Consider the following 57,671-nt stretch of genomic DNA (forward strand, 5'->3'; position numbering starts at 1 on the left):
AAAAGGCGCCCCTCGCGAAAAGGGCGCCCTAGCGATCGTCCGCCCGAAGGCGTGACATCACAGTCAAGGAAAACGGGGAACTGTCAGACATGACATGAAGGCAAGGATCGAGGCCATGCCGGCTGAGACCGAAGATGCCTGACTTTTCTTCAGACGAAGAAAAACCCGCTTCAGTGAAGCGGGTTTTTCAATTGGCGCGCCCTGGAGGATTCGAACCTCCGACCGCCTGATTCGTAGTCAGGTACTCTATCCAGCTGAGCTAAGGGCGCATAAACCTTGAAATCTGTGGCCTGAGCATTTCAAATGTCTTCAGGACTTGACTTGCGAGTGTTGTGTCTTTCCAACACCGTCTTGCATTGCAGTGGCGCGCCCTGGAGGATTCGAACCTCCGACCGCCTGATTCGTAGTCAGGTACTCTATCCAGCTGAGCTAAGGGCGCATCTTACTGCATTTGTACCTAATGGCGGAGAGAGAGGGATTCGAACCCTCGATAGGGCTATAAACCCTATACTCCCTTAGCAGGGGAGCGCCTTCAGCCACTCGGCCACCTCTCCTCATCAGGTACGGCGCATATCTTACTCATTTGATTGGGCTTTGTCTAGCCCCTGTGTCGATTTTTTGGCTTCGATGCAGAGCATCTCATCACCATTCGACAACAGGCTCGAGGCTGCGCGCCCCCAAGCAATCTCCCCGCATGAACCAGAACATGACGATGGCTAGCCTGTCGTCGCGTCTCGTTCGAGGGAGCGGGAATAATACCCAAGAAGAAGTCGTCTGTCTCCCCCTTTCCAGGAAAAAAGTGAATTTTTTCCTTATGGAACACTGACTTGACGCTCAGCCGCCCATTCAGCTCTGCCTGATGCCTCCGACGCATGCATCTGAGCCTGAACGGATCGAGTCACTCAGGCCGCCAGGACCGGGCAACGCCCAGACCGCACAGACCATATCCCAGAAACACGAACGCCAACCAGGTGGACAGCGTAGTTGGCGTTCGTGTGGTGCTCTCGAGAGTATCCGGAGCCATCTGGTGGGCATGACATGCCATCAGGCGATGGCATCACCATTGTCTTCCTTCTCGCGCTGGATACGCTGATAGATCTCTTCACGATGGACGGCGACGTCCTTGGGTGCGTTGACACCGATTCGCACCTGATTTCCCTTCACACCGAGCACGGTGACGGTGATGTCATCACCAATCATCAGCGTTTCACCTACTCTACGGGTCAGGATGAGCATGACTGATCTCCTTGTCAGTAATTCATACAGCCGGGACGGCAACAGGATTCGAAGTCAGCGACCGGCAGGGACGAGCCGGCCACCGAGGTGCATGAGGCCTGGAGATTATGCGTCATGCATGCTCCGACGGCCAACACCACCCCTTCATATCAACTGAATGACTCGTTGAATGAAAGCACCCGACACACCGGCTCTCCCCCAGAAGGTGCGATCGCCAATGTATCGGGTGCATGAGGCAGGGCCCCTGGCGCTCCTTGCCGGGCCTCACTTCCATGCAGTGCAGTCCCTGGCGGAAGGACGAGCCACCCACGGGTGGCAAGTCACTTCATCTGAGCACCATTGTGCTGATCATTCAATGCAAATCAGGCAGTCTCGTCGCTGACGGCTTCCGCATCCAGGCCGAAGGCGGTGTGCAGTGCACGCACGGCCAGCTCCATGAACTTCTCGTCGATCAGAACGGAGATCTTGATCTCGGACGTGGACACCATGCGGATGTTGATGCCCTCTTCCGCCAGCACGCGGAACATCTTGGAGGCGACACCGGCATGGGAACGCATGCCGACACCGACCAGCGAGACCTTGGCGATATTGTCATCGCCTCTGAGCTCACCGCCGCCGACGGACGGAATGACCGTCTCGTTGAGGATACGCTGGGTCGCCTTGAAGTCGCTCTTGGCCACCGTGAAGGAGAAGTCGGTCGTATTGCCGTCCGGGGAGACGTTCTGGACGATCATGTCGATCTCGATGTTGGAATCGGCGATCGGGCCCAGAATCTTGGAGGCGACACCCGGAATGTCCGGCGTGTTGAGCAGGGTCAGCTTGGCTTCGTTGACATTGAAGGCAATGCCGGAGATCAGCGGTTCTTCCATGTTGTCTTCTTCCTCAGCGACGATCAGGGTACCCGGGCCATCCTCGAAGGAAGACAGCACACGCAGGGGAACATTGTACTTGCCGGCGAATTCCACCGAACGGATCTGCAGGATCTTGGAGCCAAGGCTCGCCATTTCCAGCATTTCCTCGACGGTCACCGTCTCCAGACGACGTGCCTTGGAGCACACACGTGGATCAGTGGTGTAGACACCATCGACATCGGTATAGATCTGACACTCGTCCGCCTTGAGGGCTGCCGCCAGGGCGACGCCGGTGGTATCGGAGCCACCGCGCCCCAGTGTCGTGATATTGCCTTCATCATCGACCCCCTGGAAGCCAGCGACCACCACGACCTTGCCAGCATCGAGGTCTTCGCGCAGGTCATCGGTGTCGATGCGCTGGATACGCGCCTTGGTGTGCGCGCTATCGGTACGAATGCCTACCTGAGCGCCGGTATAGGAGGTCGCGTCGACACCGATCTTCTGCAGTGCCATGGCCAGCAGGGAGATGGTCACCTGCTCACCGGTAGAGACCAGCATGTCCATTTCGCGCGGCGTCGGGTCATCGTTGATCTCGCTGGCGAGACCGATCAGTCGGTTCGTCTCGCCACTCATGGCTGAGACGACCACGACAACCTGATGTCCTTCGTCGCGGAATCGCTTGACCTTCTCGGCGACGGCCTTGATCCGCTCCACCGAGCCGACCGAAGTGCCTCCGAACTTCTGAACGTATAGCGCCATGTGCGTTTCCGTTATCCGTGTCCGTTTGCGTTGTCCCCACATGAGACTCATGCGGGCCCAAAAAGAGGCCGGGTCTCCTCACGAGAAGCCCGGCCTTCATCTTGTCTTCTTACCCCAGCTGGGCGTCTACCCAGGCTGGCACGCCGGCCAGTGCCCCGGGAAGCGATGCGGCATCACTGCCACCGGCCTGCGCCATGTCAGCACGACCACCGCCCTTGCCACCGACCTGCTCAGCCACGTGACGCACCAGATCACCCGCCTTGATGCGCGAGGTCAGATCATCGGTGACGCCCGCAATCAGGCTGACCTTGTCACCATCCGCGACGCCAAGCACCAGAATGCCGGAACCCAGCTTGGATTTCAGGTCATCCATCAGGCCACGCAACTCCTTGCCGGAGACGCCTTCGACCTGCTTGGCCAGTACCTTGAGCCCCTGGACATCCGCGATGTCGCTCAGCATGTCACTGGCAGAAGCGGACGCCAGCTTGGCCTTCAGACGCTCAAGCTCCTTCTCGAGACCGCGGTTGCGCTCAAGCAGACTGGTGACACGCTCCTCGACCTGCTCCGGCTTGGCCTTGAGGCGCTCACCCAGACGAGTCAGGGTCGCTTCCTGCGCCAGCAGGAAATCACGTGCCGCACGGCCAGTGATGGCTTCGATGCGGCGCACGCCGGAGGCGATGCCAGTCTCGGCGATGATGTGCATCTGACCGATGTCACCACTGCGCTTGACGTGAGTCCCGCCACACAGCTCGATGGAGAAGGCATTCTGACCGATGGTCAGCACGCGAACCTGCTCACCATACTTGGCATCGAAGAGTGCCGCCGCGCCGCGCGCCTTGGCTTCATCGAGAGTCATGAACTCGATGGTGGTCTCGGCGTTGGCGAGAATCTGCGCATTGACGATGCGCTCGACCTCGGAGAGCTGTTCTGCGGTCATCGCCTCAAAGTGACTGAAGTCGAAGCGCAGGCGCTCGGCCGTCACCAGCGAGCCCTTCTGCTGGACATGCTCACCCAGCACCTGGCGCAGCGCTTCATGCAGCAGGTGCGTGGCGGAGTGGTTGCGCACGGAGGCAGCACGCAGATCTGCATCGACCTGCGGACGCACCGCGTCGCCCACCGCGAGCGAACCTTCGATCAGCACACCGTGATGCAGATGATGTCCGGCCTGCTTCTGGGTATCACTGACCTGGAAACGGCCGCCCTCCAGATGCAGATAACCGGTATCGCCCGCCTGACCACCGGACTCGCCATAGAACGGCGTGGTATCGAGTACCACGATGCCCTTGGTATCGGCCTCGAGACGCTCGAGCGTATTACCTTCGCTGTCGAACAGCGCGGTGACGGTCGCCTCACCCTCGAGGTGATCATAGCCGGTGAATTGCGTCTCGCCTTCCAGCGTCAGGTTGGCGGAATAGTCGCCCCCGAAATTGCTGGCAGCACGTGCACGCTCACGCTGAGCTTCCAGCGCGGCCTCGAAACCGGCCTCATCGAGGATCAGTTCGCGCTCGCGGCAGATGTCGGCGGTCAGGTCGTAGGGGAAGCCGTAGGTATCGTAGAGCTTGAAGATGGTTTCGCCGTCGAGGGTATTGCCATCCAGCTCGGCGATGGCCTCCTCGAGCAGCTTCATGCCGTGCTCCAGCGTACGCGCGAACTGCTCCTCTTCCTTGAGCAGCACACGCTCGATCTGCTCACGCGCAGAGCGCAGTTCCGGATAGGCATCGCCCATCTCGGCATCCAGCGCCGCGACCAGCTTGTAGAAGAAGCTGCCGCGCGCGCCCAGCTTGTGACCGTGACGCACGGCACGGCGGATGATGCGACGCAGCACGTAGCCACGCCCTTCGTTGGACGGCAGCACGCCATCGGCGATCAGGAAGGCACACGAACGGATGTGATCCGCCACCACGCGCAGCGAGGGAGTGGTGATGTTGTCATGACCGATGATCTCGGCCGCCGCCGCCAGCAGATTCTGGAACAGGTCGATCTCGTAGTTGGAGTGCACGCCCTGCATCACGGCCGCGACGCGCTCCAGCCCCATGCCGGTATCGATGGACGGCTTGGGCAGCGGGTTCAGCGTGCCTTCGGCATCACGATCGAACTGCATGAAGACCAGGTTCCAGATCTCGATGTAGCGATCGCCATCTTCGTCCGGGCTGCCCGGCGGGCCACCGGCGACGTCTTCACCGTGATCATAGAAGATCTCGGAAGACGGGCCACAGGGGCCGGTGTCGCCCATCTGCCAGAAATTGTCCTCGTCGAGACGCGAGAAGCGGTTCTGATCGATGCCGACCTCGTTGAACCAGATGTCACGGGCTTCGTCATCGCTGACGTGCACGGTGACCCACAGCTTCTCCTTCGGCAGGCCCAGCTCTTCGGTCAGGAACTTCCAGGCGAACTGGATGGCTTCGCGCTTGAAGTAGTCACCGAAGCTGAAGTTGCCCAGCATCTCGAAGAAAGTGTGGTGACGTGCGGTGTAACCGACGTTGTCCAGGTCATTGTGCTTGCCGCCGGCGCGCACGCAGCGCTGTGCGGAGGTGGCACGGCTGTAGCCACGCGGATCACGGCCCAGGAAGACATCCTTGAAGGGCACCATGCCGGCGTTGGTGAACAGCAGGGTCGGGTCGTTGTTCGGCACCAGAGAACTGGTGGGAACGATGGTATGCCCCTGCTTCTCGAAATAGGTCAGGAAGGCGTTTCTGATTTCTGCGCTTTTCATAGAGGTTCCGTAGCGATGTGCGTAAAGACGCTCCGGGGGTCTTCTTCTGCATGACTTCCGCATGGTTTCTGCATATTCATCCATGTGGGAATGCATGGAGGTGCAATGAAAAGCATGAAAGAAGGCGCCTGCCCCGTGCCGTCGCAAGACGACCTAGTATAACGCCTGTTCGCGCAAGCTAAAGGGGGGGAAATGGCTTGAGTGACCGGTTTGCGCGTTCCGAGCCATTACCCGGGCAATGGCTGGCCTCACGCCTCGTCTTCCGTCCAGGCGGACTCCATGGCGTAGCGCAACTGCTCGTAGTCGAAGCCGCGCTGGAGCAGGAAGCGCTCTCGGCGCGCACGCTCCTTGTGACCCTCGCCCGCTGAGGAAAAGCGCCTTGCCAACGTCTCGCGCGCCAGCTCGAAGAAGTCCACCGCATCAACATGTCCGAAGGCATCAGGCACCGGATCACAGGCAGCACGCATCACGGCACCTGACGTCTCGTTGTCGATGCCACGCTGGCGCAACTCCTGCTGGATACGCCTGGGGCCCTGCCCCCTCAGCACCCGTGTCCGCAGGAAGCTGGCGGCGAAGCGCTCATCGGATTGCAGGCCTTCCTCGACCAGACGCTCCAGCACTTCCTCGATCAGCAGCTCGACCTCATCACGACTCAAGCGCGTCTCGGCGCCCTCCTCGCCACTCGCGGACTGCTCCGCCAGCGCATCATCGCTGACGGTCTGCAGGTAGTCGCGCTCCTTGAGATAGTCGTGCAGCTCGCGACGGCTGTGCTCGCGGCGTGCCAGACGTGCGATGGCGTCATTGCGGGCACGCCGTTGCGGCGTCATCGCGCCGACATCGAGGGGCTGATAGTCCGGCCCGACGGTCTCTCTTTCCTGATCGTGCATGTTGGCGCTCCTTTCTGGAGAGGCACCCAAGATGGCGAAATCCCCGGTGCAAAACGCACAGCGCCCGCCACCGAAAACGGGGCGGGCGCTGCAGATCACTGAAAGGCGCTGAAATCAGCGCTCAATGAACACGTTCTCGAGCAGGTCTCAATCGAGATCCAGATCATCTTCATTTTCGGCGACCACTTCTTCCTTGGCCTCTTCCTTGGTTTCCGGAGAAGCCAGCAGCTGGGCGCGAATCTGGCTCTCGATCTCTTCCATGATCGCGGGGTTATCCTCCAGATACTGGGCGGAGTTGGCCTTGCCCTGACCGATCTTGCTGCCCTGGTAGCTGTACCAGGCACCTGCCTTGCCGACCAGACCACACTGCACGCCCAGATCAATGACCTCACCGGCGTGGTAGATGCCCTTGCCGTAGAGAATCTGGAACTCGGCCTGGCGGAACGGCGGCGCGACCTTGTTCTTCACGACCTTGACGCGAGTCTCGTTACCGGTGACTTCATCGCCGGACTTCACGGAGCCGGTACGACGGATGTCGAGACGGACACTCGAGTAGAACTTCAGCGCGTTACCACCGGTGGTGGTTTCCGGGCTACCGAACATCACCCCGATCTTCATGCGGATCTGGTTGATGAACACCACCATGCAGTTGGCATTCTTGATGTGACCCGTCACCTTGCGCAGCGCCTGGGACATCAGACGCGCCTGCAGGCCGACGTGGGAGTCACCCATCTCACCCTCGATCTCGGCACGCGGCGTCAGGGCTGCCACGGAATCGACGATGATGACGTCGACACCACCGGAGCGCACCAGCATGTCGACGATCTCGAGTGCCTGCTCACCGGTATCCGGCTGGGAGACCAGCATCTCGTCCAGATTGACGCCCAGCTTCTCGGCGTAGGACGGATCCAGCGCGTGCTCGGCATCGATGAAGGCACACACCTTGCCCTGCTTCTGGGCCTGGGCGATGACCGAGAGCGTCAGTGTCGTCTTGCCCGAGGATTCCGGACCGTAGATCTCGACCACTCGACCGAAAGGCAGGCCACCGATGCCGAGCGCGATATCCAGGCCCAGAGACCCGGTGGATACCGACGGGATGGCCACACGCGGGGCATCGCCCATGCGCATGACGGCGCCCTTGCCGAACTGGCGCTCGATCTGGGACAGCGCCGCGTTCAGCGCCTTGGTACGATTGTCGTCCTGTGCCATGTGGCCTCCTGTCGAACGGCGGCGCCGCATGGGCAACCACCTGAAATAGGAAATTCTCAAGCTTCGGGTGATGCAGAGACTGTCAGCCTAGCGGCTGGGCTGTCATGGCAAAACCCTGTATACATGGACAGTATGATGCCGCATGTTTCATCGTTCTGCCAGTCCGGTGATGCGCTTTTTCAGGCAGCAGTCTCAACGCAGAGGGTTGCATGCGTCTCGAGCCTCACCAGTTCAGCCCTGCCAGGCTTCCACGTATTCGATCAAGCCTTGCAATGCCACCCTCACGGCGGCGTCGCGCACGGCCTGCCGGTCTCCCGGAAAGTGGAAACACCGCGCCTGCTGTCGCGCCTCACTGCCCCATGCCAGCCACACCGTCCCCACGGGCTTTTCTTCACTGCCGCCTCCCGGACCCGCCACACCACTGATTGCCACCCCCAATTCGGCACCGCTGTCACGACACGCTCCCTTGACCATCTCGCGCACGACGGCCTCGGAGACTGCCCCGAAGTCCGCGAGCGATGCTTCGCTGACGCCAAGCAGACGCCGCTTGGCCGCATTCGAGTACGTCACATAGCCCGCCTCGAAATAGCCGGAGCTACCGGAAATCGCCGTGATCGCGGCACTCACGCCGCCCCCGGTGCATGACTCTGCAGCAGTGATCTGGACTCCGCGCGCCAATGCCAGCGCCTGCAGCTGCTCGGCCAGTGCATTCGCATCCGGTGCCTCGGACGTCGTATCCGTCAATCGGGCCATGAACGAACTCCTTTCTAGAAGTGGTCTGAGGAAAAGGGAAGCGAGCAGGAGGCATCACAGGCATTGGAGCCGGCCGCGCCAGTCCGTAGAATATCGCGCATCCCGCATGCCGTGTTCTCGCATGTGCGTCTTTTTCCCATTGCAGTGCAGTCAAGGAAGTCCATGGCCATGGCCAAGAACAGCGCGCCCCAGATGACGCCGATGATGGCGCAGTACATGAAGATCAAACGCGAGCACCCCGGTGTGCTGCTGTTCTATCGCATGGGCGACTTCTATGAGCTGTTCCATGAGGACGCCAAGCGAGCCGCGCAACTGCTCGACATCACCCTGACGGCACGTGGCAGCTCCGGCGGCTCCCCCATTCCCATGGCAGGGGTGCCTTATCACAGCGCCGAGGGTTACCTGGCACGCCTGGTGAAAATGGGCGAATCCGTGGCCATCTGCGAGCAGATCGGCGATCCCGCGACCACCAAGGGCCCCGTCGAGCGCAAGGTGGTGCGCATCGTCACACCGGGCACCCTGCATGACGAGGCGCTTCTGGATGCCAGCCGTGACAATCTGCTGGTGGCGCTGCATCGAGACGGTGAGACCTGGGGCCTGGCGGCACTGGAGCTTTCCTCAGGACGCTTCAGCGTACTGGAAGTCAATGGCGATGAAGAACTGCTGGCCGAGATCCAGCGTCTGTCACCCGCCGAGCTGATGGTCGGCGAGAGTCGTGAACTGCCAAGCAGTCTTGCCTCACGCCCGGGCCTGACCCGTCAGAGCGACTGGCATTTCGACCATGAGACCGCGTTGCGCCTGCTGTGCGATCAGTTCGGCGTTCAGGACCTTAATGGTTTCGGTTGCAGTCATCTGACCTGCGCGGTCACCGCTGCTGGTGCCCTGCTCGACTACGCACGTGACACGCAGCGCACCGGTCTGCCCCACGTGACGGCGCTGGCCGTCGAGAGTCGCGACGATTCGGTCGTGATCGATGCCGCCAGCCGTCGCAACCTCGAGATCGACACCAACCTGGGCGGCAGCAGCGACAACACGCTGGCCAGTGTGCTGGACGTGACTGCCACCGCGATGGGCTCACGCCTGCTCAAGCGCTGGCTCAACCGTCCGCTGCGCGATCAGACCCAGATCGGCCAGCGCCAGGCGGCAGTGCAGCGCTTGATGGAGGGTGACTACCCCTTCGAACTGCAAGGCCTGCTCAAGCGGATCGGCGATGTGGAGCGCATTCTGGCGCGTGTTGCACTGCGCAGCGCCCGCCCGCGGGACATGGCGCGCCTGCGTGATGGCCTCAATACACTGCCAGAGCTGCGTGCCGTGCTCGCCAGCGTCGAGAAAGGCAGTGCCATCGATGACCTGCGCGATGGCATCCGCCTGTTCCCCGCCCTCTCGGCCATGCTCAGCGAAGCGCTGATCGAGAATCCGCCGGTCGTGCTGCGCGATGGCGGGGTGATCGCCGATGGCTACGACGATGAGCTGGACGAGTATCGCGGCCTCTCCGAGAACGCCGGTCAGTATCTGGTGGCCCTCGAGACTCGTGAGCGTGAGCGCACCGGCATCAGCAACCTCAAGGTCGGCTACAACCGCGTGCATGGTTACTTCATCGAGCTGCCGCGTTCCCAGTCAGCGGAAGCTCCGCCGGAATACATCCGCCGCCAGACGCTCAAGAATGCCGAGCGCTTCATCATCCCGGAACTCAAGGAATTCGAGGACAAGGCGCTGTCGGCCAAGTCCAAGTCGCTGGCCCGCGAGAAGCTGCTGTATGAGCACCTTCTGGATGACCTGAATACCGAACTGGATGGCCTGCAGCAGACGGCACGCGCCCTGGCGTCACTGGATGTGCTCACCGCCTTCGCTGATCGCGCCGCCGCACTGGACTTCGTCCGCCCACAGCTCAGCGACACGCCGGGAATCGACATCGAAGGCGGCCGCCACCCGGTGGTGGAACATGTCAGCGACCACCCCTTCGTGCCCAACGACGTGCGCTTTGACGATGCGCGCCGCATGCTGGTGATCACCGGCCCCAACATGGGCGGTAAATCCACCTACATGCGTCAGACCGCGCTGATCGCACTGCTCGCGCATACCGGCAGCTTCGTACCCGCCGCTCGCGCCTGCATCGGCCCGCTGGATCGAATCTTCACGCGTATCGGCTCCTCGGATGACCTGGCCGGTGGCCGCTCGACCTTCATGGTCGAGATGACCGAGACTGCCAGCATCCTGCACAACGCCACCGACGAGAGTCTGGTGCTGATGGATGAGATCGGTCGCGGCACCTCGACCTTCGATGGCCTGTCATTGGCCTGGGCAAGCGCCGAGCACCTGGCCCGCACGCGCGCCTTCACGCTGTTCGCGACCCATTATTTCGAGATGACGGCACTCCCCGAGCACGTCGATGGCGTGGCCAACGTTCACCTGACTGCCGCAGAGCATGGCGATGGCATCGTCTTCATGCACCGTGTCGAGGAGGGGCCGGCAAGCCAGAGTTATGGCCTGCAGGTTGCCCAGCTGGCCGGGGTCCCGCAGAACGTCATCCTGCGTGCACGTGAGAAATTGACCAGTCTCGAGCAGCAGGAGGTCGATCGTCCACAGGTTGCCCGTGAAGATGCACTCGGCCAGCCAGTACCGCAGCAGAATGATCTCTTCGCGGCACCGCCTCACCCGATCGTCGAAGCCTTGACCCAGCTGGACCCGGATGACCTGAGCCCCAAGCGGGCACTGGAACTCATCTATGAATGGCGCAAGATCCAGTAAGCGGCGGAGTGAGTCGACTGACAAGTCGCATGACACCATGCGCCTGCCGACACTCGACAGTGCGCGATGGGCATAGCACCATTCCAAAACGATCCGCCCACGCTGATTGCGAGGGCGGCAGAGCGCCACTAGAATAACGCCTTATAACACTCGCGCCGCTTATAACCTGAAACTCAAGATGCCGCTCAGACGGCACAGAGTGGCGCTGGACCACGACCTACGAGAGACGCCGACCCGCGTCAGGAGACCCAGATGGCATTCATCGTCACCGAGAACTGCATCCGCTGCAAATACACTGACTGCGTGGAGGTCTGCCCGGTCGATTGCTTCTATGAAGGCCCCAACTTCCTGGTCATCAACCCGGACGAGTGCATCGACTGCGCTCTGTGCGAGCCGGAGTGTCCCGCGGAAGCCATCTTCTCCGAGGACGAAGTGCCGGAGAATCAGAAGGAATTCATCGAGCTGAATGCCGATCTGGCCGAAGTGTGGCCGAACATCAGCGAGAAGAAGGACGCCATGGAAGACGCTGAGAAGTGGGATGGTGTCGAAGGCAAGCTCGAATACCTGGAGCAGTAAATGCCCTGCCCGACCTGACCGGGCAAGCACCAGGTTCTCATCAAGACGGCAGCCACTCCCTCAGGGGTGGCTGCCGTCTTCGTCTTGAGCGCTCATGGTCAGCCAGCCCGGCGGGTGGGGCCGAAAAAAAGGCACAAAAAAGGGCAACCCCGAAAGGTCGCCCGCTCCAAGCGTGTCCCTGTCGATCCGTCCTGGATCGTGTTCCTGGGTGCTGTCCCTGCCCGTCATGGCATCCTGCCATTCAGAGCGCACCGTCACGCATGGGGCATTGTGGCACTGCTTGCGCAGCTGTCCCACCACAATGCCCGTTTCTGCTTATTGCCTGCCCTGCTGTCCTGCTCATGCAACTGCATCGCAGATGCATTGCCCGGCATCCTGCCCGTGCCGCTCCTGACCTACCTCAGCTGACAGTCTCATGATGTTCCGTGATCTGACATCCTTGCCTCGGCATCCTGCCGTCGAGATTCTGCCGCTGATTGCCTCGTCTGCCTGACACGGATGATGTCCCGTCATCCGTCACTCCTGTGAAGGCGAGCTTCCTGACTGCATATCGGGTCGAGACCCATCAACCATCCCTGTCGTGATTGCGCGTCCGCTGCCAATGACGATACCGTCACTCTGGATCTTCCTGATCCGATACTTCCTGTACCTGGCCATTCATCCGTGGTCCCTGGCCATTTCCTGCCCGCTCCTCGGGCAAGATGCCATGCAGTGCTGCTGCTTCCGTCATCCTTGACGGTTCCTGTTCGCTGAACATCCTGTTCAGACGAGTCGGGCATCCTGCCCGACATACTCCCTGGAAGATCATCAAGAGCATCCCGCTCAAGGGTGCGGTGTCCCGCCGCATCCCGCTTCCATGACGCTATTCTGGTCAGCAACCCGTCATCAGGCAACTAGCCAAACCGCTCAGACGCATCGGGACAAACAAGGAAGCTTTTAGATAAAACTTTTTTAAAACAGTGATCTATAGAAAAACATACGATTGAACACGTATCCGGAGTGCAGCAGTTATCCTCTATGTCCTGCATATCTTGTAGGAAAAGGCTTACATGAACTGACTGCAGAGATGGGGAAAGTCCACGTACTTGAGACGCAACCTGCGCGGACAGTACGTGTAACGCACGACGGGGCCGTACCCGAAGGTACGACCCCGTCATGTGGAAGCGTTGTGGATGCCGACGACCAAAGGCGGCACCCACAAGCCTGTCGCCTGTTTACTGGCCCTTGATCTCTTTCAGGCCATTGTAGGCGACATCGCCCAGCTGCTGCTCGATCACCAGCAGGCGGTTGTACTTGGCGACACGGTCAGAGCGGCACAGAGAGCCGGTCTTGATCTGCCCGGCACAGGTACCCACGGCGAGGTCGGCGATGGTGGTGTCTTCGGTCTCGCCACTGCGGTGGGAGATGACCGCAGTGAAGCCAGCGGCCTGCGCCATCTTGATCGCATCCAGGGTCTCGGACAGTGAACCGATCTGGTTGAACTTGATCAGGATGGAGTTGCCGATGCCTTCATCGATACCACGGCTCAGGATGCGCGTGTTGGTGACGAAGAGGTCATCACCGACCAGCTGCACCTTGTCGCCGAGCTTGTCGGTCAGAAGTTTCCAGCCTTCCCAGTCAGACTCATCCATGCCGTCTTCGATGGACACGATGGGGTATTCGTCCGCCAGCTCGGCCAGGTAGTCGACGAAACCACGTGCATCGAAGCTCTTGCCTTCACCAGACAGGTTGTACTGGCCATCCTTGTAGAACTCGGAGGAGGCACAATCCAGCGCCAGGGTCACGTCAGTGCCCAGCGTGTAGCCCGCATCGCTGACCGCCTGCTTGATGACCGCCAGCGCTTCGGCATTGGAGGCAAGGTTCGGTGCGAAACCACCTTCGTCGCCCACGGAAGTGCTCAGATCGCGGCCCTGCAGGACCTTCTTGAGCGCGTGGAAGATCTCGGCGCCGGTGCGCAGCGCTTCACGGAAGGTCGGCGCGCCGACCGGCTGGACCATGAACTCCTGGATGTCGACATTGTTGTCGGCATGCTCGCCGCCATTGATGATGTTCATCATCGGCACCGGCATGGAGTACTTGCCCGGCTGACCGTAGAGCTCGGCGATGTGAGCGTAGAGCTCGATACCCTTGGCCTGGGCAGCTGCCTTGGCAGCGGCCAGGGAGACCGCGAGGATCGCATTGGCACCCAGAGATTCCTTGTTCTCGGTGCCATCCAGCGCCAGCATGGCGTCATCCAGCGCACGCTGGTCCAGTGCATCCATGCCCACGAGACGCTCGCGGATCGGGCCATTGACGGCTTCGACTGCCTTCAGCACACCCTTGCCCAGATAACGGCTCTTGTCGCCATCACGCAATTCCAGCGCTTCGCGCGAACCGGTGGAGGCACCGGAAGGCGCGCAGGCGCTGGCACGTTGTCCACCTTCCAGCACGACCTCGGCCTGTACGGTCGGGTTACCACGGGAATCGAGCACCTCAAGGGCGCGGATTTCGACGATATTGGCCATCTTGTGTCGTCCTCTACACGGGGGATTGAAACACCACGACGGGCATCTTGCCCATAGCGCAAAAAGGCCGCTCACAGGGTAGTGAACGGCCAGTAGTCATGTTCAGCGAATATCCAGCGGCGCAAAGCCCTTCACCAGCGAATCCAGCGATTGCAGCTGGCGCAGGAAGGGTTCGAGCTGATCCAGCGGCAATGCACAAGGGCCGTCACACTTGGCATTGTCCGGGTCCGGATGTGCCTCGAGGAACAGGCCTGCCAGCCCCAGCGCCACGCCGGAACGAGCCAGATCAAAGACCTGCTCACGACGACCACCGGCAGAATCGGCCCGCCCACCCGGGCGTTGCAGCGAGTGGGTGACATCGAACAGCACCGGCAGCCCCGTATCCTTCATCTCGGCCATGCCGAGCATGTCGACCACCAGATTGTTGTAGCCGAAGCTGGAGCCGCGCTCGCACAGCAGAATCCGGTCATTGCCCGCTTCACCGCACTTGGCGACGATATGGCGCATTTCGTGCGGGGCCAGGAACTGCGGCTTCTTGACGTTGATGACGGCACCGGTGCGCGCCATGGCCACGACCAGATCCGTCTGGCGCGCCAGGAAGGCGGGCAGCTGGATGACATCGGCCACTTCGGCCACGGCAGCTGCCTGATGAGGCTCGTGGACGTCAGTGATGATCGGCACGCCAAAGCGCGACTTGATCTCGGCGAGGATCTCGAGACCCTTCTCCATCCCCGGCCCGCGATAGGAGTGCATGGAGCTGCGATTGGCCTTGTCGAAGCTGGCCTTGAAGACGTACGGCATGCCGAGGCGCGATGTCACCTCGACATATTGCTCGGCGACCTCCAATGCCAGCTCACGCGATTCCAGCACGTTCATGCCACCGAAAAGCGTCATCGGCCGATCATTGGCGACTTGCAGGCCTGCAAATTCGATCACGCGTTGTTCGTTGCTCATCACTGCACCGTCCATCAAAAACGTTGCCCACCGGCGGCTCAGCCGCGATGCCCTTGCCTGCCGGACATTCTTGATGAGCCGCCGCGGAAAAGACCCACGGGCGCCACTCTGGCGTGACGCCCGGCGATCACCCTATCACTCGCCGCGAGTCCGCGCCGCCTTGTGATTGAGCGCCGCATTCACGAAGCCGGAGAACAGCGGGTGACCATCACGCGGGGTGGAAGTGAACTCCGGGTGGAACTGACACGCCACGAACCACGGGTGGTCCGGCAGCTCGACCATCTCGACCAGCGAGTTGTCGACGCTGCGGCCCGAGAAGATCAGACCGGCCTCTTCCAGCGCCGGCACGAACTGGTCGTTGACCTCATAGCGGTGGCGGTGACGCTCGACGATCTCATCGCTGCCATAGGCCTGATGCGCCTTGGAGCCGTTGAGCAGACGACAGGCCTGACCGCCCAGACGCATGGTGCCGCCCAGGTCGGATGCCGCGTCACGGGTCTCGATCTTGCCTTCCGGCGTCAGCCATTCAGTGATCAGACCGACCACCGGGTGCTGGGTGTCGTGAGTGAACTCGGTGGAGTTCGCATCAGTCCAGCCGGCCACGTTGCGGGCAAACTCGATGACCGCGACCTGCATGCCCAGACAGATACCCAGATACGGCACCTTGTTCTCACGTGCGAAGCGTGCGGTGGCGATCTTGCCTTCCACACCACGCTCGCCGAAACCGCCCGGCACCAGCACCGCGTCCTTGCCGATTAGACGATCGGTACCGTTGCGCTCGATCTCTTCGGAATCGATGAAGTCGACGTTGACCTTCACACGTCCCTGGATACCGGCATGAATCAGTGCCTCGTTCAGGGACTTGTAGGCGTCCAGCAGCTCCATGTACTTGCCGACCATCGCGATGTTGATGGTCTTGAGCGGGTTGAGCTTGGCATCCAGTACCGACACCCACTCGGACATGTCGGCCTCTTTGGCCTCCAGGCGCAGCTTGTCGCAGACAATCTCATCGAGACCGGCTTCATGCAACATCAGCGGGATACGATAGATGGTGTCGGCATCCTGCAGCGACACGACAGCACGTTCCTCGACATTGGTGAACAGCGAGATCTTGCGACGCTCGCTTTCCTCGATCTCGACTTCGCTGCGGCAGATCAGGATATCCGGCTGGATACCGATGGAGCGCAGCTCCTTGACGCTGTGCTGGGTCGGCTTGGTCTTGGTCTCACCAGCCGTCTTGATGTACGGCACCAGCGTGAGGTGCATGAAGATGGCACGCTCGCTACCCAGCTGGGCGCGCAACTGACGGATCGACTCCAGGAATGGCAGGGACTCGATGTCACCGACGGTGCCACCGATCTCGACCAGCGCGACGTCATAGCCTTCACCGCCAGCGATCACGCGACGCTTGATCTCGTCGGTGATGTGCGGGATGACCTGAACCGTTCCACCCAGGTAGTCGCCGCGGCGCTCCTTGCGCAGCACGTGCTCGTAGACACGGCCGGTGGTGAAGTTGTTGCCCTGGGTCATGCGCGAGCGGATGAAACGCTCGTAGTGACCGAGGTCCAGATCGGTTTCCGCGCCATCTTCAGTGACAAAGACTTCGCCGTGCTGGAACGGGCTCATGGTGCCCGGATCGACGTTGATGTACGGATCCAGCTTGAGAATGGTGACCTTGAGGCCACGGGCCTCGAGAATAGCCGCCAGCGAAGCGGATGCGATGCCCTTGCCAAGCGAGGACACAACGCCGCCCGTCACGAAGATAAATCGTGTCATGGAAACCTGCCGAAAACGTGAGCTGTAGGAGAGATCCGGGGGAACGGATCAGGATGGGTCGCCAGTCTAGCGGAAAGGCTGCTCCGGCTCAATTTGATTGCCACTCCATCCATCCTTGGTGACGCCGCCACGGGCACCCGCCCAACGTATCAGGCCCGCCATGGCGGGCCTGATACGTGATACTGCGATCTCCTTACACTTCCAGGAAATCGAGAATCCCTTCTGCGGCCCGGCGACCTTCATCAATGGCGGTCACCACCAGATCGGAACCGCGCACCATGTCACCACCGGCGAACACCTTGGGATTGGTGGTCTGGAAGGCGAGTCGCTCGGCACTGGTCGCGATGCGCCCACGCTCATCGACCCCGATATCGAAATCGGTGAACCACGGTGCAGGACTGGCCTGGAAGCCGAAGGCGACGATGACGGCATCCGCCGGCAGGATCTCTTCGGAACCCGGCACCACTTCCGGGCGCTGGCGCCCGTTGGCGTCCGGTTCACCCATGCGGGTACGCACGACCTTGACGCCCTCGACCTTGCCCTCACCGACCACCGCCACCGGCTGACGGTTGAAGAGGAAATCGACGCCCTCTTCGCGGGCATTGGTCACCTCGCGACGTGAGCCCGGCATGTTGGCCTCATCACGACGGTAGGCGCAAGTCACGCTTTCCGCGCCCTGGCGGATGGAGGTGCGGTTGCAGTCCATCGCGGTATCACCGCCGCCGAGCACCACGACCTTCTTGCCTTCCATGGAGACGTAATCCGCCGGGTCCTTCTCGAAGCCCAGACAGTGATTGACGTTGGCGATCAGGAAGTCGAGCGCCTTGTGCACGCCCGGCAGATCCTCGCCCGGGAAGCCGCCACTCATGGCGTTGTAGGTACCCATGCCCAGGAAGACGGCATCGTATTCCTCGAGCAGCGCATCAAAGGTCACATCACGACCGACCTCGACATTGAGACGGAACTCCATGCCCATCTCTTCGAAGATCTCGCGGCGGCGCGTCATCACGCCCTTCTCGAGCTTGAACTCCGGGATACCGAAGGTCAGCAGACCGCCGATTTCCGGATGGCGATCATAGATCACCGGACGCACACCGTTGCGCACCAGGATATCGGCGGCTCCCAGACCCGCCGGGCCGGCACCGATGATGGCGACGCGCTTGTCCGTCCAGCTGACCTTGGACATGTCGGGACGCCAGCCCATCGCGAAGGCGGTGTCGGTGATGTACTTCTCGACAGAACCGATGGTGACGGCACCGAAGCCATCATTCAGGGTGCAGTCGCCTTCACAGAGACGATCCTGCGGGCAGACGCGCCCACAGACTTCGGGCAGCGAGTTGGTCTGGTGCGAAAGCTCCGCAGCCTCGAGGATGTTGCCCTCGGAGACCAGCTTCAGCCAGTTGGGGATGTAGTTGTGTACCGGACACTTCCACTCGCAGTAGGGGTTACCGCAACCCAGGCAGCGATGCGCCTGACTGGCCGCTTCCATCGGCTTGAACTCGGCGTATATCTCGTTGAACTCGCGGGCACGCACGCGAGCATCTTTCTTCTGCGGGTCCTGACGACCCACATCGATGAACTGGAAGTCGTTGGCGAGCTGATTGGCCATGATGAATCCTCTCTCAAAATCCGGGCACCGTCGCGGTGCGGGCCCTCACCCGGGGCTTGCCAGGGTGAGGGATGCGGTCACTCCGGCTGACGCCGGGACTGATCGAGCAATCCACCCAGGCTTGCCGCCTTGGGCTTGACCAACCAGAAGTGACGCACGAAGTCAGGGAAATCACGCAGGATGTTGCGACCGCGCTCGGAGCCGGTCTCGGCCACGTATTCCTCGATCACTTCGCGCAGATGGCGACGATAGGCCTCCATGGCTTCGGTATTGATACGGTGGATTTCCACCAGCTCGTGGTTGTACTTGTCGACGAAGTCTCGACTCTCGTCCAGTACATAGGCGAAGCCGCCGGTCATGCCTGCACCGAAGTTGACGCCGGTTTCGCCCAGCACGCAGACCAGCCCGCCGGTCATGTACTCACAGCAGTGATCGCCCGCCCCTTCGATGACGGCATGCGCACCGGAGTTGCGCACCGCGAAGCGCTCGCCGGCAGTTCCCGCGGCGTACAACTTGCCGCCGGTCGCCCCATACAGGCAGGTGTTGCCGATGATGGCCGTCTTGTGGCTCTCGAAGCGCGAGCCGCGCGGCGGCACGATGGTCAGCTTGCCGCCATTCATGCCCTTGCCGACGTAATCGTTGGCATCGCCTTCCAGATGCATCTCGAGGCCATGCGCATTCCAGACCCCGAAGCTCTGCCCTGCCACGCCGGTCAGACTGACCTTGAGCGGCGAGCCCGCCAGTCCTGCCTCACCATACCGCTTGGCGATCTCACCGGAGACGCGCGCCCCGATGGAGCGATCGCAGTTGGTGACATGGAAGCTGAACTCGCCACCGCTGCGGCTGTCGATCGCCGACTCCATCGCCGCCAGCATCTCGAGGTTCTTGGCGCCGGGGTCATGCGGCTCGTTGCGGCTGACCTGGCAGAACTGCGGCGCGTCCTCGGGCACGAAGTCATTGCCCAGCAACGGCGTGAGGTCGAGACGACGCTGCGCGTTGGTCTCGCCTTCCAGCACTTCGAGCAGATCGGTACGACCGATCAGGTCGGTGATCTGGCGCACGCCCAGCAACGCCATCAGCTCGCGCACCTCTTCAGCGATGAAGCGGAAGTAGTGCTTGACCATCTCGACGGTGCCGCGGAAATGCTCATCACGCAGCGCCTGGTGCTGGGTCGCGACACCGGTGGCACAGTTGTTCAGGTGACAGATACGCAGGTACTTGCAGCCCAGCGCCACCATCGGTGCCGTCCCGAAGCCGAAGCTCTCGGCCCCCAGAATCGCCGCCTTGACCACATCCAGACCGGTCTTGAGGCCGCCATCCGTCTGCAGACGAATCTTGTGACGCAACTGATTGATGCGCAGCGCCTGGTGCACCTCGGGCAGCCCCAGCTCCCACGGGGAACCGGCATGCTTGATCGAGGTGATCGGGCTGGCCGCGGTGCCACCGTCGTAGCCGGAGACGGTGATCAGGTCGGCATAGGCCTTGGCGACACCGGTGGCGATGGTGCCGATGCCGGGCTCGGAGACCAGCTTGACCGAGACCTGCGCTGACGGATTGACCTGTTTCAGGTCAAAGATCAGCTGTGCCAGATCCTCGATGGAATAGATGTCGTGGTGCGGCGGTGGCGAGATCAGTGTCACCCCCGGCACGGCGTAGCGCAGACGTGCGATCAGGTCGTTGACCTTGCCGCCCGGCAGCTGACCGCCCTCACCGGGCTTGGCGCCCTGTGCGACCTTGATCTGCAGTACCTCGGCATTGACCAGGTACGCCGGCGTGACACCGAAACGCCCGGACGCGATCTGCTTGATCTTGGAGGAGCGCACGGTGCCGTAGCGTGCCGGGTCTTCACCGCCCTCACCGGAGTTGGAGCGCCCGCCGGCCTCGTTCATGGCCTGCGCCAGCGCCTCATGTGCCTCGGGAGACAGCGCGCCGAGTGACATGCCGGCGCTGTCGAAGCGCGGCAGCAGTGATTCGACGGACTCGACTTCCTCAAGCTGCAGCGGCTCGGCCACGGGCTTGAGGCTCAATAGATCGCGAATGGTCGCGACCGGGCGCTCGTTGACCAGGCGCGCGAATTCCTTCCACTTGCCGTAGTCCCCCTGCTGTACGGCCTGCTGCAGCTTCATCACCACGTCAGGGTTGTAGGCGTGGTACTCACCACCGTGCACGTACTTGACCAAACCGCCCTGCTTGATGCGCTTGCGCGGCAGCCAGGCTTCACGCGCCAGCAGCTCCTGCTGGAACTGCAGTTCGGCGAAGCCGGCGCCTTCGATGCGCGAGGCCATGCCGGTGAAGCACATGTCCATGACTTCACTGTTGAGCCCTACGGCCTCGAACAGCTGCGAACCACGGTAGGAGCCGATGTGCGAGATGCCCATCTTGGACAGGATCTTGTAGAGGCCCTTCTGCATGCCCTTGCGATAGTTCTCGCGGGCATCGGCCGGGTTGCCGGACAGCTCGCCGGTGCGATGCATGTCGGCCATCACCTGATAGGCAAGGTAGGGGTAGACCGCCGTGGCGCCCACCCCGAACAGCACTGCCATCTGGTGTGCATCACGCGCATAGCCGGTCTCGATGACCAGATTGACGCGCGGACGCAGTGCCAGTGCTCCGAGGTGATGGTGAATGGCACCGGTCGCCAGCGCCGCGTGAATCGGCAATTGCCCCTTGGCGAGCCCGCAATCGCTGAGCACCAGGATCACCTTGCCATTGCGCGCCGCTTCCTCGGCCTGCTGACAGATACCCTGAAGCGCCTGCTTCAGAGAGTCCTGACTCGGGTCATAGTGCAGCTTGAGCGTCTGGGAGGTGAACGCCGGGTCCTCATGATTGACCAGCGCATTGAACTTGCGCGGTGACAGCACCGGCGTGGTCAGGATCAGACGATGCGCGTGTTCCGGCGTCGCGTCGAAGATGTTGAGCTCGGCGCCACAGCAGGTCTCCAGCGACATCACGATCGCTTCGCGCAGCGGATCGATCGGCGGATTGGTGACCTGGGCGAACTTCTGGCGGAAATAGTCGGTCAGTACGCGGTTCTGGCGCGACAGCACGGCCATCGGGGTGTCATCCCCCATGGAGCCAACCGCCTCCTGACCGCTCTCGGCCAGCGGGCGCAGCAGCTGATCACGCTCTTCAAAGCTGACCTGGAACATCTTCTGATAGACGTCCAGCGTGTCCGCTTCCATCGGCTGGAAACGCGCCAGCTCGGTCAGCGCGGACTCGAGGTAATTGGCATTTTCACGCAACCAGCGCTTGTAGGGATGGGCCCCCTTGAGGCGCTCGCTGACCTGATCGGTGTGCAGCACTTCACCGGTCTCGGTATCGACACCCAGCACCTGCCCCGGCCCGACACGCCCCTTGGCGACGACATCTTCCGGCTTGTAATCGTAGGTACCGATCTCGGAGGCCAGCGTGATGAAGCCATTGCGGGTGATGACCCAACGCGCCGGACGCAGACCGTTGCGGTCCAGCATGCACACGGCGTGGCGACCGTCGGTGAGCACGATGCCCGCCGGACCATCCCAGGCTTCCATGTGCATGGAATTGTATTCGTAGAAGGCCCGCAGGTCGGAATCCATCTGCTCGACGTTCTGCCAGGCCGGCGGCACCATCATGCGGATGGCGCGATAGATATCCATGCCACCGGTCAGCAGCACTTCCAGCATGTTGTCCATGCTGGAGGAATCGGAGCCGACCGTGTTGACGATCTCGTCCAGCTCGGCGATCTCGGGCAGCTGCTCGGAGACGAAGTTCTCCTTGCGCGCGTTTGCCCAGCCACGGTTGGCCTCGATGGTGTTGATCTCGCCGTTGTGGGCGAGGAAGCGGAACGGCTGGGCCAGCGGCCAGCGCGGCGCGGTGTTGGTCGAGAAGCGCTGGTGGAAGACACAGATCGCGGTCTCGAGGCGCGGGTCGCCCAGGTCCTTGTAGAAGCGCGGAAGGTCTTCCGGCATCACCAGACCCTTGAAGGAGATGACCTTGCCGGACAGCGAGCAGACGTAGAAGTCCTCTTCGCCCTTCAGCGCCTGCTCGGCGTATCTGCGCGCCATGAACAGGTCGACATTGAAGGCGATATCGGTACGTTCACTGGAAGCTGCAACGAAGACCTGACGAATGCGCGGCAGGCAGTCGCGGGCCATCGGGCCGCACACGCTGTCATCCACCGGCATGTCACGCCAGCCGAGCACCTCGAGGTTGCGTGCCGTCAGGGCGGACTCGAAGGCATCACGCGCGGCCTGTTCACGCGCGTCATCATTCGGCAGGAAGAGCGTACCGACGGCATAGCGCTCGCCCAGCTCGAGCCCGAGCGTCTCTCGGGCGATCTGGCGCATGAAGCCATCCGGCATCTTGAGCAGCAGGCCGCAGCCATCACCGGTCTTGCCGTCGGCAGCGATACCACCGCGGTGAGTCATGCACGTCAGGGATTCAATGGCAGTCTGCAGCAGCTCATGGCTTGCCTGCCCTTCCATATGGGCGATCAAGCCGAAGCCGCAGTTGTCGCGGAACTCTCCCGGTTGGTGGAGACCTTTATTCATGGGCATGCCTCACGGAGAAATCATGTGTCCAGATGCTTTTCAACAAGCATTTTCGAGGTTATAGTTATCGGTTATCTTTATTTTTATGCCTGCCGATAGTGGCGCCATCAGTGTCGCAACACGACGCCAGATTTCCCTCGAGCATATCCCCGCGCTTCCCCACCGCGCAATTCTCCACAGGTCGCCCATCGGGCAAAAAAACCTGACAAAACCGAAGGTTAGAGACACATCATTCCAAAAAACCCTGTAGGCTCAAGCGCTTAGCGGGTAGACATGCCTCGCGGGTTTCGCCTTGCAACTTTAGTCTTGGATGAATAAAAAACAGCGTTTTTATTCAATTCTCCCCATACCGATTACGCATACGGCATACCAATTCAGGAATCACGCCCCGCTAATGCACTTGTCCTGCACACTCACCAGCACACCCGACCCGTATCGGACATGCGCCCTGGGCACGTCCACCTGAAGTGCCCACTGACGCTCAACAAAAAGAAAAGCCGCCACCCAGAGGTGACGGCTTTTCTTCTGCGGCAGATTCCGTGCACCAGCCAACGGCTGGTCGAGGGATCAGTGGCTGCTGCGCGGCCAGTGCTCCAGCATGTCCGCCAGCAGGCCGGCAGGCGCCTCTTCGATAATCACCGCACGCCCGATACGCTCGAGCAGGATCAGACGCAGACGACCATCGACATTCTTCTTGTCCAGCTGCATGTGACGCAGGAAGTCCTCGACCCCCATGTCCTCCGGCGCTTGCAGCGGCAGACCGGCCTTGCCGATTACCTTGGCGATACGCTCGACATCGGCACTCGACAGCCACCCCATGCGCGCCGAAAGCTCAGCGGCCATCAGCATGCCGGTGCCGACGGCTTCACCGTGCAGCCAGACGCCATAGCCCTGGTCCGTTTCGATGGCATGCCCGAAGGTGTGGCCGAGGTTGAGCAGTGCGCGCACGCCCTGCTCGGTCTCATCCTGCGCCACGACATCCGCCTTGATCGCACAACTGCGGCGGATGGCCTCTCCGAGCAAGGTTTCATCCAGCGCCATCAAGGCCTGCATGTTGTCTTCCAGCCAGCTCAGGAAGCTTTCATCCCACAGCAGGCCATACTTGATGACCTCGGCCATGCCCGCCGACAGCTCACGCTGCGGCAATGTCCTGAGGCTTGAGGTATCGATCAACACCAGTCTCGGCTGCCAGAAGGCACCCAGCATGTTCTTGCCGCGCGGATGATTGACGCCGGTCTTGCCCCCCACCGAGGAATCCACCTGCGACAGCAGCGTGGTCGGTACCTGGATGAAGGCCGCCCCCCGCTGATAACAGGCGGCGGCAAAACCGGTCATGTCGCCGATGACTCCCCCACCGAGGGCGATCAAGGTGCAACGACGATTGAAGCCGGCCTCGAGCAGGGCATCCCAGATCAGACCGATACTGGCCATGTGCTTGGTCTGTTCGCCATCCTCGAGAATCACCTCTCGAATATCCAGACCATCGCCAAGTGATGCCTTGAGCGCCTCCAGATACAGTGGCGCCACCACGGTGTTGGTGACGATCATCACCTGACGACCGGCGAGATGCTCACGAATGAGGTCTCCTCGCGCCGTCAGGCCCGGGCCGATGTGAATGGGATAACTACGCTCGCCAAGTGCGACATCGAGACGATGAGCGGGAGCCAGGGACATGATGATTCTCCTTGCGGCGAAACGAATGACGGCGCCTGAATGTAAGCGAGAGCCAGACTCCCCAGGGGAGTCTAGCCATGCACGTGGAGCGGGTCTGACAATGCCTTGAGCCGGCGCCGGATCTCGTTGGTGACCGCACGCGGGCTGCGTCGATCGGTACGCACGATGATATCCGCGGTGTCGCGATAGAGAGGGTCTCGCAGCTCGAAGAGACGCTTGAGCACCCGCCCCGGGTCATCCTGCTGGAGCAGAGGACGATTGCGGTCACGTCCGGCACGCTTGAGCTGCTGCTCGACCGGAGCATAGAGATAGACCACCGTGCCGCGCTCTCGCAGCACACGCCGGTTGGCTTCGGCCATGATGGCACCACCACCGGTGGCCATCACGACATCGGACAGCGAGGTCAGCTCGTCAATCACGGCCTGCTCGCGCCCGCGAAAGCCTGCCTCGCCCTCGACATCGAAGATCCAGGGGATGCTGGCACCGCAGCGATCTTCGATCACGTGGTCGCTATCGCAAAATTCACGATGCAAGTCGGCCGCCAGCAGGCGGCCGATAGTGCTCTTGCCGGCCCCCATGGGGCCGACAAGGAATACGTTGGGAATCACATGCATCAGCGCACCGCCAGGCCGTCCTCGATGATCTTCGGGGTAATGAATACCAGCAATTCTACCTTCTCGTTGGACTCTTCGGTATAGCGGAAGAGATTCCCGATCACCGGCAGATCCCCCAGGAAAGGTGTCTTGAAGACGCTGCGTATCTGTTCAGAGGTCAGAATACCGCCCAGCACCACCGTCTCGCCATCATTGACCAGCACCTGAGTCTCGATTTCATTGGTATCGATGGCCGGCTCGCCATTGAAGCTGTCATCGGACACGTCGTCATTGTTGATCAACAGATCCATGATGATGCGGTTGTCCGGGGTGATCTGCGGCGTGACCTCCAGCGCCAGCACCGCCTCCTTGAACTCGATGTTGGTCGCGCCGCTGGAGGTCGCCTCCTCGTAGGGAATTTCTTGACCCTGCTTAATGACGGCCTTCTTCTGGTTGGCGGTGATGATCTTGGGCTGGGAGATGGTCTGGCTCTTGCCTTCGCTTTCCAGCGCCGAAAGCTCCAGGTCCAGCAGGATGTCGCCGGACAGATAACCGAAGCTGAAGGTGCTGCCCGGATCACTGTCGTCACCCAGATTGACGCTCAGGCCACCATCACTGGTCGTGCCGGTCGAGGCGCCTTCCAGACCGAACTTGCCGTTGCTGCTGTTGGAAAGCCCCCAGTTGACACCGATTTCACTCGACACGCTGCTGCGCGCGATCACGATGCGCGCCTCGATCTGGACCTGACGCACCGGAATGTCGAGATACTCGAGGGTACCGCGAATGGACTCCAGAGTGTCGCGCGTGTCCTGGATCAACATGGTGTTGGTACGCTCATCCACCATGACACGACCGCGCTCGGAGAGCAGGCCGATACCGCCTTCCCCGCGCAGCAATGCCGCCAGGTCCGCCGCCTTGGCATAACGCACCTGAATGTACTCCGTCGTCAGGGGCGCCAGCTCCTTGACCTGCTGATTGGCTTCCAGCTCCTTGCGCTCAAGTGCCGCCAGCTCTTCCGCCGGCGCGACCATCAGCACGTTGCCCATGCGGCGACTGGCCAGGCCATTCGACTTGAGCACCAGGTCCAGCGCCTGATCCCAGGGCACTTCCTTGAGGTTCAGGGTCACGTTGCCGGTGACGTTGTCACTGGCCACCAGATTGAGCCCAGTGAAGTCCGCGATGATCTGCAGCACCGAGCGCACTTCGATATTCTGGAAGTTCAGCGAGATCTTCTTGCCGGTGTACGGGAACTTGTCCTTGATCCGCTCCGCCTGCTCCTCCCGTGTCAGCGGCTTGACCTCAAGCACCAGCTCGTTGCCGGCCTGGGTGGCCAACTGGGTGTAGTAGCCATTGGCATCCACCACCAGGCGCACACCATCACGAGTACGCTGCGGGTCGATCCTCGAGACCGGAGTCGCGAAATCACCGACATCCAGCACCTGATTCAGCTCTGGCGGCAGGGCGACACCCTTGAGATCGATATAGATCTTGCGGCCACGCTCGGTCACGCGAGACTCGACATTGGCGCGATTGAAGTTGACCACGACACGCCCTTCCCCCTCGCTGCCCCGACGGAAATCGATACCACTGACGGAAGGCTCCGCCGCGACTTCCAGTCCGCCACCCTGCTGCTGCGGCTGCGCGGACTGGCCTGACGCGGCGGCGGCCACCGGACCGCCCTGCTCACCGACGATGACATAGAGGCTATTGCCTTCGGTACGGGTCACATAGGGGCGGGTCTGGCTGAGCTTCATGACCAGGCGTGTACGCGAGCCGGCCTCCAGCGCCACCAGCTCCTCGACCCCATTGAGGCCGAGCTCGAAGCGGCGCTTGTCCAGCTGACTGCTGGTATCCATGAGATCGATGGTGATACGCGGCGGTGTCTCGATCCGGTATCCCTTGACCTCAGGCACCCCGCCGGCGAAATCGAGCTTGAGCTCCATCCGATCGCCACCCAGCGAAGTGAATTCCAGATCCTGCAGCGTGGAGGCCGCCTGCGCCACACTCGCCATCAGGCTGCCGAAAGCCGCCAACCCCAGCAGACTCATTCGTTGCAATCGCGTCATGTTCCCTTGTCCCCTGTCTCGCTGCGGCTCCGCCCAGCCATTGAAGCTGATCGCGCCTTATTCTTGTCGAAGCATTATGGTGTCGGTCATCGACCGCTCATCTTCCGTGACGATTCTGCAGACAGCGCCGCCAGCACGCGCTAACCGCTGGCATCTGCCGGTTGAGTCAATGCCATGGCGCGGGTTCGTTCGATCCAACCGCCCTGACCGTTGGGCACGATTTCCACCAGGTCCAGCTGAGTGTCACCGATGCGAATGATGCGGCCGAAATTGCTCCCCATGTGTCCGCCGACACTCACACGCTGCACCTCCTGCTCCGGCGTCAAGATCAACGCCGAGCGACTGCCGTCCACATCCAGGGTCCCCACCATGCTGAGCTGCTCCATCGGCCAGGCCTCAAGAGGCTCGCGGGGGCGATCCAAATCCGGCCGCACGCCATTGTCCACCATGGCGAGCTCCTCCTCCGGCTCCGGCAGTCGCGACTGGAAAGGACTGCGAGCATCTGCCATGTCGTACGTCACGGGATGATACTCGGGCTGAGGCGGCAGGTCCTTGACCTGCCCCGTCGGCCGCCCTCTGAGCGACTCGAGCTCGCTCTCCAGCGCAGGCAGCTGCGGGTCACCACAACCGGCCAGCAGTGTCAGCAACACCGCACCACCCAGCACGACATGCTTGCGACGTGTCGTCAGACTCATCATTTACCTCCCGATGGCAACGGTGCGCCTTGGCGGTAGTTGTAAGTCTTGGCCAGCAGCGACAACTCCAGGTCTTCACCCTGCGAGACCGGTGTCAGCACGAAGTCATGCAACGTCACGATACGCGAAAGCCCGGCGACCCCAGACACGAAGGCGGCAATGCGGTGGTAATCGCCGCGCACCTTGATATCGAAGGGCTGCTCGACGTAGAAATCGCGATTCTGGGCCGGCTTGAGGCGAATGTATTCCACCTCCAGCTGGTTGTTGATGGCCGTCTCGCTGATGTCATCGAGCAGAGCCGGCACTTCGGCATCGGTCGGGAGCATCTCGAGCAGCTGTTCCATGCGCGTCTCCAGCTCGGCCATCTGCTCACGCATCACGGGCAGATTGGCCGCCTTGAAGGCCTTGGTCTCGAACTGGCTCAGCAGCTGACGTTCCTTGGCCTGCAGGCGCTCAAGATCCTCGGCCTTGGGTGCCGCAAGGAACCAGTGGGACGCCCAGAACAGGGCACCAAAGACGATCAGCACCAATACCACCTGCAAGGTGACGGGCCAGATACCCGCCTCCTTGAGGTCGAGATCCTGGAAGTCCGTCGACTTGAGACGACGCACTTCGGCATTGAGGAAACTCATTTCCGACCTCCCTGCCTGGCGGCCTTCGTATCGGCAGCACTGGAAGCGACAGCCGTCGGTGTCTCGGGAATCATGATATTGAAGCTGCGACGATCATCGTCGCTGCTCTGTACGTCGGACAGTGTCGGCGTACCGAAGACATCCGATGCCGCAAGCGTGCGCATCAGACCGGACACCTGACGCGTATTCTCCGCGATGCCGTTGGCCTTGATCTGACGTCCGCTGCGACTGATGCTCTGGTACCAGGCACCCTCGACCAGCGTCGCAACGAGCTGATTGAAGACACGTACCGTTTCCGGGCGCGAGAACTGCAGACTGCGAATCAGCTCGATCTGCGCCAGCATCTGATCACGCCGACTCTCGATATCCTCGACTTCCTTGATATCGCGATTCAGTCGCGCCATTTCCTTCTCGATGAAGGCATGCCGCTGCTTCTGCGCCTCGAGCTGGCTCTGGTAATACTCACTCATGCCAAACCCGGCTCCCACCCCCACCACGGCGGCCAGCGCCAGAATGCCGAAGAAGCGCTTGCTGCGCTTCTCGCGACGCTCCTCACGCCACGACAGCAGATTGATCTCGATGGTCATGAGCGCTTCCTCATCGCAAGCCCGCAGGCCGTCAACATCGCAGGGGCATCACCGGCCAGCGCCTGGATGTCGACTCGAGGGTTGACGCTCATGTGCGTGAAGGGATTGGCCATGATCACTTCCAGTCCGGTGTGCCCTGCCAGCGACTCACGTAATCCGGGAATGGCGGCGGTCCCTCCTCCCAGCAGAATGCGCTGGACCTCACGACGCTTGCCGGCGGTGTAATAGAGCTGCAGGGAGCGCGCGATCTGCTGCACGAGCGTGTCACGGAACGGATCCAGCACTTCACTGTCATAGGTGTCCGGCAGACCACCGCGCTTCTTGGCCAGACCCGCTTCGTCATTGGAAAGATCGAAACGGTTCATGATCTCGTCGGTCAGCTGACGCCCCCCGAACACGGCATCCCGGCTGTAGACGATGCGACCATTCTGGATGACATGAAAAGCCGTCATGGTGGCACCGATATCGACGACCGCGACGCACTCTTCATTGTCGTAGGTAGGGGGGAGCTGGTGGCGCAATTCACCGAAGGCACGCTCCAGCGAAAAGGTCTCGACATCGACCGCTGACGGCTCAAGACCGGCCTGCTCGAGCGCGGAGGTGAGCTGATCGACATCCAGGCTGCGGCAGGCCACCAGCAGCAGATCCTGCTGATCAGGATTGCGGGCATTGACCCCCAGATGCTGGAAGTCGAACGCCACGTCATTGAGCGGGAAGGGAAAATGCTTCTCGGATTCGAGCGCGATGCGCTGCTCGATCTCGTCATCGGCCAGATTGGTCGGAAAGCTCAACGTCTTGGTGATGGCGGCACTGGCCGGCACCGCCACGACGGCTCGTCGCGAGCGCGGCTGGGCCTGCTCGACCGCGCGCTTGATCGCCAGCACGACTTCATCCATGTCGCGGATGCGCCGCTCGACGACTGCGCCTTCCTTCAAGGGGCGCACCGCGTAGCTATCGATCTGGTATCGATTTCCGTGTCTGGACAGCTCCAGGAGCTTGACGGTCGCCGATGTGATATCGACGCCAATCAGTCCCTTGCCGGCGGATTTGAGTCCCAGCAATTGGCATTCCCCTGCTCTGATGACGACCCCGTCTGACTGGCGGGCCGCCGCTTCCCGTGCGGCACCGCCGCGGCACCCTCTTCTGCTGAGAGGTTACATTATGTTTCGCAGAATAACACAACAGACGCGCAAGACAGGGTTCAACGCTGGCCGCATCTGGACCCGCTACTTATAATGCCCCAGCAATGGAATTGCCAATCCCCCCGCAGCCACCCGCCTTTCATTACCCACGGACCCTGTCTTGCCCATGAAGCTATTGAGACGACTACTTTCGCCAGTGTTCTGGCTGCTGCTGTCACTGTGTGCTGCGGGATTGCTGGCCATCGTCGGCGCCTCCCTGTATTTCGCACCTGGCCTGCCCGATGTTCACCAATTGCAGGATACCAAGCTGCAGACGCCGCTGCGCATCTACACCCGTGACGGCAAGCTGATCGGCGAATACGGTGACCAGCGCCGCATCCCGGTCACCTTCGACGAGATCCCCGAGACGTTTGTGGACGCCCTGCTCGCGGCCGAGGACAGCAATTTCTTCTCGCACCCGGGCATCGACCCCAAGGGCCTCGCGCGTGCCGCCGTCCAGCTGGCTTCCAGCGGCAGCATCCAATCGGGCGGCAGCACCATCACCATGCAGGTCGCGCGCAACTACCTGCTGACGCTGGATCAGACGTTCACGCGCAAGATTCGCGAAATCCTGCTGTCACTGCAGATGGAGCAGATCCTCTCCAAGCAGGAGATCCTAGAGCTCTACGTCAACAAGATCTTCCTGGGCCATCGCGCCTACGGGATCGCGGCTGCGGCACGCACCTACTATGACAAGTCTCTCGATGAACTGACCCTGGCCGAGCAGGCCATGCTGGCAGGCCTGCCCAAGGCCCCCTCCAGCTTCAACCCGCTCACCAACCCTCAGCGCGCCCTGATCCGTCGCAACTGGATCCTGCTGCGCATGAAGGAACTGGGCTATATCGAGCCTCAGGCCTATGACGAGGCCGTCAAGGCACCGATCACCGCGGCACGCCATTACACGCGCCCGGAAGTCGAGGCGCCCTACGTCGCAGAGATGGCCAGAAGCTTCGCGGTCGATCGTTTCGGTGACAAGGCATATACCGACAATGTGCGCATCACCACGACGCTGGACAGCAAGCTGCAGCCGCAGGCTCGCGATGCCTTGATCAAGGGCCTGATCGACTATGACACCCGCCATGGCTGGCGTGGCGTGGAGGAATCCGGTATCGCGGCGTCACTGGCGGAAGCTCAGGACCAGACCGATCAGGCCGGCCTCGAAGAAGAGATCTCTCGCTCTCCCGAAGTGCTGGAAACGGCCAGACAGGCCGCCCAGAAGAGCGAGAAGCGCATCGAGGGCATCGACCGCGATGTCTCCAACTGGCTGAAAGTGCTGGATCGCACGCCGGACTATGGCCCGCTCGAAGCCGCCATCGTGGTGGAAAATGATGGCAAGCAGATGAAGGTCCTGCTGGCAGACGCCAGCCTGGCCACGATTGGCTGGGACGGTCTGAAATGGGCGCGCGAGTACAAGAGCTCCCGCTGGCGCGGTGGTGTACCCGGCTCTGCCGCCGAGATTGCCAAGGTCGGCGATCTGGTGCGCGTCATCAAGGAAGATGATGGCTATCGCCTGGGTCAGCTGCCGGATGCCCAGTCGGCCATCGTTTCACTGGACCCGGAAAGTGGCGCCATCCTCGCACTCCAGGGCGGCTTCAGCTATTCCGCCAGCAAGTTCAATCGAGCGATACAGGCACGTCGTCAGGCCGGCTCCATCTTCAAGCCGTTCATCTACCTCTCGGGGCTCGAGCAGGGCGGCATGTCACCGGCGACCATCATCAACAATGCTCCGGTGGTCATGCAGGATGGCAACAAGGTATGGCGCCCGGAGAACGCCGGCGGCAAGTTCACTGGTCCGACCCGGATCCGCGTTGGTCTCTATCGCTCCCTGAACCTGGTGTCCGTGCGACTGCTGCAGACCGTCGGTCTCGAGAAGACGCTCGACTTCCTCGTCAAGGTGGGCTTCAAGCGCGAAGAGCTGCCCAACGGTCTGTCACTGGCACTGGGCAGCGCCTCGCTGACACCGCTGGAAATGGCCCGTGCCTACGCCGTACTCTCGAACGGCGGCTTCCGTGTCGAACCCTGGTACATCGACACCGTCACGCGCGGTGACGACGAGACCGACTACGAAGCTCATCCGGCCGTCGCCTGCGCCAACTGCACGCCGGGCATGGTGACCGTCAATCGTGATGGCCGTCAGTATCCGCTGGCCGAGCGCATCGCCTCGCCGGAATCCATGTACCTGATCCGTGACATGATGGAAGACGTCATCAAGCGCGGCACCGGCCGTGGGGCCCTGACGCTTGGTCGCGATGACCTGGCTGGCAAGACAGGGACCACCAATGACCAGCGTGATGCCTGGTTCTCCGGCTTCAACAGCAAGCTGGTCGCTACCGTCTGGGTCGGCAAGGACTCCAATGACACCCTCGCCGAGTACGGTGCCCAGGCCGCGCTGCCCATCTGGGTCGACTACATGCGTGGCGCCCTCAAGGGCATGCCATCCGCCAGGATGGAGCGCCCCGATGACATCGTGAGCGCGACCATCGACCCGGAGTCCGGCAAGCGCCTGCACAGTGGTCAATCCGGCGGCGTCAGCGAGCTGTTCCGCAAGGACAATCTGCCGCCCTACAAGGAACGCACCATCCGCAAGGAGCTGGAGCAACAGAGCGGCTCAGAAGGTACTGGAACTTTCGAGGCCATCTTCTGATCTGAAGCAGGTCACCTGCGCCCGTCCACACCGCGCGCAGTGAGGTGAAAGAAGAGCGGCCCATGGTCGCTCTTCTTTCATCCATCTGGCCTCGCTGTCCTTCAATGCCCCCTTTCACCATGCCCGGAGTCTGCATGCTTCACCCATTGCCCACACTGCGCATGACCCTGCTGCTGTGTCTGGCCCTGAGCCCGCTTCGCGAGGCCAGTGCCGATGATGACCTCTTCTACGCTCCCCCCGCCGCCAGCGAGGATTCCGAGCCATTCAGCGGTCAGGCCGAGCTGGGCTTTACCAAGCTCTCCGGCAACTCGAACAGCGAAACCTTGCTGGGCAAGGCCCGCCTGTCCTGGCACCTCAAGCCCTGGACCCATACCTTCCGCATGGAAGCCAAGCATGTGTCCAGCAGCGGCGAGACCACCACCGAGCAGTACCTGATCGGTCAGCGTGAGCGCTATGACCTGGGGCGTGATCGCTATGCCTTCGGGCTGCTGCGCTGGGAGAAGGAGCGCTTCTCCGGCTATGACGATCAAGTCACCTCCATCGGGGGGTACGGGATTCGCCTGCTGTCAGGCCCTGAGCACAACCTCTCTGTCGAGGCGGGCCCGGGCTATCGCTACGACAATATCACCGAGGGGGATCACGAGAACTATCTCCTCGGCTACACGGCCATGGACTATCGTTGGCAGCTGTCTGATACCTCGAATTTCGAGCAGCAGTTCTCGGTGGAAGGTACCCGGGACAACATCATCAGCCGCAGCTATACCGCACTGACCGTCTCCATCAATTCCAGCCTGGCCTTGAAGCTCTCCCACGAGATCAAGAACAACACCAGCCCGCCGGATGACACGGACGCCAAGACCGACACCACCACCGCCGCCTCGATTCTCTACAGCTTCTAGTGCGCAACCAAAAGCTGTTGGACAGACAGCAAAAAGCCCTCGCCGGACATCTCCGACGAGGGCTTTTTTTTCAGCACCCCGCAAGCGGGGCCCGATGACGCTTAGCCGTAGACCTGATCCGCATTGGTCAGCGGGTAATGCGCCGGATAGGGCTTGCGCGCAACACCGGAATCGATGGCGGCTTGCGCCACGGCAGCCGGCAGACGCTCGAGCAGACGCGCATCCATCGGCGTCGGGATGATATACCCCGGACCGAATTCGAGGCTGTCGATCTCGTAGGCATCCAGCACGTCCTGGCTGACCGGCTCGCGAGCAAGGTCCTTCAGCGCGTGAACGGCCGCCAGCTTCATCTCTTCATTGATGCGTGTGGCTCGCACGTCCAGCGCACCGCGGAAGATGAACGGGAAGCCCAGCACGTTGTTGACCTGGTTCGGGTAATCGGAGCGACCTGTCGCCATGATGACGTCCGGACGCGCTTCGCGAGCGGTATCCGGATGGATTTCCGGATCCGGGTTGGAGCACGCGAACACGATCGGCGTGTCAGCCATCTTCTTGAGCTGCTCGGCCTTCAAGAGGTTGGGGCCGGACAGGCCGACGAAGACATCCGCACCTTCGATGACATCATCCAGCGTACGCAGCTCGGTCTCGGTGGCGAACATCGCCTTGTACTGGTTCAGGTCATCACGGCCGCTGTGGATCACGCCCTTGCGATCGAGCATGAAGATGTTCTCGACCTTGGCACCACTGGAGACCAGCAGCTTCATGCAGGCAATCGCGGCAGCACCGGCGCCCAGGCAGACGATACGCGCGTCTTCCAGGGACTTGCCGGCGATATCGAGTGCGTTGAGCATGCCGGCAGCGGTGACGATGGCCGTGCCGTGCTGGTCATCATGGAAGACCGGGATGTTGCACTGTTCGATCAACGCCTGCTCGACTTCGAAGCACTCCGGTGCCTTGATGTCTTCCAGGTTGATGCCACCGTAGGTGGTGTGGATGCGACGCACGGTATCGATGAAGGCCTGCGGGCTTTCCGCATCGATCTCGACGTCGACGGAGTTGATGCCAGCGAAGCGCTTGAACAGCACGCCCTTGCCTTCCATGACCGGCTTGGAAGCCAGCGGCCCGAGATTGCCCAGCCCCAGGATGGCGGTGCCATCGGAGATGACGGCGACCAGGTTGCCCTTGCCGGTATACAGGTAGGCATTTTCCGGATCGGCAGCAATCTCGCGGCACGGCTCGGCTACACCCGGGCTGTAGGCCAGCGCGAGGTCCTTGGCAGTTTCTGTCGGCTTGGTCAGCTCGATGGACAGCTTTCCGGGAATCGGTTCGGCGTGATATTGCAGTGCTGCTTTCTTCATGGCATCAGACATGCGTGTCATCCGGTATTTTAGCGGGGGTTGGCTGTGACCAGAATATAGAAAAACCCCCTCGCGAACAACCAACGCAACTTGTTGTTATAAAAGGAATTAATACGGATGTTTAAAAACTGTTTTAGCCATTCGTCTAACGTTATGGATGCCCCACTCAGTCATAAACCTTTCCTTATCACTGACGGGTCGGCGTGGCGTTTCGCCCCGCGTATCTCATGAAAATCCGCGCAATGACCGCGCGCATCCGGCGCCGGAAATGAAATGCCTCCTGCGCAGAGGGTTGATGCGTTGGTGGCGCTGGAATAGTGCCAGCTCGGCACCAATCCCCTCACCTGCATCGAATGACAGGCACAAAAAAACCCGCTCGCAAGCGGGTTTTTTCGTTGATGGCGCTGCGCGATGCACAGCGCCATGCAAGCGACAAGCAGCTGAAGGTATCAGCGCTTGATGGCAGCACCGAAACGCTTGTTGAAGCGCTCGACGCGGCCACCGGTGGTAGCCTGCTTCTGCTTGCCGGTGTAGAACGGGTGGCACTCGGAGCACACGTCCAGCGCGAAGGTCTGCTTGGAAGTGGAACCGATTTCGTGCTGCGCGCCGCAGGAGCAGGTTGCGGTCTGGCGCTGGTAGTCCGGATGGATACCCTGTTTCATGGTGTGTAACCTCAGGTCGCTGTGCACCGCCACCTGATCGATTGCCAGGCACCGTACACGGGTTTTGGATGTAACCGGTCATTCCGCCGACTCCGACGGAAGGCGACGCATTTTACCAGCCATCTGCGACAAGACCAAACTTTGTGGCGTTTATTGCCGGCAACACTCTGTAGACTGCGTGGCGTTTTCCTCTCGTCTTCTCATTCTCTCTTCCTCGGATGCCTTGCGTGCCTGACACCAGCGACAAGACTGCGACTCACCTGCCCGGACGTGTACTGGGCATCGCGATTCCCGGCCCCCTGCGCGACCTGTTTGACTATCTGCCAGCACGCCAGCCACCTCGCCATGGCTGGCAGGTCGGTCTGCGCGTGCGCGTCGAGTTCGGCCGTCGCCAGCTGGTCGGGGTGATCGCGGAACTGCGCAGCGACTCAGCCTTTCCCATCGAGAAGCTCAAGCCCGTCAGCGAGGTGATCGACGAAGCGCCATTGCCGGCCGACTGGCTGTGGATATGTCAGTTCACCGCACGCTATTACCAGCACTCACTCGGCGACACCTTCGCGCAGGCGATGCCATCGTTGCTGCGCCAGGGACGTGCCCTCGAGGCACGCACCCGTGAGCGCTGGTCACTCACCGACAAGGGGCGTATCACGGAGCCGGCCAGCCTCGGCCGCGCGACCCGCCAGATCGCATTGCTCGAGCTGCTTGCTCAGCACCGTCATGGCCTGGTACACAGCGCGATCACCGCCCAGGGCTTCACCCGCCAGCAGCTGGAAACCCTGCGCGGTCGTGGCTTCATCGAATCACGTGAAGAGCCTGTCACCGGCGCCACCCCGGAGCAGGCCATCAAGGGCGTGCTGGCCGAGCCCAGCCTGGCACTCAATGACGAGCAGGGCCGCGCGCTCTCGCGCCTGCATGAAGGCCTGAGTCGCTTCTCCCCCACGCTGCTGGAGGGCGTGACCGGCTCCGGCAAGACCGAGGTCTACCTGCAACTGATCGAGGCGGTGCTGGATCGCGGCGGCCAGGCACTGGTGCTGGTGCCCGAGATCGGCCTGACGCCCCAGACGCTGGAGCGCTTCCGCAGACGTTTCCGCGTCCCTCAGGTGATGCTGCATTCCGGCGTCAGCGATGGCGAGCGCCTCGATGGCTTCGAGGCGGCACGCAGCGGCCGCGCGCGCATCGTGATCGGCACCCGCTCCGCCATCTTCACGCCGATGGCAAAGCTCGAGGTGATCATCGTCGACGAGGAGCACGATGGCTCCTTCAAGCAGCAGGATGGCCTGCGCTATCACGCCCGGGATCTGGCGCTGGTACGTGGCAAGCAGGAAGGCATCCCGGTGGTGCTCGGCAGCGCCACGCCGTCTCTGGAAAGCCTGCGTCATGCCCGCGAAGGGCGCTTCACTCACCTGCATCTGCATCAGCGTGCCGGGCGCAGCCAACCGGCACGCCTGCACCCGATCGACCTGCGCGGCCGCATGACGCTGGGCGGACTCTCCACCCAGAGCCTGGACGCCATCGAGAAGCGCCTCGCCCAGGGCGATCAGGTGCTGGTATTCATCAATCGGCGCGGCTTCGCCCCGACGCTGACCTGCCATGCCTGCGGCTGGATTGCCGAATGTGACAACTGCGACGCACGCATGACCCTGCATCGCCATCCCCCGCAGCTGACCTGCCATCACTGCGAACGCACCCGCCCGCTGCCGGATGCCTGCCCGGCCTGCGGCAGCGGCGATGTTCGTCCGCAAGGTGCGGGCACCGAGCGCACCGAAGAGCTGCTCGGCGAGAAATTCCCCGACGTGCCGGTGCTGCGCATCGACCGCGACAGCACCCAGCGCAAGGACGCCATGAGTGAAGCGCTGGCAGTGATCCGCCGTGGCGAACCCTGCCTGCTGGTCGGCACCCAGATGCTGGCCAAGGGCCACCACTTCCCCCACGTCACGCTGGTGGTGGTGGTCAATGCCGATAGCGGACTCTACGCCGCCGACTTCCGTGCGCTGGAGCAATCCGCCCAGCTGCTGGTGCAGGTCGCGGGGCGTGCCGGACGCGCCGAACGCCCCGGTGAGGTGCTGATCCAGACCCGCCATCCGGAAGACCCCAACCTGCTGACACTGATCCAGGCCGGCTACCCACAGCTGGCCGGCGAGCTGTTGGAGGAGCGCCGCATCGCGCAGTTGCCGCCGTTCAGTCATCTGGCCTTGCTGCGCGCCGAAGCCACCGATCAGCAGCAGGTCGAGCAGTGGCTGTTGAAGGTAGGAAGCGCCCTGCGTCAGCACATCGACAGTGCCGACCTCAAGGTGGACTGCCTCGGCCCGGTACCGGCGCCGATGGAGCGCCGCCAGAATCGCTATCACGCCCAATTGCTGTTGCGCGCGGCGAAACGCGGCCCGCTGCATGAAGCCGCCGCCTGGCTGGTGACGCTCTGCGAGCAGGATCGTGACGCGCGCCGCCTGCGCTGGTCACTGGATGTCGATCCCATCGGCATGGCCTGAGTCTGGCAGGGGGACTCAGGCAGGTGTCGCCAGCTCCGATACTGAACTGACCACTATCCCGCCAAGGCACGGATTGCGCCGTGATTGATCACGACGGTTTATGCAAGCCGCAGGATCGGTGATAATGCCCGCCATCGTGCAGCGACATCCGCACTCCCCCATTGCCCGCAGGCCTGATGCCTGCAACCGCCTGCTCCAGAGCACGCGGTGCGACCTGAGCCGTGAAGAGACCGATATTCCATGAAAGAGACGATCATCGAACTGCTGGGCCAGGCCCTGGATTCCCTCAAGGCCGACGGCACTCTGCCCGCCGACGCCAGCCCGCAGATCAAGGTCGACCCGACCAAGGACAAGACCCACGGCGACTACGCCAGCAACCTGGCGATGATGACGTCCAAGGCTGCCGGCATGAAGCCGCGTGAGCTGGCCGAGAAGCTGGTCGCCGCCCTGCCGGCCTCCGACGCGGTCTCCAAGGTCGAGATCGCCGGCCCCGGCTTCCTGAACTTCTTCGCCGAGACCGGGGCGGTGGCCGACATCGTGCGCCGCGTCTTCAGCGAAGGCGACCGCTTCGGGCACAGCGACGTGGGCGCCGGCGAGAAGGTCCAGGTCGAGTTCGTCTCCGCCAATCCGACCGGGCCGCTGCATGTCGGTCACGGGCGTGGCGCCGCGGTCGGCGACGTGCTGTGCCGCCTGCTGGCCGCCACCGGCCACGACGTCACGCGCGAGTTCTACTACAACGACGCCGGCGCCCAGATCAACAATCTGGCGCTCTCCGTTCAGGCACGCGCCAAGGGCCTGGGCCCGGATGACGCCAGCTGGCCGGCTGATGGCTATCGCGGTGACTACATCCGCGAACTGGCCGCCTCCTACATGGCCGGCGATACCGTCGAAGCCGATGGCAAGCAGGTCACGGGCGCCGCGGAACCTGACGATCTCGACGCCATCCGCGTCTTCGCCGTCGCCTACCTGCGCCATGAACAGGATCTGGACCTCAAGGCCTTCGGCGTCGAGTTCGACGTCTACTTCCTCGAATCCTCGCTCTACCGTGACGGCAAGGTCGAAGACACCGTCAAGCGCCTGGTCGACAACGGCTATACCTACGAAGACGATGGCGCCATGTGGCTGCGCACCACCGACTTCGGGGATGACAAGGACCGCGTGATGCGCAAGCGTGACGGCGGTTACACCTACTTCCTGCCAGATGTCGCCTACCACCTGGACAAGTGGCAGCGCGGTTTCACCCAGGTCATCAATGAACAGGGTGCCGACCACCACTCCACCGTGACTCGCGTGCGTGCGGGCCTGCAGGCCCTCAAGGCCGGCATCCCGGAAGGCTGGCCGGACTACGTGCTGCACCAGATGGTCACCGTGATGCGCTCCGGTGAGGAAGTGAAGCTCTCCAAGCGTGCCGGCAGCTACGTGACCCTGCGCGACCTGATCGAGGAAGTCGGCCGCGACGCGACCCGCTACTTCCTGGCGGCGCGGCGCGCCGACTCCCAGCTGACCTTCGACATCGACCTGGCCCGCTCCCAGTCCAACGACAACCCGGTCTACTACATCCAGTATGCCCACGCCCGCGTGCACAGCGTGCTGCGCAAGGCCAGCCGTGAAGACAAGGCCTTCGATGAATCTCTGGCCATGGCGCAACTGTCCTTGCTGACCAGCGATCAGGAAAAGGCCGTGATGAATCGCATGGCCCAGTTCCCGGACGTCGTCACCCACGCCGCCAAGGTGCGGGAACCGCAGCAGGTCGCTCAGTATCTGCAGGACCTCTCCTCTGACTTCCACACCTGCTACAACGCGGTGAAGGTGATGGTCGAGGACGACGCGACCCGCAACGCGCGCCTGGCGCTGGGTCTGGCGACCGCTCAGGTCATCCGCAACGGCCTGGCCCTGCTGGGTGTCAGCGCTCCCGAGGAGATGTAAGCCATGGCTGCTCGCCGCCCCGCCAGCAAGAAGCCCGCTTCCCGTCAGGGAGCCAGCCCCCGCCGGCAGCCCGCCGCCAGTCAGAGCCGCGGCTTCCCGGGGTGGCTGTGGGGGATCGTCGGTCTGGTCGCCGGCTTCGTGCTGGCTCAGTATTTCCAGCAACAGGCGCCGCGTCTGCCGGTGGCTGCCATCGTGCCCAAGGCCAACACTCAGCAGAATGGTCAGCAGGCCGCACAACAGGGTAGCCAGCAGGACAAGGCATCGCAGAAGGACACTCCCGAAGAGAGCGGCGGCAGCATGCCGACCTTCGAGTTCTATACCCTGTTGCCGGAAACCGAGGTGATCGCCCCCAAGGTGGATGAGTACAAGTCCACTCCGCGTCCGGGCAGCGCCGAGAGCACCAAGAAGTCCGAGGCTTCGCTGACCAACTACATGCTGCAGGCGGCCTCCTTCCGCGAGATGTCCGATGCCAGGAAACTGGCCGGCAAGCTCAAGGATCTCGGCCTGCTGGCCAAGGTCAGTGACGTCAATGCTTCTGGCGGTACCGTCTGGCACCGGGTGCAGGTCGGCCCGTACAAGGACACCCGCGAGCTCAACCGCGCACAGGATCTGATGAACACCCAGGGCATCGAGCCTCTGCTGATCAAGCTGCAATGACCTCGGCATGACGCCACAGGCCAACGGGCCCGCTCACATGTTGAGCGGGCCCGTTGCGTAAAGGGTGCCAGCCCTCTGCACAACGGGCGTCAACGCTGAGTCGCCGATGACTTGAAACCCGTATCAGCGCCCCCATTTACAGCATTCCGGTGAGATATCAGACCGCGATCCGCCACGGTGGCGGTGACACGTCGCGGCAAGCAGTGGCAATTGCCAGACTGACGACCACCACCCGTTTTACGCGACGAGGCCCTGGCCCCGTCTGCCCCGAAATGCCATGCCCGGCCCCGTTCACCTTATTCCAATCGCCGGCATGCTCTCTCAGGAGTTATCCATGACCACGATCGTCTCCGTGCGTCGCAACGGCCAGGTCGCCCTGGCTGGTGACGGCCAGGTATCCCTTGGCAACACTGTCATGAAAGGCAACGCCGCCAAGGTGCGTCGCCTATATCGCAATCAGGTGCTGGCCGGCTTCGCTGGCGGTACCGCCGATGCCTTCACGCTGTTCGAACGCTTCGAAGCGCAGCTCGAGAAGTATCAGGGCCAGCTGGTGAAATCCGCCGTGGAACTGGCCAAGGAGTGGCGCTCCGACCGCGCCCTGCGCAAGCTGGAAGCCATGCTGGTGGTGGCCGACAAGCATGCCTCGCTGATCATCACCGGCAACGGTGACGTGGTCGAGCCCGAACACGGCGTGCTGGCCATCGGCTCGGGCGGCAACTTCGCCGAAGCCGCCGCCCGCGCCCTGATCGAGAACACCGAGCTGTCCGCCCGCGAGATCACCGAGAAGTCCATCTCCATCGCGGCCGACATCTGCGTCTTCACCAACCACAATGCCATCATCGAGGAGCTGTCCTGAGATGTCCCAGATGACCCCGAAGGAAATCGTCAACGCCCTCGATCAGCACATCGTCGGTCAGCCGGAAGCCAAGCGTGCCGTGGCCGTGGCCATGCGCAATCGCTGGCGTCGCATGCAGCTCAACGATGATCTGCGCCCGGAAGTCACCCCGAAGAACATCCTGATGATCGGCCCGACCGGTGTCGGCAAGACCGAGATCGCCCGTCGTCTGGCCAAGTTGGCCGGCGCACCCTTCCTGAAGATCGAGGCGACCAAGTTCACCGAGGTCGGCTACGTCGGACGTGACGTGGAATCGATCATCCGTGACCTGGTCGAGGTCGCCATGAAGCTGGTGCGTGAAGAGGCCATGAAGGAAGTGCGCGATAAGGCCGAGGATGCCGCCGAGGATCGCATCCTCGATGCGCTGCTGCCGCGCGCCCGTGGCGAGGAATATGATGCGGCGGCCAACAACAGCAGCACGCGTCAGATGTTCCGCAAGAAGCTGCGCGAAGGTCAGCTGGATGACAAGGAAATCGACATCGAGCTGAGCCCGGCCAGCCAGAGCCTGGATTTCGCCACCCCGCCGGGGATGGAAGAGATGACCAGTCAGCTGCAGTCCATGTTCTCCAGCATGGGCAAGCAGCAGAAGGAAAGCCGTCGCATCAGCGTCAAGGAAGCCCTCAAGCTGGTTCACGAGGAAGAAGCGGCCAGAATGGTCAGCGATGAAGACCTCAAGAGCCGTGCCATCGAGGCCGTCGAACAGAACGGTATCGTCTTCCTCGACGAGATCGACAAGGTCGCCAAGCGTGGCGAGTCCGGCAGTGGTGGCGACGTGTCCCGTGAAGGCGTGCAGCGCGATCTGCTGCCGCTGATCGAGGGTTCCACCGTCTCCACCAAGCACGGCATGGTCAAGACGGACCACATCCTGTTCATCGCTTCCGGCGCCTTCCACCTGTCCAAGCCCTCGGACATGATTCCGGAGCTTCAGGGCCGTCTGCCGATCCGCGTCGAGCTCAATGCCCTTACCCCGGACGACTTCAAGCGCATCCTGACCGAGCCGTCCGCGGCGTTGATCCGTCAGTACAAGGCGCTGCTGGCCACCGAAGGCGTCGAGCTGAGCTTCGCGGATGACGCCATCGAGCGTATCGCCCAGATCGCCTATCAGGTCAACGAAGGCACCGAGAACATCGGCGCGCGTCGTCTGCATACCGTGATGGAACGCCTGCTGGAAGAGATTTCCTACGAAGGTGCCGATCAGGCGGGTGAGCTCAAGGTCGATGCCGCCTATGTCGATGCTCGCCTGGGCGACCTGGCGTGTGACGAAGACCTGTCGCGCTACATTCTCTGACGTCTGGCGTCAGCGCCTGACCCGCGAGAAGCCCTCACGGCGGCAATCGCCACCTTGAGAGATGCCACTGACGCCCGATCCGGCTTGGCCCGGTTCGGGCGTCAGTGCATCATGCGACATAGATACGTCGACGCGCCCGAGATGTCGCTCGACGCCCCTGTTCCTTCGGTCGCCTTACAGCGTGGTGTCATGCTGGACGGCGGGCTGACACGAGGATGCCCTGATGAGCCACGACACACCTGAAGACCACGCTGCCGAGCAGGACGAACCCCGCAGCCAGCAGCGCGACTACCACCTCAATGAGCGCCATGCCCGTGACGCCGACGAGGCCCCGGTCCCCACGCGCGTGCACTACCACAAGTCGGAGCGTGAACTGGAACTGGGCTATGCGGATGGCCAGACTTTCCGCCTCAGCACCGAATTCCTGCGCGTGATGTCCCCCTCCGCGGAAGTGCGCGGTCACGGTGTCGGCCAGGAAACGCTGCAGGTCGGCATGCGCCATGTCGGTCTGGCCAACATCACCCAGAGCGGTCGCTACGCGCTGAAGCTGCATTTCGATGATGGCCACGACAGCGGCCTCTACACCTGGGAATACCTGTGGGAACTGGCCAACCGCCGCGATGCCATGTGGGCCTACTACCTGCGCCAGCTGGAAGAGGCCGGTGCCTCGCGTGAGCCGCTGGGCATTCCGCTCAATCAGCTGTAAGCCACTGATGCCAATGGGGCGCGGCAAGATGTCCGACTCGACGTCTTGTCAAAAGACAGCCCGCTGGCCAGCGGTTACAATCGAGCCACTGCGAAAGCTCACCATATTGCGCTGACGTCCCCCATGGGAGGCGTCACAACAGGGGAAGTCATGGACAAGCGTACGACTCACTTCGGTTATCAGGAAGTTGCCGTGGACGAGAAGGCAGGCCGCGTCGCGGATGTCTTCCACAGTGTCGCCGCCAAGTACGACGTGATGAATGACCTGATGTCCTTCGGCATCCACCGTCTGTGGAAGCGCATTACCCTGGAGCGTGCCGGTGCCCGTCCGGGCCAGACGGTGCTGGACATTGCCGGTGGCACCGGGGATCTGACGCTGAAGTTCTCGCGCCTGGTCGGCCCGAAGGGTCGCGTGGTGCTCGCCGACATCAACGCCTCGATGCTCAACGTCGGGCGTGACAAGCTGCTCGACCGCGGCGTGGGTGGCAATGTCGAGTATGTGCAGGCCAATGCCGAGGCGCTGCCCTTCCCTGACAACACCTTCGACATCATCACCATCGCCTTCGGGCTGCGCAACGTCACCGACCAGGCCAAGGCCCTGCGCTCCATGCAGCGCATCCTCAAGCCCGGAGGCCGTCTGCTGGTGCTGGAGTTCTCCAAGCCGGTCAATCCGCTGCTCTCCACCGCCTACGATCAGTACAGCTTCCGCCTGCTGCCGAAGATGGGCGAGATGGTCGCCGGCGACGCCGATTCCTACCGCTATCTGGCCGAATCCATTCGCATGCACCCCGACCAGAAGACCCTGGCCGGCATGATGGAAGAGGCAGGTCTCGAGCGTGTCGAGTTCACCAATCTCACCGGTGGCATCGTCGCGCTGCACCGTGGTATCAAGCTTTGAGGCTGTCATGGCATTGCTGACCCCCCTGCTGGTGGCGACGGCGGAACGCACGCTCAACCGCCTGCTCGCCCGTGACCCCGCCTCCGCCATGCGCCTGAATGCGCTTGCCGGCAGACGCCTGCTGCTGCGCCTGGAGCGCCCCGCCTTCGACCTGCTGGTGCACTTCGACCTGCAGGGGCTGCATCTGCTGCGCCTGCCCGAGGCCAACGAGAGCGACGGCGACGTGGTGGTGGAGCTGGACATGGAAACTGCCGCGGCACTGCTGTCCGGTGAGCCCATCGAGCGCTTGATGTTCGAGGGCCGCCTGGCCGTGCGTGGCCGTCTGCACCTGCTGGAAAGCGCACGGGACCTGGTGATGGATCTCGATCTCGACTGGGAAGGGGCCTTGAGCGAATGGTTCGGCGAGACCCCCGGTCATAGTCTGGCCACCGGCCTGCGCAGCCTCGGTCGCTTCGGGCTGACCAGCCGTCGTGAGCTGGAGCTGGATCTGCGCGAGTATCTGACCGAGGAAGCACGCTGGCTGCCCGGCCATGCCCAGCTGCAGGTCGCGCGGGACGAGCTGACCGAGCTGACCCAGTGCCTGGATCGCACCGAGGCACGCCTGGCGCGCCTGCGACGCCATCTGGAGGCCGTCACCACGCCACAGTCCGCTGATCGGGAGTGCCAGCCGTCGTGAGACTCTATCGCCTGCTGAGCATCCTGTGGGTCATCGCCCGCTATCGACTGGATGATCTGATCCCGCTGTCTCGCGTACCTGCGCTGCTGCGGCCGCTGGTCAAGCTCTCACCGCTGCGCCTGCTGCCTGTCGGCAAGCGCTCGCGTGGTGAGCGCCTGCGGCTGGCACTCGAAGCGCTGGGCCCGATCTTCATCAAGTTCGGCCAGATGCTCTCGACTCGTCGTGACCTGCTGCCACCGGACGTCGCCGATGAGCTCAAGCGCCTGCAGGACCAGGTGCCGCCCTTCGAGAACGAGGTGGCGCGCGAACTGGTCGAGCAGGAGCTGGGCATGCCGGTCGAGGAAGCCTTCGCCGAATTCGAGGCGCAACCACTGGCCTCGGCTTCCATCGCCCAGGTCCATGCGGCACGCCTGCACGATGGTTCCGACGTGGTGGTCAAGGTGATCCGCCCGCGCATCGAAGAGGTGATGCGCAAGGATATCGGCCTGCTGTATCTGCTCGCGCGCCTGCTGATGAAGCTCTCGCCGGAAGCACGGCGTCTGCGCCCCGTGGAAGTGGTCTCCGATTACGAGGCCACGCTGTTCGATGAGCTGGACATGCACAAGGAGGCCGCCAACACCTCCCAGCTCAAGCGCAACTTCCTCGATTCGCCCCTGCTCTACGTGCCGACCATCCACTGGCCGCTGACGCGGCGCCGGGTAATGGTGCAGGAGCGCATCCGCGGCATCCCGGTCGCCGACATCGACGAGCTGGAAGCCCAGGGCACCGACTTGAAGAAGCTGGCCGAGCGCGGCGTGGAGATCTTCTTCACCCAGGTGTTCCGCGACAACTTCTTCCACGCCGACATGCACCCCGGCAACATCTTCGTCTCGCGAGAGAACGCCCATGACCCGCAGTTCATCGCCATCGACTGCGGTATCGTCGGCAGCCTGACCCGCGAGGACCAGGACTATCTGGCGCGCAATCTGCTGGCCTTCTTCCGTCAGGATTACTACGAGGTCGCGGCGCTGCACATCGAGTCCGGCTGGGTCGGGGAAGGCACGCGCGCCAACGAGTTCGCCGCGGCCATCCGGGCCGTCTGCGAGCCGATTCTCGAGAAGCCGCTCAAGGACATCAGCTTCGGCCAGGTGCTGCTGGGCCTGTTCCAGACCGCGCGCCGCTTCAACATGGAAGTCCAGCCGCAGCTGGTCCTGCTGCAGAAGACGCTACTCAACATCGAGGGCCTCGGCCGTCAGCTGTATCCGGATCTCGACCTGTGGGCTACCGCCCGCCCCTATCTGGAGCGCTGGATGAAGGAGCGCGCCGGCCCCAAGGCGTTCTGGGCCGAGATGGTCAAACAGGCTCCGGAGCTGTCACATCAGCTGCCGCAGCTGCCGGTGATGGCCTTCCAGGCCATGCAGCGCATCGACGATGAACACCGCGCTCGACAGCGTCAGACCGAGGCACTCGCCACGCTGCGCGATCGTGTCAATCATGCGTCCAGCACCGGCTGGCGCTTGCGCGCAGGTGGACTGCTGATCGCCGTGGCCTTCGGCTGGCAACCGCTGATCGCCTGGGCCGAGACGCAGCCGATGATGGTGCTGGTCGGCGCGGGGCTGGGCATCGTGCTGTTGCTGTGGCGCTAGCCGCGCCCCTGCTTCGCTCGCGGCGCTGACCGAAACTTGCCGCCCCTCGGGGCGCAGTGCAATATGATTGTCATGTAACCCTTGCATCCTGAGTCGCCGGGCCTTGCCTCGCGGCAGTGCTCGATGAGGCAGGAGCCTCGGGCTGGACTCGCTGCCTTCGCCCGGGCCCGGTTGTCCGGCTGGCCGCGACGCTCCTGCAACGGTTCTCATGCAACGGTTCTCATGCAGATAAGGTTTTCATGCCAGACCCCATGCTTTCAGGAATGATGATTCATGAGTGATATTCTCAACCGCCTGTCAGACGTACTGGCAGAGCGGCGCGACGCTGATCCGACGTCCTCCTATGTCGCGAGCCTGCATCACAAGGGCCTCAACAAGGTATTGGAGAAGATTGGCGAAGAGGCCACGGAAACGGTACTGGCCGCCAAGGATTTCACTCAGGACGACGTGGACTCCCACCGTGCAGTGATCGGTGAGACCGCCGACCTGTGGTTCCACTCGCTGGTGATGCTTTCTCACCTCGGGCTGGACCATCAGGACGTGCTGGATGAGCTGGCGCGACGCTTCGGCGTCTCCGGCCATGATGAAAAGGCCGCTCGCGGTCAGTGATGATCAAGCAGACGACTTGCAGCGCAAGCCGATTTCCCTGGCAGTGGTGCTCTCACCCTGCAAGACTCAAGGCCTCGTGACCTAGTCCCATCGGCCAAAATGGAGAACTTCCCATGTTAGGTGGCATCAGTATCTGGCAGCTCCTCATCGTGCTCGGCATCATCATCCTGATCTTCGGCACCAAGAAGCTCCGCAACGTCGGATCAGACCTCGGTGGCGCGGTCAAAGGCTTCAAGGGCGCCATGAAGGAAGAGGAAAAGGCCCCCGACGACACGGCTCCTCAGCAGAAGGTCTCCCACGGTGAATCCCGCGGCGATACCATCGATGTCGAGGCCGAGCGCCGCGATACCGCTGACAAGCGCTCGTAAGCCGCATGTTCGACATCGGCTTTTTTGAACTGGCACTGATCTCGCTGCTGGCATTGATCGTGCTCGGCCCGGAGCGTCTGCCCCGGGCGGCGCGTACGGCGGGATTGTGGCTGGGGCGCATCAAGCGCAGCGTCTCGGGGATCCAGCAGGAAATCAGCGCCCAGCTGGAAGCCGAAGAACTGCGTCAGACGCTCAATGAGCAGAAGAAGCAGCTCGACGAGACCCTGGCACATGCCCGCAATGAGGCGCGTGAGGTGGAAACCACCATCACGCGTTCCTCGCCCGCGTCACAGGAGGATGCCAACGCCTCGCCTGCCGCCGACAGTGCTCGCTCGACCACGGAGACGACCTCAGGCGAGCAAGAGACCTCCGCCACCCCCACCAGTGAGTCACGGGAGCCGCGTTCCTGATGAGTGATCCGCATGACCCGCAGCCCTCCGCCTCCGGCGAGGCTGCCCACGCCCCGCTCATCGAGCATCTGATCGAACTGCGCTCCCGCCTGCTGCGTGCGACTGTCGTGGTCCTCGTGGTATTCGCGGCGCTGTATGGCTTCTCCAATCAGATCTATCTGTATGTGGCCGAGCCGCTGATGGCCCTGCTGCCTCCCGGCTCTCAGATGATCGCCACCGAGGTGGCCTCGCCCTTCCTGGCCCCCTTCAAGCTGACACTGGTGGTGGCGCTGTTCCTGGCGATTCCGGCGGTGCTCTATCAGGCCTGGGCCTTCATCGCGCCGGGACTCTACGAGAACGAGAAGGCGTTGGCGTTGCCGCTGCTGGCCTCCAGCATCCTGCTGTTCTATGCGGGCGCGGCGTTTGCCTACTATGTCGTCTTCCCGCTGCTGTTCCAGTTCTTCACCACCACGGGCCCCGAGAACGTGGCGATCATGACGGACATCAATCAGTACCTGAATTTTGTCCTCAAGCTGTTCTTCGCCTTCGGTGTGGCCTTCGAGATTCCCATCGCCACCTTCCTGCTGATCTGGACGGGGGCCACGTCCGTGGAGGTGCTGAGCAAGAAACGCCCCTACATCGTGATCGCCTGCTTCGTGGTCGGCATGCTGCTGACACCGCCTGACGTCATCTCGCAGTCATTGCTGGCGATTCCGATGTGGCTGCTGTTCGAGGTCGGGATTCTCGCCGCACGCGCCTTCAAGCGCCGCCGTCCGGCGAGCGATGATGAGGCCTCGCAGCAGGCCCCCTGACGCGAAGACTCGAGCAGACAGCGCCTGAACGATGACGCGCAAGAATCATGACGCAGGAAACGACGAAGCCCCCGCCAATGGCGGGGGCTTCGTCGTTTCCTGCTGGGTGCCGTGCGACCGTGTCAATCCTGTTGACTGGCCTTGGCCTGGTCTTCCTCGATCCAGCCGTTCAGACGCTCCACCAGCTTGAAGATGCCTTCGGCAGCCTCGGAGATGCGCTCTGCCTGCATGTAGGCTGGCGTCGTGATCACGCGATTGGCGGCATCAATCACGATATCCGTCACCTCACAGCTCTTGTGCAGACCGCCCTGGGCACTGATGGCGCCGGAGACTTCAGGGTCCGTGCCGATGGTGACCGAGATCCCCTCGCCCAGCAGCTTCGGCACCATCACCGGCGCGATGCACATCACGCCGATCGGCTTGCCGGCCGCATGGAAGGGCTGCACCACCTCGCGCAGACCATCCACCAGCGTCAGATCCGCGCCCTTGACGGCAAAGTTGCTGAGATTCTTGGCGGCACCGAAGCCACCGGGCAGAATCAGCGCGTCGAAGTCCTCGGCGGACAGCTCCGGCAACGGACGCACCTTGCCACGCGCCAGGCGAGCCGACTCGGTCAGCACATTGCGTGTCTCGTCCATTTCCTCGCCGGTGGCGTGGTTGAGCACATGATGCTGATCGATGTCCGGAGCGAAGCACTCGTAGCGGATGCCCAGCTGATCAAGCCGAAGCATGGTCAGGGTCGTTTCGTAGATCTCGGAGCCATCATAGACACCGCAACCGGATAGGATCAGGGCTACCTGCTTGGTCATGTGTTACTCCATTGACGGTGAACTGCTCGGCGGCTGCCGACAGGTCAGAAGTGACAGATTCGTACAGGAATCCGCTACAGGCAAGCACCATGTGAAGAGGTACCGGCTGGAAAGGACAGATGATGCCGGCAGCCTGCAGCACCTGAGTATTCGTCACTCCGATGCCCCAAGACTATGGGCGGCATGGCCACATCTCAAGGGCGCCCCTCGCGGTTCGGCGGGCAGGATGACAGTGCACACGACGCGACACCCTGCCCCATGCCGCGCCCCTGTTCCGACCTGCATGCACTGATATACTCGAAGGCATCGTGCCGACAGCTTGCTCGGCCAATCCCATCTCCTTCGGTCGTATGGGCGCCGTCTGACCTGTAATATCATTGAAATATTATAGACCTAGACTTCCAGCGTCCCTCACGGAACCGGAGCCTTAGATCCGGAGAGCCTCTCTTGAGCCAACGTACCCCACGCCAGTTTCCTGCGATTCGCATGCGCCGCATGCGCAAGGATGATTTCTCTCGCCGCCTGATGCGCGAGAACCAGCTGACGGCCGATGATCTGATCCTGCCGGTCTTCGTGCTGGAAGGTTCGCAGCGTCGTGAAGCCGTGACCAGCATGCCCGGGGTCGAGCGCCTGTCCATCGACCTGCTGGTCGAGGAATGCCGTGAGGTCCATGCGCTGGGCGTGCCGGCCATCGCGCTGTTCCCGGTGATCGATGCCGAGGCCAAGAGCCTGCTGGCCGAGGAGTCCTACAACGCCAATGGCCTGGTGCAGCGCGCGGTGCGTGCCCTCAAGGAAGCCATCCCGACGCTGGGCGTGATCACCGATGTGGCGCTGGATCCCTACACCGTGCATGGCCAGGACGGCATCCTCGATGATGACGGCTACGTGCTCAACGACCGCACCGTGGACACCCTGATCAAGCAGGCACTGTCACACGTGGAAGCGGGCGCCGATGTCGTGGCCCCTTCTGACATGATGGACGGCCGCATCGGCTCCATCCGTGCCATGCTGGAACAGGAAGGCCTGATCAATACCCGCATCATGGCCTATTCGGCCAAGTACGCCTCCAACTACTACGGCCCGTTCCGTGATGCGGTGGGCTCGAGCGGCAATCTGGGCAAGGCCGACAAGCAGACCTACCAGATGGATCCGGCCAACAGCGACGAAGCGCTGCATGAAGTGGCCATGGATCTCGCCGAGGGCGCCGACATGGTGATGGTCAAGCCGGGCATGCCCTACCTGGATGTGGTGTCCCGCGTGAAGCGTGAACTGGAAGTGCCGACCTTCGCCTACCAGGTCAGCGGCGAGTACGCCATGCACATGGCCGCCTTCCAGAACGGCTGGCTGGATGCCGACAAGGTCATTCTCGAATCATTGATGTGCTTCAAGCGTGCGGGTGCCGACGGCATTCTCACCTATTTTGCCCGCCGGGCCGCGGAACTGCTGGCGGAGAAGAATCGCCTTTGACTACCCCGGCGACCGTGTCTGACCGGGGTCATGGAGTTGATGATGGAACAGACCCACAAGAACGCCATAGATGACGCGTCAGACACCTCGCTGGACACCGCTCCCCAACCGCATCAGGACGCTGCCGCCCCGGCGGCGTCCCGGGGGAAAGAGGGCGACATGGAGCTGGTCACCGACGAGCCGCCAGCCCTTGAACCTCCGCCCCTGCGCGTCAATCGCACGCGCAAGGGCATTCACGCCAAGGTCACGCCCTCCCCCGAAGCCGACCTGGCCGACCCCGCCCTGTATTTCAATCGTGAGCTGTCGAATCTGCAGTTCAACATCCGGGTACTGGAACAGGCGCAGGACACTTCGCATCCGCTGCTCAACCGGCTGATGTTCCTGCTGATCTTCACGTCCAACATGGACGAGTTCTTCGAGATCCGCGTGGCGGGTCTCAAGCATCAGATCGCCTTCGACCGCACCGAGCCCGGCCCGGATGGCATGCTGCCCGGCAAGGTGCTCGACGAGATCTCGCGCATCACCCACGAGCAGGTGGAGCGCCAGTACCGCATCCTCAACGAAGAACTGATTCCGGCGCTTGAAGAGCAACACATCCGCTTCCGTCGCCGCAATCAGTGGAACGACGCCCAGAAAGCCTGGGTTCGCGAATACTTCGAGGAAGAGATTCAGCCGGTCATCAGCCCGATCGGGCTTGATCCATCACATCCCTTCCCGCGCCTGGTCAACAAGAGCCTCAACTTCATCGTCGAGCTGGAAGGCAAGGACGCCTTCGGGCGTGAGGGCGGCCTGGCCATTCTTCCGGCTCCGCGCTCGCTGCCGCGCTTGATTCGCGTGCCGGAAGCGCTGGCAGAGAGCGGTTATACCGAGTACGTCTTCCTGTCCTCGATGATTCATGCCCATGCCCAGGAGCTGTTCCCGGGGATGAAGATCAAGGGCTGCTACCAGTTCCGGCTGACGCGCAACGCCGACCTCTCGGTGGATGCCGAGGATGTCTCGGATCTGGCCTCGGCGCTGCGCGGCGAGCTGCTGGCGCGGCGTTACGGCGATGGCGTGCGCCTGGAAGTGGCGGACAACTGTCCGGAGGCGCTCTACACCTTCCTGCTCAAGCAGTTCGAGCTGGAGAAGCGAGACCTGTATCAGGTGAAGGGACCGGTCAATCTCAATCGCCTGATGGAAGTCATCGGCGACGTGGGCCGCGAGGACCTGCTCTACGCACCGTTCACTCCCGGCACGCCCAAGGCACTCAAGAGTGACAACAGCCTGTTCGATGCCATTCGCCGCGAAGATATCCTGCTGCATCACCCCTTCCAGTCGTTCTCGCCGGTCGAGAGTCTGCTGGCCGAGGCAGCGCGCGACCCGAACGTGCTGGCCATCAAGCAGACGCTCTATCGCACAGGAGCCGATTCCAACATCGTCTCCTCGCTGGTGGAAGCTGCACGTCAGGGCAAGGAGATCACCGTGGTGATCGAGCTGCGCGCCCGCTTCGATGAAGCCGACAACCTGCAGCTGGCCTCCCGCCTTCAGGAGGCAGGCGCCATCGTCATCTACGGGGTGATGGCCTACAAGACCCACGCCAAGATGCTGCACATCGTGCGGCGAGAAAATGGCGAACTGCGCCACTATGCGCACCTCGGCACCGGCAACTACCACGCCAAGACGGCGCGCCTGTACACCGATTACAGCCTGCTGACGTCCAACGAGACCTTGTGCGAGGACGTGCACAAGGTCTTCCAGCAGCTGACCGGCATGGGCAAGCAACGCAATATCGAGAAGTTGCTGCATGCCCCCTTCACACTGCATGAGCGACTGGTGGAGATGATCGACCGGGAAGCGCGCAACGCCGAGAAGGGCAAGCGCGCCCACATCATCATCAAGTGCAACTCACTGACCGAACCCAAGCTGATCCGCGCGCTGTATCGCGCCTCACGCGCGGGCGTGCAGTGCGATCTGATCATCCGCGGGGTCTGCTGTCTGCGTCCGGGCGTTCCGGGCATCTCCGACAATATCCGCGTCCGCTCGGTGATCGGTCGCTTCCTGGAACATACTCGCACCTTCCACTTCCACAATGCCGGCCAGCCGGAGACCTGGTGTTCCAGCGCGGACTTCATGGAGCGCAACATGTTCCATCGCGTCGAGACCTGCTTCCCGTTGCTCGACAAGAAGCTGGCGCAGCGCATCCGCAAGGACCTGGACACCTATCTGGTCGACAACTGCCAGAGCTGGCGCCTGGAAAGCGATGGTCACTACACCCAGCTGGATGCCGGCGATGCAGAGCCGATCAGCGTGCAGGAAACCCTGCTGTTCGCCTACGCTGCCAAGGCCTGATCGCGCCCCGCTCGGGCCCGCCTCATCCGGCGCAGTCCATTCACCTGACTCTCGGCCCTCACGCTTGCGTGGGGGCCGTCTGCGTTGAGCAGACAAGCCTTGTCCCAGTCCTCCTGTCCCGATCCTTCTGCCCCACTCTTTCCTTCTGCGCTCCCCCTTCTGCCTTCGCCTGATTGCCGACATCACCCGCCCATGACGCCTGCCCCCACCAGACAATGAAAAAGGCCCCCGCATCATGGATGCGGGGGCCTGGCAGCTGACGATCGGATCAAGCGCTCAACGGATCAGACACCGATCTGACCACCATCTTCACGCTGGATGACGACGGTCGCGGCGCGCGGGCGCACACTGCCGTCAGTTTCGGCAGTCGCATCCACACTCTGCGGCCAGTTGCCGGGATGCTGGATATTGACGAACAACGCCGTCCTGTCAGGTGTCGCGAAGATGCCGGTCACTTCACAGCCGTTCGGGCCAACCGCGAAGCGCTTTAGCTGTGCCTGGTTATCGGCACCGATCACGGCAGCATCCCCTTCGGCCTGCTGAAGCGCGGCCGGCACGACGGCCAGTAGCTGGTCATTGGTGGCGTCCGCCACACCGGCGTAGCCGTTGTCCGTCTGGATCCACAGGATACCCTGCTCGTCCTCACGTTCGTCGAAGTAGAGGCCATCCGGACTGGCGAATTCATTCATCTCAGTCAGGCCGGACAGGTTGTCGGCATCACTGGCCGCCGCGCCGAACACGAAGATCTCCCAATCGAAGGCGGTGTGATCCCCTGCCTCACGCCAGCGGATGATCTGTCCTGCCTCGTTGTCACCGCGCGGGTTGGCGGCATTGGTCGGCGCCGTCTTGTAACCGACTCCCGGCTCCTCGATGGCCTTGCCGTCATTGGTGAAGGCCGCCGCGGTACCCTCTTCGGTGCGCTTGGAGTTGTTGGTCAGTGTCATGTAGACCTCACCGGAAGCCGGGTCGACGGCACCCCACTCCGGGCGGTCCATCGGCGTGGCGCCCATCAGATCCGCCGCGTCCGCGGTATGGATGATGACACCGGCCAGATCATCGGCCGCCAGGCCCAGTGCAGCGGCCAGCGTCCGGCCATCCTTGGTCACGGCGTCCGGCGTCAGCTTCAGCCACTTGCCAGTACCGTCGGCGGAGAACTGGGCAACATACAACGTGCCCTTGTCCAGATACTTGTCACCGATCGCCAGGCGATTCTTGTCGGCTCCCGGCACGTGCGCATCGGCGGCCTCCCATCTGGCATCGGAGACGAACTTGTAGATGTATTCGTTGCGCGAGTCATGGCCTGAATAGAACACCACCGGCTCGCCTTCGACCAGCTTGCCCGGCCAGCAGCCTTCATGGCGGAAACGTCCCAGCGCGGTGCGCTTGACGGCCTTCTCACCGGTGTAGGGGTCGATCTCGACGATGTAGCCGAAAGTACGCGGCTCGTTGCGATAATCCTTGTCGGCACTGTCCGCCGTCGGCGTATTGTCGAAGCGCGCGAATTCGCCATCGACTTCGCTGGCATCTCCCGCGGTGGTTTCCCAGCCGTAGCGGCCACGCTCGGTCTCGATGCCGATGCGATCATCATCGCTCTGACGATCACTGCGCTTGACGAAGTACCCCGGCCAGTTCTCCTCACAGGTCAGGTAGGTGCCCCAGGGGGTATAGCCGTTGGCGCAGTTGTTGTTGGTACCACGCGTGCGCGTGCCATCCGGAGAGAAGGCAGTCTTGACGTAATCACTGCCTGCCACCGGGCCACTCAACACCATCTCGCTGGCGCTGGTATAGCGACGGTTGTAGCCGGAGTTGCTCACCACATCCCACTTGCCGCCGGCATCCTTCTTGACTTCGACGACGGTCACGCCGTGGGCATTGATCTCGGTACGCACTTCATCGGCCGGGCGCTTGCCGGACTCCGCATTGGTCGCGCCGCCCTTGGGCGCCCACAGGGCATCCTGATCGATGTACTCATTGTTCATCACCAGCAGGAAATTGCTGGAGGCGGTGTCTTCGCTCAGCGCGAAGTTGTGCATGCCGTCGTGATGCATGCCGATGCTGTTGAGCTGGGCCTCCGGCGTCATCGCCAGCGATTCACTCCACTGCGGTGCCTTGTCGTTGAGCGGGGTGCCCCAGGGTGCCAGGACATGGGCGGTATACCCTGCAGGTACCACGAAGGCATCCGTGCGAGAGCCCTTGATGGACTCGAAGGCCAGCGCCAGCGGTGTCTTCGCCGGGGTCCCTGTGCTCTTGCCGCTGTCGGCATTGGCCGTACCGCTCAGGCCCGCCAGCCCGAAGCCGCCCAGCATGCTGGCAGCCGCCATGCCCAGACCACCCTGCAACACGCGACGACGGGAAAGGTGCTTGTCGATGATGGAAGAAAATGTCTCGTTGTGACTGGCATTCAGTAGGCGATGATCTTCAATTTCCTTGCTCATGCTGCTTCCCCGTAGTCAGGTTGCGGGTTGTTCTTTTCAGGCTTGGCCCCTGTGGGGCCGCCAAGGGCAACAAGAGTGATACGCGAACCAAATGACAGTCGTATGACGCGAACGATACGCCTCATGCAAACGACAGCGCCCGACGGTCGCATGACCATCGGGCGCGGGGAATTCACAAGCGCGAGACCTGCTCCGTCAGCCGTGAGGAAAGAGGGCTTCACCAGCAGGGTGGTGTCTGGGTCAGGCGTCTCGCAGACGCTCTGCCGCCAGACTCAGCAGATGCTCCGTCGTCTCCCACCCGAGACAGGCATCGGTCACGGAAACGCCATGGCGCAGCTGCGAGAGCTTGTCCGCTGCCGGCAATGCCTGCTTGCCCTCGTTGAGATGGCTTTCCAGCATCACGCCGATCAAGGCGTCATCACCGGCCAGACGCTGGGAGAGCACATCCAGCATCACTTCGCTCTGACGACGGTGGTCCTTGCGCGAGTTGGCATGACTGCAGTCGACCATCAGTCGCGGTGTCAGACCGGCCCCTTCCAGCTCTCGCCGGCAGGCGGCCACCGAGTCTGCATCGTAGTTGGGCTGACCATGGCCGCCCCGCAGCACCACGTGGGTGTGGGGATTGCCCGCGGTCTCGATCAGCGCCGGGCGCCCGCTGTCATCCATGCCGAAGTGGCGATGCCCGTGAGCTGCCGCACCGATCGCCTGCACGGCGACCTCGACCCCACCATCGGTTCCATTCTTGAAGCCTACGGCGCAGCCAAGGCCGGAGGCCATCTCGCGGTGGATCTGTGACTCGGTGGTGCGTGCCCCGATGGCCGCCCAGCCGAGCAGGTCTTCCAGGTAGGCGGCCGTCAGGGGCTGCAGCAGCTCCGTCGCCACCGGCAGGCCCAGCTGATTGATCTCGCGCATCAGTTCACGCGCCTGACGCAGGCCGCTGGCCATGTCATCACTGCCATCCAGATGCGGATCATAGGCCAGCCCCTTCCAGCCCACCGTCGTGCGCGGCTTCTCGACATAGACACGCATCACCAGCTTGAGGCGATCACGGACCTGCGGTTCGATCACCGCAAGGCGCTGGGCGTATTCACGCGCGGCCTTGAGATCATGGATGGAACACGGGCCGACCACCACCAGCAGACGATCATCCTCCCCGGCAAGAATCGCGTTGATCTCAGCGCGGTGCTGGCGAATCTGGCCGGC

At 62.4% G+C, this 57,671-nt stretch carries 42 protein-coding genes and 3 tRNA genes (1 of these 45 running past the window's edge); 19 read left to right on the forward strand and 26 right to left on the reverse strand.

Annotated features, from left to right (window positions below):
* Positions 1-192 precede the first annotated feature (192 nt).
* From BOH68_RS15455 to BOH68_RS15495, 9 genes are all read right to left on the reverse strand, one after another.
* A tRNA-Arg gene (locus tag BOH68_RS15455) sits at positions 193-269 on the reverse strand.
* Between the two features lie 93 nt (positions 270-362).
* Positions 363-439 (reverse strand) — tRNA-Arg (locus BOH68_RS15460).
* A gap of 22 nt (positions 440-461) precedes the next feature.
* Positions 462-554: transfer RNA gene (locus BOH68_RS15465), tRNA-Ser, on the reverse strand.
* Positions 555-1,044: 490 nt separating this feature from the next.
* The gene (gene csrA / locus BOH68_RS15470) at positions 1,045-1,236 is read right to left on the reverse strand and encodes a carbon storage regulator CsrA (protein WP_043332937.1); all 192 of its coding nucleotides are present in this window, start codon (positions 1,234-1,236) and stop codon (positions 1,045-1,047) included.
* Positions 1,237-1,598: 362 nt separating this feature from the next.
* Positions 1,599-2,846, reverse strand: coding sequence for an aspartate kinase (locus tag BOH68_RS15475; RefSeq protein WP_077377982.1), 1,248 nt, complete (start codon positions 2,844-2,846; stop codon positions 1,599-1,601).
* A gap of 109 nt (positions 2,847-2,955) precedes the next feature.
* Positions 2,956-5,559 carry an alanine--tRNA ligase gene (alaS, locus tag BOH68_RS15480; protein WP_077377980.1) on the reverse strand — a complete coding sequence of 868 codons (2,604 nt, stop codon included), beginning with the start codon at positions 5,557-5,559 and terminating at the stop codon, positions 2,956-2,958.
* A gap of 248 nt (positions 5,560-5,807) precedes the next feature.
* On the reverse strand, positions 5,808-6,446 hold the full coding sequence (locus BOH68_RS15485) for a regulatory protein RecX (protein ID WP_255303222.1): 639 nt from the start codon (positions 6,444-6,446) through the stop codon (positions 5,808-5,810).
* Positions 6,447-6,593: 147 nt separating this feature from the next.
* Positions 6,594-7,655, reverse strand: a complete 1,062-nt coding sequence (gene recA, locus BOH68_RS15490) for a recombinase RecA (RefSeq protein WP_077377977.1) — start codon at positions 7,653-7,655, stop codon at positions 6,594-6,596.
* Between the two features lie 231 nt (positions 7,656-7,886).
* Complete coding sequence (locus BOH68_RS15495) at positions 7,887-8,408, reverse strand: CinA family protein (protein WP_077377974.1); 522 nt, start codon at positions 8,406-8,408, stop codon at positions 7,887-7,889.
* A 168-nt stretch (positions 8,409-8,576) separates the two neighbouring features.
* Between BOH68_RS15495 and mutS the strand changes: the two genes are divergently transcribed.
* Complete coding sequence (gene mutS, locus BOH68_RS15500; protein ID WP_077378198.1) at positions 8,577-11,156, forward strand: DNA mismatch repair protein MutS; 2,580 nt, start codon at positions 8,577-8,579, stop codon at positions 11,154-11,156.
* 252 nt (positions 11,157-11,408) lie between these two features.
* Positions 11,409-11,732 (forward strand): ferredoxin FdxA, encoded by a 324-nt coding sequence (fdxA, locus tag BOH68_RS15505; protein WP_077377971.1) that lies wholly within the window; start codon positions 11,409-11,411, stop codon positions 11,730-11,732.
* A gap of 1,214 nt (positions 11,733-12,946) precedes the next feature.
* Here the strand turns inward: fdxA and eno are convergent.
* The 12 genes from eno to pilM all read right to left on the reverse strand — a co-directional run bounded on the left by eno (position 12,947) and on the right by pilM (position 30,412).
* Entirely contained in the window at positions 12,947-14,236 is a 1,290-nt protein-coding gene (gene eno, locus BOH68_RS15510) for a phosphopyruvate hydratase (protein WP_077377968.1), read from the reverse strand.
* A gap of 102 nt (positions 14,237-14,338) precedes the next feature.
* Positions 14,339-15,190, reverse strand: a complete 852-nt coding sequence (gene kdsA / locus BOH68_RS15515; protein WP_077377966.1) for a 3-deoxy-8-phosphooctulonate synthase — start codon at positions 15,188-15,190, stop codon at positions 14,339-14,341.
* Between the two features lie 135 nt (positions 15,191-15,325).
* Positions 15,326-16,966: a CTP synthase gene (locus BOH68_RS15520; RefSeq protein WP_077377963.1), complete on the reverse strand. Its 1,641-nt coding sequence runs from the start codon at positions 16,964-16,966 to the stop codon at positions 15,326-15,328.
* A gap of 193 nt (positions 16,967-17,159) precedes the next feature.
* Positions 17,160-18,575, reverse strand: coding sequence for an FAD-dependent oxidoreductase (locus BOH68_RS15525; protein ID WP_077377960.1), 1,416 nt, complete (start codon positions 18,573-18,575; stop codon positions 17,160-17,162).
* A gap of 77 nt (positions 18,576-18,652) precedes the next feature.
* The gene (gene gltB, locus BOH68_RS15530) at positions 18,653-23,104 is read right to left on the reverse strand and encodes a glutamate synthase large subunit (protein WP_077377958.1); all 4,452 of its coding nucleotides are present in this window, start codon (positions 23,102-23,104) and stop codon (positions 18,653-18,655) included.
* A gap of 567 nt (positions 23,105-23,671) precedes the next feature.
* Positions 23,672-24,778 (reverse strand): 3-dehydroquinate synthase, encoded by a 1,107-nt coding sequence (gene aroB / locus BOH68_RS15535; protein WP_077377955.1) that lies wholly within the window; start codon positions 24,776-24,778, stop codon positions 23,672-23,674.
* A 71-nt stretch (positions 24,779-24,849) separates the two neighbouring features.
* Entirely contained in the window at positions 24,850-25,392 is a 543-nt protein-coding gene (gene aroK, locus BOH68_RS15540) for a shikimate kinase AroK (RefSeq protein ID WP_077377951.1), read from the reverse strand.
* Entirely contained in the window at positions 25,392-27,437 is a 2,046-nt protein-coding gene (locus tag BOH68_RS15545; RefSeq protein ID WP_077377948.1) for a type IV pilus secretin PilQ, read from the reverse strand. Before BOH68_RS15545 ends, aroK begins: the two co-directional genes overlap by 1 nt.
* A gap of 140 nt (positions 27,438-27,577) precedes the next feature.
* A complete protein-coding gene (locus BOH68_RS15550; protein ID WP_170212622.1) occupies positions 27,578-28,132 on the reverse strand; it encodes a pilus assembly protein PilP in 555 nt (184 codons plus the stop codon).
* Positions 28,132-28,764 carry a type IV pilus inner membrane component PilO gene (locus BOH68_RS15555; protein ID WP_077377942.1) on the reverse strand — a complete coding sequence of 211 codons (633 nt, stop codon included), beginning with the start codon at positions 28,762-28,764 and terminating at the stop codon, positions 28,132-28,134. Before BOH68_RS15555 ends, BOH68_RS15550 begins: the two co-directional genes overlap by 1 nt.
* Complete coding sequence (locus tag BOH68_RS15560) at positions 28,761-29,351, reverse strand: PilN domain-containing protein (protein ID WP_077377939.1); 591 nt, start codon at positions 29,349-29,351, stop codon at positions 28,761-28,763. Before BOH68_RS15560 ends, BOH68_RS15555 begins: the two co-directional genes overlap by 4 nt.
* Positions 29,348-30,412: a type IV pilus assembly protein PilM gene (pilM, locus tag BOH68_RS15565; RefSeq protein WP_103751454.1), complete on the reverse strand. Its 1,065-nt coding sequence runs from the start codon at positions 30,410-30,412 to the stop codon at positions 29,348-29,350. Before pilM ends, BOH68_RS15560 begins: the two co-directional genes overlap by 4 nt.
* A gap of 247 nt (positions 30,413-30,659) precedes the next feature.
* On the opposite strand from pilM, the gene BOH68_RS15570 reads away from it, so the two are divergent.
* Together BOH68_RS15570 and BOH68_RS15575 are read left to right on the forward strand one after the other, a co-directional pair.
* Positions 30,660-33,176, forward strand: coding sequence for a penicillin-binding protein 1A (locus BOH68_RS15570; protein WP_077377936.1), 2,517 nt, complete (start codon positions 30,660-30,662; stop codon positions 33,174-33,176).
* Positions 33,177-33,310: 134 nt separating this feature from the next.
* Complete coding sequence (locus BOH68_RS15575; protein ID WP_103751453.1) at positions 33,311-34,075, forward strand: DUF481 domain-containing protein; 765 nt, start codon at positions 33,311-33,313, stop codon at positions 34,073-34,075.
* 101 nt (positions 34,076-34,176) lie between these two features.
* Here BOH68_RS15575 and BOH68_RS15580 read toward each other — a convergent pair whose 3' ends face one another.
* Both BOH68_RS15580 and rpmE read right to left on the reverse strand, forming a co-directional pair.
* Positions 34,177-35,445, reverse strand: coding sequence for a malic enzyme-like NAD(P)-binding protein (locus tag BOH68_RS15580; protein WP_077377933.1), 1,269 nt, complete (start codon positions 35,443-35,445; stop codon positions 34,177-34,179).
* 437 nt (positions 35,446-35,882) lie between these two features.
* Positions 35,883-36,095, reverse strand: a complete 213-nt coding sequence (gene rpmE / locus BOH68_RS15585) for a 50S ribosomal protein L31 (protein ID WP_077377930.1) — start codon at positions 36,093-36,095, stop codon at positions 35,883-35,885.
* 218 nt (positions 36,096-36,313) lie between these two features.
* Here rpmE and BOH68_RS15590 point away from each other — a divergent pair, with 218 nt between their 5' ends.
* The 13 genes from BOH68_RS15590 (at position 36,314) to tatC (ending at position 49,429) form a co-directional block, all read left to right on the forward strand.
* The gene (locus tag BOH68_RS15590; protein WP_077377927.1) at positions 36,314-38,581 is read left to right on the forward strand and encodes a primosomal protein N'; all 2,268 of its coding nucleotides are present in this window, start codon (positions 36,314-36,316) and stop codon (positions 38,579-38,581) included.
* 240 nt (positions 38,582-38,821) lie between these two features.
* Complete coding sequence (argS, locus tag BOH68_RS15595) at positions 38,822-40,507, forward strand: arginine--tRNA ligase (RefSeq protein WP_077377924.1); 1,686 nt, start codon at positions 38,822-38,824, stop codon at positions 40,505-40,507.
* 3 nt (positions 40,508-40,510) lie between these two features.
* Positions 40,511-41,164, forward strand: coding sequence for an SPOR domain-containing protein (locus tag BOH68_RS15600; protein ID WP_077377921.1), 654 nt, complete (start codon positions 40,511-40,513; stop codon positions 41,162-41,164).
* Between the two features lie 334 nt (positions 41,165-41,498).
* A complete protein-coding gene (gene hslV / locus BOH68_RS15605; protein ID WP_077377918.1) occupies positions 41,499-42,020 on the forward strand; it encodes an ATP-dependent protease subunit HslV in 522 nt (173 codons plus the stop codon).
* 1 nt (position 42,021) lies between these two features.
* Positions 42,022-43,347, forward strand: coding sequence for an ATP-dependent protease ATPase subunit HslU (gene hslU, locus BOH68_RS15610; protein WP_077377915.1), 1,326 nt, complete (start codon positions 42,022-42,024; stop codon positions 43,345-43,347).
* A gap of 346 nt (positions 43,348-43,693) precedes the next feature.
* A complete protein-coding gene (locus tag BOH68_RS15615; protein WP_240499733.1) occupies positions 43,694-44,053 on the forward strand; it encodes a gamma-butyrobetaine hydroxylase-like domain-containing protein in 360 nt (119 codons plus the stop codon).
* 150 nt (positions 44,054-44,203) lie between these two features.
* On the forward strand, positions 44,204-44,950 hold the full coding sequence (ubiE, locus tag BOH68_RS15620; protein ID WP_077377909.1) for a bifunctional demethylmenaquinone methyltransferase/2-methoxy-6-polyprenyl-1,4-benzoquinol methylase UbiE: 747 nt from the start codon (positions 44,204-44,206) through the stop codon (positions 44,948-44,950).
* Between the two features lie 7 nt (positions 44,951-44,957).
* A complete protein-coding gene (locus tag BOH68_RS15625; protein WP_077377906.1) occupies positions 44,958-45,626 on the forward strand; it encodes a ubiquinone biosynthesis accessory factor UbiJ in 669 nt (222 codons plus the stop codon).
* Positions 45,623-47,251 (forward strand): ubiquinone biosynthesis regulatory protein kinase UbiB, encoded by a 1,629-nt coding sequence (gene ubiB, locus BOH68_RS15630; RefSeq protein WP_077377903.1) that lies wholly within the window; start codon positions 45,623-45,625, stop codon positions 47,249-47,251. The genes BOH68_RS15625 and ubiB overlap by 4 nt, the downstream gene beginning before the upstream one ends.
* 273 nt (positions 47,252-47,524) lie before the next feature.
* Complete coding sequence (locus tag BOH68_RS15635) at positions 47,525-47,860, forward strand: phosphoribosyl-ATP diphosphatase (RefSeq protein WP_077377900.1); 336 nt, start codon at positions 47,525-47,527, stop codon at positions 47,858-47,860.
* A 113-nt stretch (positions 47,861-47,973) separates the two neighbouring features.
* The gene (tatA, locus tag BOH68_RS15640) at positions 47,974-48,228 is read left to right on the forward strand and encodes a Sec-independent protein translocase subunit TatA (protein WP_077377897.1); all 255 of its coding nucleotides are present in this window, start codon (positions 47,974-47,976) and stop codon (positions 48,226-48,228) included.
* Positions 48,229-48,233: 5 nt separating this feature from the next.
* A complete protein-coding gene (tatB, locus tag BOH68_RS15645) occupies positions 48,234-48,638 on the forward strand; it encodes a Sec-independent protein translocase protein TatB (RefSeq protein WP_077377894.1) in 405 nt (134 codons plus the stop codon).
* Positions 48,638-49,429: a twin-arginine translocase subunit TatC gene (gene tatC, locus BOH68_RS15650; protein WP_077377891.1), complete on the forward strand. Its 792-nt coding sequence runs from the start codon at positions 48,638-48,640 to the stop codon at positions 49,427-49,429. The genes tatB and tatC overlap by 1 nt, the downstream gene beginning before the upstream one ends.
* A 122-nt stretch (positions 49,430-49,551) precedes the next feature.
* Here the strand turns inward: tatC and elbB are convergent, their stop codons facing one another.
* Complete coding sequence (gene elbB, locus BOH68_RS15655; protein WP_077377888.1) at positions 49,552-50,238, reverse strand: isoprenoid biosynthesis glyoxalase ElbB; 687 nt, start codon at positions 50,236-50,238, stop codon at positions 49,552-49,554.
* 447 nt (positions 50,239-50,685) lie between these two features.
* On the opposite strand from elbB, the gene hemB reads away from it, so the two are divergent.
* Together hemB and ppk1 are read left to right on the forward strand one after the other, a co-directional pair.
* The gene (gene hemB, locus BOH68_RS15660) at positions 50,686-51,705 is read left to right on the forward strand and encodes a porphobilinogen synthase (RefSeq protein ID WP_077377885.1); all 1,020 of its coding nucleotides are present in this window, start codon (positions 50,686-50,688) and stop codon (positions 51,703-51,705) included.
* Positions 51,706-51,864: 159 nt separating this feature from the next.
* Complete coding sequence (gene ppk1 / locus BOH68_RS15665) at positions 51,865-54,033, forward strand: polyphosphate kinase 1 (RefSeq protein WP_077377882.1); 2,169 nt, start codon at positions 51,865-51,867, stop codon at positions 54,031-54,033.
* A gap of 284 nt (positions 54,034-54,317) precedes the next feature.
* Here the strand turns inward: ppk1 and BOH68_RS15670 are convergent, their stop codons facing one another.
* Both BOH68_RS15670 and BOH68_RS15675 read right to left on the reverse strand, forming a co-directional pair.
* Positions 54,318-56,468: a PhoX family protein gene (locus BOH68_RS15670; protein ID WP_077377879.1), complete on the reverse strand. Its 2,151-nt coding sequence runs from the start codon at positions 56,466-56,468 to the stop codon at positions 54,318-54,320.
* Between the two features lie 240 nt (positions 56,469-56,708).
* Positions 56,709-57,671, reverse strand: partial view of a 3-deoxy-7-phosphoheptulonate synthase gene (locus BOH68_RS15675; RefSeq protein ID WP_077378189.1) — the 3' portion only. The gene runs 132 nt beyond the window's last position; 963 of the gene's 1,095 nt are visible here — the last part of the coding sequence; its start codon lies off the right edge, out of view; it ends in the stop codon at positions 56,709-56,711.

It is taken from the genome of Cobetia sp. MM1IDA2H-1 (assembly GCF_002916775.2).
In the GTDB taxonomy this organism is placed as follows: domain Bacteria; phylum Pseudomonadota; class Gammaproteobacteria; order Pseudomonadales; family Halomonadaceae; genus Cobetia; species Cobetia marina.

Bases quoted from the DNA above. Each gene is read 5' to 3' on its own strand.
- csrA (WP_043332937.1), bottom strand. From the start codon at position 1,236: ATGCTCATCCTGACCCGTAGAGTAGGTGAAACGCTGATGATTGGTGAT.
- BOH68_RS15475 (WP_077377982.1), bottom strand. From the start codon at position 2,846: ATGGCGCTATACGTTCAGAAGTTCGGAGGCACTTCGGTCGGCTCGGTG.
- alaS (WP_077377980.1), bottom strand. From the start codon at position 5,559: ATGAAAAGCGCAGAAATCAGAAACGCCTTCCTGACCTATTTCGAGAAG.
- BOH68_RS15485 (WP_255303222.1), bottom strand. From the start codon at position 6,446: ATGCACGATCAGGAAAGAGAGACCGTCGGGCCGGACTATCAGCCCCTC.
- recA (WP_077377977.1), bottom strand. From the start codon at position 7,655: ATGGCACAGGACGACAATCGTACCAAGGCGCTGAACGCGGCGCTGTCC.
- BOH68_RS15495 (WP_077377974.1), bottom strand. From the start codon at position 8,408: ATGGCCCGATTGACGGATACGACGTCCGAGGCACCGGATGCGAATGCA.
- mutS (WP_077378198.1), top strand. From the start codon at position 8,577: ATGGCCAAGAACAGCGCGCCCCAGATGACGCCGATGATGGCGCAGTAC.
- fdxA (WP_077377971.1), top strand. From the start codon at position 11,409: ATGGCATTCATCGTCACCGAGAACTGCATCCGCTGCAAATACACTGAC.
- eno (WP_077377968.1), bottom strand. From the start codon at position 14,236: ATGGCCAATATCGTCGAAATCCGCGCCCTTGAGGTGCTCGATTCCCGT.
- kdsA (WP_077377966.1), bottom strand. From the start codon at position 15,190: ATGAGCAACGAACAACGCGTGATCGAATTTGCAGGCCTGCAAGTCGCC.
- BOH68_RS15520 (WP_077377963.1), bottom strand. From the start codon at position 16,966: ATGACACGATTTATCTTCGTGACGGGCGGCGTTGTGTCCTCGCTTGGC.
- BOH68_RS15525 (WP_077377960.1), bottom strand. From the start codon at position 18,575: ATGGCCAATCAGCTCGCCAACGACTTCCAGTTCATCGATGTGGGTCGT.
- gltB (WP_077377958.1), bottom strand. From the start codon at position 23,104: ATGAATAAAGGTCTCCACCAACCGGGAGAGTTCCGCGACAACTGCGGC.
- aroB (WP_077377955.1), bottom strand. From the start codon at position 24,778: ATGTCCCTGGCTCCCGCTCATCGTCTCGATGTCGCACTTGGCGAGCGT.
- aroK (WP_077377951.1), bottom strand. From the start codon at position 25,392: ATGCATGTGATTCCCAACGTATTCCTTGTCGGCCCCATGGGGGCCGGC.
- BOH68_RS15545 (WP_077377948.1), bottom strand. From the start codon at position 27,437: ATGACGCGATTGCAACGAATGAGTCTGCTGGGGTTGGCGGCTTTCGGC.
- BOH68_RS15550 (WP_170212622.1), bottom strand. From the start codon at position 28,132: ATGAGTCTGACGACACGTCGCAAGCATGTCGTGCTGGGTGGTGCGGTG.
- BOH68_RS15555 (WP_077377942.1), bottom strand. From the start codon at position 28,764: ATGAGTTTCCTCAATGCCGAAGTGCGTCGTCTCAAGTCGACGGACTTC.
- BOH68_RS15560 (WP_077377939.1), bottom strand. From the start codon at position 29,351: ATGACCATCGAGATCAATCTGCTGTCGTGGCGTGAGGAGCGTCGCGAG.
- BOH68_RS15570 (WP_077377936.1), top strand. From the start codon at position 30,660: ATGAAGCTATTGAGACGACTACTTTCGCCAGTGTTCTGGCTGCTGCTG.
- BOH68_RS15575 (WP_103751453.1), top strand. From the start codon at position 33,311: ATGCTTCACCCATTGCCCACACTGCGCATGACCCTGCTGCTGTGTCTG.
- BOH68_RS15580 (WP_077377933.1), bottom strand. From the start codon at position 35,445: ATGTCTGATGCCATGAAGAAAGCAGCACTGCAATATCACGCCGAACCG.
- rpmE (WP_077377930.1), bottom strand. From the start codon at position 36,095: ATGAAACAGGGTATCCATCCGGACTACCAGCGCCAGACCGCAACCTGC.
- BOH68_RS15590 (WP_077377927.1), top strand. From the start codon at position 36,314: ATGCCTTGCGTGCCTGACACCAGCGACAAGACTGCGACTCACCTGCCC.
- argS (WP_077377924.1), top strand. From the start codon at position 38,822: ATGAAAGAGACGATCATCGAACTGCTGGGCCAGGCCCTGGATTCCCTC.
- BOH68_RS15600 (WP_077377921.1), top strand. From the start codon at position 40,511: ATGGCTGCTCGCCGCCCCGCCAGCAAGAAGCCCGCTTCCCGTCAGGGA.
- hslV (WP_077377918.1), top strand. From the start codon at position 41,499: ATGACCACGATCGTCTCCGTGCGTCGCAACGGCCAGGTCGCCCTGGCT.
- hslU (WP_077377915.1), top strand. From the start codon at position 42,022: ATGTCCCAGATGACCCCGAAGGAAATCGTCAACGCCCTCGATCAGCAC.
- ubiE (WP_077377909.1), top strand. From the start codon at position 44,204: ATGGACAAGCGTACGACTCACTTCGGTTATCAGGAAGTTGCCGTGGAC.
- BOH68_RS15625 (WP_077377906.1), top strand. From the start codon at position 44,958: ATGGCATTGCTGACCCCCCTGCTGGTGGCGACGGCGGAACGCACGCTC.
- BOH68_RS15635 (WP_077377900.1), top strand. From the start codon at position 47,525: ATGAGTGATATTCTCAACCGCCTGTCAGACGTACTGGCAGAGCGGCGC.
- tatA (WP_077377897.1), top strand. From the start codon at position 47,974: ATGTTAGGTGGCATCAGTATCTGGCAGCTCCTCATCGTGCTCGGCATC.
- tatB (WP_077377894.1), top strand. From the start codon at position 48,234: ATGTTCGACATCGGCTTTTTTGAACTGGCACTGATCTCGCTGCTGGCA.
- tatC (WP_077377891.1), top strand. From the start codon at position 48,638: ATGAGTGATCCGCATGACCCGCAGCCCTCCGCCTCCGGCGAGGCTGCC.
- elbB (WP_077377888.1), bottom strand. From the start codon at position 50,238: ATGACCAAGCAGGTAGCCCTGATCCTATCCGGTTGCGGTGTCTATGAT.
- ppk1 (WP_077377882.1), top strand. From the start codon at position 51,865: ATGGAGCTGGTCACCGACGAGCCGCCAGCCCTTGAACCTCCGCCCCTG.
- BOH68_RS15670 (WP_077377879.1), bottom strand. From the start codon at position 56,468: ATGAGCAAGGAAATTGAAGATCATCGCCTACTGAATGCCAGTCACAAC.